At 70.3% G+C, this 47,159-nt stretch carries 40 protein-coding genes, 2 pseudogenes and 1 riboswitch; of the genes and pseudogenes, 24 read left to right on the top strand and 18 right to left on the bottom strand.

Annotated elements, in window-relative coordinates; all coding sequences use genetic code 11:
- A partial coding sequence (locus D474_RS0109460) for an SbcC/MukB-like Walker B domain-containing protein (RefSeq protein WP_017613340.1) occupies positions 1 to 1,651 on the top strand: 1,651 nt, incomplete at its 5' end.
- 65 nt (positions 1,652 to 1,716) lie between these two features.
- Positions 1,717 to 1,866, top strand: a complete 150-nt coding sequence (locus D474_RS32640; RefSeq protein ID WP_193373989.1) for a hypothetical protein — start codon at positions 1,717 to 1,719, stop codon at positions 1,864 to 1,866.
- A gap of 64 nt (positions 1,867 to 1,930) precedes the next feature.
- On the opposite strand, the gene D474_RS0109470 is transcribed toward D474_RS32640, so the two are convergent.
- Entirely contained in the window at positions 1,931 to 3,334 is a 1,404-nt protein-coding gene (locus D474_RS0109470) for a nucleobase:cation symporter-2 family protein (RefSeq protein ID WP_017613342.1), read from the bottom strand.
- Positions 3,335 to 3,789: 455 nt separating this feature from the next.
- Between D474_RS0109470 and D474_RS0109475 the strand changes: the two genes are divergently transcribed.
- The 3 genes from D474_RS0109475 (at position 3,790) to D474_RS0109485 (ending at position 7,930) form a co-directional block, all read left to right on the top strand.
- A complete protein-coding gene (locus D474_RS0109475; RefSeq protein ID WP_017613343.1) occupies positions 3,790 to 4,755 on the top strand; it encodes a bile acid:sodium symporter family protein in 966 nt (321 codons plus the stop codon).
- A 136-nt stretch (positions 4,756 to 4,891) separates the two neighbouring features.
- Positions 4,892 to 5,503, top strand: a complete 612-nt coding sequence (locus D474_RS0109480) for a class I SAM-dependent DNA methyltransferase (protein WP_026118328.1) — start codon at positions 4,892 to 4,894, stop codon at positions 5,501 to 5,503.
- Positions 5,504 to 6,229: 726 nt separating this feature from the next.
- A complete protein-coding gene (locus D474_RS0109485; protein WP_026118329.1) occupies positions 6,230 to 7,930 on the top strand; it encodes a glycosyltransferase family 4 protein in 1,701 nt (566 codons plus the stop codon).
- A 45-nt stretch (positions 7,931 to 7,975) separates the two neighbouring features.
- Here the strand turns inward: D474_RS0109485 and D474_RS0109490 are convergent, their stop codons facing one another.
- A complete protein-coding gene (locus D474_RS0109490; RefSeq protein WP_017613345.1) occupies positions 7,976 to 8,692 on the bottom strand; it encodes a GntR family transcriptional regulator in 717 nt (238 codons plus the stop codon).
- A 231-nt stretch (positions 8,693 to 8,923) separates the two neighbouring features.
- On the opposite strand from D474_RS0109490, the gene D474_RS0109495 reads away from it, so the two are divergent.
- The 7 genes from D474_RS0109495 (at position 8,924) to D474_RS28145 (ending at position 16,623) form a co-directional block, all read left to right on the top strand.
- Positions 8,924 to 9,961, top strand: a complete 1,038-nt coding sequence (locus D474_RS0109495; RefSeq protein WP_017613346.1) for an L-idonate 5-dehydrogenase — start codon at positions 8,924 to 8,926, stop codon at positions 9,959 to 9,961.
- A 69-nt stretch (positions 9,962 to 10,030) separates the two neighbouring features.
- Positions 10,031 to 11,035: a TRAP transporter substrate-binding protein gene (locus tag D474_RS0109500; protein ID WP_017613347.1), complete on the top strand. Its 1,005-nt coding sequence runs from the start codon at positions 10,031 to 10,033 to the stop codon at positions 11,033 to 11,035.
- A gap of 52 nt (positions 11,036 to 11,087) precedes the next feature.
- Positions 11,088 to 11,645 (top strand): TRAP transporter small permease, encoded by a 558-nt coding sequence (locus D474_RS28140; protein WP_017613348.1) that lies wholly within the window; start codon positions 11,088 to 11,090, stop codon positions 11,643 to 11,645.
- The gene (locus D474_RS0109510) at positions 11,633 to 12,928 is read left to right on the top strand and encodes a TRAP transporter large permease (protein WP_017613349.1); all 1,296 of its coding nucleotides are present in this window, start codon (positions 11,633 to 11,635) and stop codon (positions 12,926 to 12,928) included. Before D474_RS28140 ends, D474_RS0109510 begins: the two co-directional genes overlap by 13 nt.
- A gap of 43 nt (positions 12,929 to 12,971) precedes the next feature.
- Complete coding sequence (gene manD, locus D474_RS0109515; RefSeq protein ID WP_017613350.1) at positions 12,972 to 14,183, top strand: D-mannonate dehydratase ManD; 1,212 nt, start codon at positions 12,972 to 12,974, stop codon at positions 14,181 to 14,183.
- On the top strand, positions 14,180 to 15,157 hold the full coding sequence (locus D474_RS0109520) for a PfkB family carbohydrate kinase (protein ID WP_017613351.1): 978 nt from the start codon (positions 14,180 to 14,182) through the stop codon (positions 15,155 to 15,157). The genes manD and D474_RS0109520 overlap by 4 nt, the downstream gene beginning before the upstream one ends.
- Positions 15,154 to 16,623, top strand: coding sequence for a mannitol dehydrogenase family protein (locus tag D474_RS28145; RefSeq protein WP_083931777.1), 1,470 nt, complete (start codon positions 15,154 to 15,156; stop codon positions 16,621 to 16,623). The genes D474_RS0109520 and D474_RS28145 overlap by 4 nt, the downstream gene beginning before the upstream one ends.
- Positions 16,624 to 16,657: 34 nt before the next feature.
- Here the strand turns inward: D474_RS28145 and D474_RS0109530 are convergent, their stop codons facing one another.
- The 3 genes from D474_RS0109530 to D474_RS0109540 are packed head-to-tail and all read right to left on the bottom strand — an operon-like array spanning position 16,658 to position 20,005.
- Positions 16,658 to 17,299: a hypothetical protein gene (locus tag D474_RS0109530; RefSeq protein WP_017613353.1), complete on the bottom strand. Its 642-nt coding sequence runs from the start codon at positions 17,297 to 17,299 to the stop codon at positions 16,658 to 16,660.
- 46 nt (positions 17,300 to 17,345) lie between these two features.
- A complete protein-coding gene (locus tag D474_RS0109535) occupies positions 17,346 to 18,272 on the bottom strand; it encodes a 5'-methylthioadenosine/S-adenosylhomocysteine nucleosidase family protein (protein ID WP_017613354.1) in 927 nt (308 codons plus the stop codon).
- Positions 18,269 to 20,005, bottom strand: a complete 1,737-nt coding sequence (locus tag D474_RS0109540; RefSeq protein ID WP_017613355.1) for a hypothetical protein — start codon at positions 20,003 to 20,005, stop codon at positions 18,269 to 18,271. Before D474_RS0109540 ends, D474_RS0109535 begins: the two co-directional genes overlap by 4 nt.
- Before the next feature lie 88 nt (positions 20,006 to 20,093).
- On the opposite strand from D474_RS0109540, the gene D474_RS0109545 reads away from it, so the two are divergent.
- On the top strand, positions 20,094 to 20,813 hold the full coding sequence (locus tag D474_RS0109545) for an NUDIX hydrolase (RefSeq protein ID WP_026118330.1): 720 nt from the start codon (positions 20,094 to 20,096) through the stop codon (positions 20,811 to 20,813).
- Between the two features lie 197 nt (positions 20,814 to 21,010).
- Here D474_RS0109545 and D474_RS0109550 read toward each other — a convergent pair whose 3' ends face one another.
- Both D474_RS0109550 and D474_RS0109555 read right to left on the bottom strand, forming a co-directional pair.
- On the bottom strand, positions 21,011 to 21,283 hold the full coding sequence (locus D474_RS0109550; protein WP_152476709.1) for a hypothetical protein: 273 nt from the start codon (positions 21,281 to 21,283) through the stop codon (positions 21,011 to 21,013).
- Between the two features lie 132 nt (positions 21,284 to 21,415).
- The gene (locus D474_RS0109555; RefSeq protein WP_239647027.1) at positions 21,416 to 22,471 is read right to left on the bottom strand and encodes an MsnO8 family LLM class oxidoreductase; all 1,056 of its coding nucleotides are present in this window, start codon (positions 22,469 to 22,471) and stop codon (positions 21,416 to 21,418) included.
- Positions 22,472 to 22,628: 157 nt separating this feature from the next.
- A riboswitch (TPP riboswitch) is annotated at positions 22,629 to 22,731 on the top strand.
- A 52-nt stretch (positions 22,732 to 22,783) separates the two neighbouring features.
- On the opposite strand from D474_RS0109555, the gene D474_RS0109560 reads away from it, so the two are divergent.
- On the top strand, positions 22,784 to 23,566 hold the full coding sequence (locus tag D474_RS0109560) for a 3-oxoacyl-ACP reductase (protein WP_026118331.1): 783 nt from the start codon (positions 22,784 to 22,786) through the stop codon (positions 23,564 to 23,566).
- Positions 23,566 to 24,868 (top strand): annotated as a pseudogene (locus D474_RS34405) (LLM class flavin-dependent oxidoreductase). Before D474_RS0109560 ends, D474_RS34405 begins: the two are co-directional and overlap by 1 nt.
- A gap of 324 nt (positions 24,869 to 25,192) precedes the next feature.
- On the opposite strand, the gene D474_RS0109570 reads toward D474_RS34405, so the two are convergent.
- A complete protein-coding gene (locus D474_RS0109570) occupies positions 25,193 to 26,212 on the bottom strand; it encodes an LLM class flavin-dependent oxidoreductase (protein WP_017613362.1) in 1,020 nt (339 codons plus the stop codon).
- Positions 26,213 to 26,405: 193 nt separating this feature from the next.
- Between D474_RS0109570 and D474_RS0109575 the strand changes: the two genes are divergently transcribed.
- Entirely contained in the window at positions 26,406 to 27,173 is a 768-nt protein-coding gene (locus tag D474_RS0109575; protein WP_239647028.1) for a hypothetical protein, read from the top strand.
- Positions 27,174 to 27,284: 111 nt separating this feature from the next.
- Positions 27,285 to 28,514 (top strand): FUSC family protein, encoded by a 1,230-nt coding sequence (locus tag D474_RS0109580; RefSeq protein ID WP_017613364.1) that lies wholly within the window; start codon positions 27,285 to 27,287, stop codon positions 28,512 to 28,514.
- 9 nt (positions 28,515 to 28,523) lie between these two features.
- On the opposite strand, the gene D474_RS0109585 is transcribed toward D474_RS0109580, so the two are convergent.
- Entirely contained in the window at positions 28,524 to 29,219 is a 696-nt protein-coding gene (locus tag D474_RS0109585; RefSeq protein WP_017613365.1) for a hypothetical protein, read from the bottom strand.
- A 133-nt stretch (positions 29,220 to 29,352) separates the two neighbouring features.
- Positions 29,353 to 30,600: a metal-dependent hydrolase family protein gene (locus D474_RS0109590; protein WP_017613366.1), complete on the bottom strand. Its 1,248-nt coding sequence runs from the start codon at positions 30,598 to 30,600 to the stop codon at positions 29,353 to 29,355.
- Positions 30,601 to 30,752: 152 nt separating this feature from the next.
- Between D474_RS0109590 and D474_RS0109595 the strand changes: the two genes are divergently transcribed.
- Both D474_RS0109595 and D474_RS0109600 read left to right on the top strand, forming a co-directional pair.
- On the top strand, positions 30,753 to 31,586 hold the full coding sequence (locus tag D474_RS0109595; RefSeq protein WP_017613367.1) for a MurR/RpiR family transcriptional regulator: 834 nt from the start codon (positions 30,753 to 30,755) through the stop codon (positions 31,584 to 31,586).
- A gap of 151 nt (positions 31,587 to 31,737) precedes the next feature.
- Positions 31,738 to 33,147 carry a sodium:solute symporter family protein gene (locus D474_RS0109600; RefSeq protein ID WP_017613368.1) on the top strand — a complete coding sequence of 470 codons (1,410 nt, stop codon included), beginning with the start codon at positions 31,738 to 31,740 and terminating at the stop codon, positions 33,145 to 33,147.
- A gap of 27 nt (positions 33,148 to 33,174) precedes the next feature.
- On the opposite strand, the gene D474_RS0109605 is transcribed toward D474_RS0109600, so the two are convergent.
- Complete coding sequence (locus D474_RS0109605) at positions 33,175 to 33,963, bottom strand: SAM-dependent methyltransferase (protein ID WP_017613369.1); 789 nt, start codon at positions 33,961 to 33,963, stop codon at positions 33,175 to 33,177.
- Positions 33,964 to 34,816: 853 nt separating this feature from the next.
- Here D474_RS0109605 and D474_RS0109610 point away from each other — a divergent pair.
- From D474_RS0109610 to D474_RS0109620, 3 genes are all read left to right on the top strand, one after another.
- A complete protein-coding gene (locus D474_RS0109610) occupies positions 34,817 to 35,551 on the top strand; it encodes a DUF4352 domain-containing protein (protein ID WP_026118332.1) in 735 nt (244 codons plus the stop codon).
- 130 nt (positions 35,552 to 35,681) lie between these two features.
- Positions 35,682 to 35,858 (top strand): hypothetical protein, encoded by a 177-nt coding sequence (locus tag D474_RS32645; protein WP_017613371.1) that lies wholly within the window; start codon positions 35,682 to 35,684, stop codon positions 35,856 to 35,858.
- A 130-nt stretch (positions 35,859 to 35,988) separates the two neighbouring features.
- Positions 35,989 to 36,414: a YchJ family protein gene (locus D474_RS0109620; protein WP_026118333.1), complete on the top strand. Its 426-nt coding sequence runs from the start codon at positions 35,989 to 35,991 to the stop codon at positions 36,412 to 36,414.
- 209 nt (positions 36,415 to 36,623) lie between these two features.
- Here the strand turns inward: D474_RS0109620 and D474_RS0109625 are convergent, their stop codons facing one another.
- The 5 genes from D474_RS0109625 to D474_RS0109645 all read right to left on the bottom strand — a co-directional run bounded on the left by D474_RS0109625 (position 36,624) and on the right by D474_RS0109645 (position 42,889).
- Positions 36,624 to 38,069 carry a hypothetical protein gene (locus tag D474_RS0109625; RefSeq protein WP_017613373.1) on the bottom strand — a complete coding sequence of 482 codons (1,446 nt, stop codon included), beginning with the start codon at positions 38,067 to 38,069 and terminating at the stop codon, positions 36,624 to 36,626.
- A 276-nt stretch (positions 38,070 to 38,345) separates the two neighbouring features.
- Positions 38,346 to 39,128: an SDR family NAD(P)-dependent oxidoreductase gene (locus tag D474_RS0109630; protein WP_017613374.1), complete on the bottom strand. Its 783-nt coding sequence runs from the start codon at positions 39,126 to 39,128 to the stop codon at positions 38,346 to 38,348.
- 48 nt (positions 39,129 to 39,176) lie between these two features.
- On the bottom strand, positions 39,177 to 40,319 hold the full coding sequence (locus D474_RS0109635) for a hypothetical protein (RefSeq protein ID WP_017613375.1): 1,143 nt from the start codon (positions 40,317 to 40,319) through the stop codon (positions 39,177 to 39,179).
- A 141-nt stretch (positions 40,320 to 40,460) separates the two neighbouring features.
- Entirely contained in the window at positions 40,461 to 42,071 is a 1,611-nt protein-coding gene (locus D474_RS0109640) for a hypothetical protein (protein ID WP_017613376.1), read from the bottom strand.
- 233 nt (positions 42,072 to 42,304) lie between these two features.
- Positions 42,305 to 42,889: a hypothetical protein gene (locus tag D474_RS0109645; protein ID WP_239647029.1), complete on the bottom strand. Its 585-nt coding sequence runs from the start codon at positions 42,887 to 42,889 to the stop codon at positions 42,305 to 42,307.
- 102 nt (positions 42,890 to 42,991) lie between these two features.
- Between D474_RS0109645 and D474_RS0109650 the strand changes: the two genes are divergently transcribed.
- Positions 42,992 to 43,486, top strand: a complete 495-nt coding sequence (locus tag D474_RS0109650; protein ID WP_083931778.1) for a GNAT family N-acetyltransferase — start codon at positions 42,992 to 42,994, stop codon at positions 43,484 to 43,486.
- Between the two features lie 43 nt (positions 43,487 to 43,529).
- Here the strand turns inward: D474_RS0109650 and D474_RS0109655 are convergent, their stop codons facing one another.
- A complete protein-coding gene (locus D474_RS0109655; protein ID WP_017613379.1) occupies positions 43,530 to 45,086 on the bottom strand; it encodes a hypothetical protein in 1,557 nt (518 codons plus the stop codon).
- A 117-nt stretch (positions 45,087 to 45,203) separates the two neighbouring features.
- On the bottom strand, positions 45,204 to 46,415 hold the full coding sequence (locus D474_RS0109660; RefSeq protein WP_083931779.1) for a CapA family protein: 1,212 nt from the start codon (positions 46,413 to 46,415) through the stop codon (positions 45,204 to 45,206).
- Between the two features lie 409 nt (positions 46,416 to 46,824).
- Here D474_RS0109660 and D474_RS32650 point away from each other — a divergent pair.
- Positions 46,825 to 47,159, top strand: a pseudogene (locus D474_RS32650) (cytochrome P450); the annotation flags it as partial.

Raw genomic sequence — 47,159 nt, forward strand, 5'->3', positions numbered from 1 at the left:
TCGCACCGACGCCGCCGAGTACGAACGCGATCTCGACCAGCGGCGCGAGACCGTCGACCGCCTCACCGGGACGCTCGAGGGCGAACGCGAGGACCTCGCCGCCCAACAGGCCGCCCACGAGGAGGAGACCGCCGAGATCGCCGCCCTCGAGGCCGCCATCGACGCCCCGGTCAAAGAGATCCTCGCCCGCCTCGAAGGCCTGCGCGCCGACCGCCGCGGGGCCGACACCGCCGCACGCGAGGCCCGCACACGCGCCGAGGAGGAGAACACCCGCGTCATCCAGGCCGACACCCGGCGCGAGGAGGGCCACAAGTACCTCACCCACGCTCTGGAGAGCCTCTATGAGCAGGTGGAGTCGCTCGGCGAGTTCACCCAGCCCGCCGTGCGCACCGTGCTGGGAGTGGAACCGGGGGCCGCATGGTCGGACCGCCACACCTGGCCCTCACCCGAGGACGCCGCCCGGCGGGTCCTGAACGGCGAGGTCGCCACCGTTCTGGCGACCCTGCCCGAGAACGTCGCCGCGCACGTCAGCGCCTTCGAGGAAGCCCTCGCCCCGCTCACCGGCAACGGCGACAAGGACGAGCGCGCCACCGCCACCCGCATGTCCAACGCCCTGCGCACCTTCCAGGAGACCCTGGGCGGCGACGCAGAGGGGTACCGCGTCGACCACGAGGTCGGTCCCACCGGTGTGATCACCGTCTTCGTCAATGACGAGAACGGGCGCAACCCCGTCTCCGTGTTCGCACGCACCATCGCCGACCGCGTGGAGGAACAGGGGGCACTCCTGCGCGAGGAGGAACACCACGTCCTGGAGGACGAGCTCCTCGGCGGCATCGCCCGGCAGATCCACGAACGCGTGCGCGCCGCCCGTGACCTCGTGCGCGCCATGGACCGCGACACCCGCGCCCGTCCCATGTCCTCGGGCACCCGCATCGGTATCCGGTGGGCGCGCTCGGACGGGCTCAACGACCGCGAACGCCTCGCCTCCCAGCTGGTCAAACGGGATGAGGCCGGGCTGGGAGCCTCCGGGCTGGCCGAACTGCGCGCCGTGCTGCGGGACATGATCCGAGACCACCACGCCGCCCACCCGCGGTCCAGCTACAAGCAGGTGCTCGGCGCGGTGCTGGACTACCGGCGCTGGTACCGCTTCGAGCTGCGCCTGGCCGTTCCCGGCCAGGAGGAGGTCAAGCTCACCAAGAACAAGCACGAGCAGATGTCGGGCGGGGAGAAGTCCGCAGCGATCCACCTGCCGCTGTTCGCCGCCGCCAACGCGCTGTACTCCTCCGCCGCCTCCACCTGCCCGCGGGTGGTCGCACTGGACGAGGCCTTCGCCGGCATCGACGACCGCTACAAGCCCGAACTCATGGGCCTGACGGTCACCTTCGACCTGGACATGTTCATGACCGGACACGACCTGTGGGTGCACTACGAGAACGTCCCCATGGCCGCCCACTACGACATGCACCACGACAAGGGGTCGCACACGGTCTCGGCGATGCTCATGCTCTGGGACGGAACCCAGACCGTCGACGCCGACGCCGGGTTCGCCGGGAACGAGGAGCTGGCCGCCGAACTCCTGGGGCTGACCCCGAGCCGGTTCGTGCCCCAGTCCACCGAAGGCACGCTGCTCGCCGAGGCCGAGGAGGCCTGAACCGGTCGGTGCGCCGCTCGGCCGGGGAACGGCCGGGAACCTCGCCGCGGCCCATCTTCGTCGCGGTGTTCCCGGGCAACATCTCCCAGTACGTCCACCGGCGCGACGGGGTCGGTCTCGACACCGACGGCACACGGTGCGTGCGCCCGCTGTTCCAGCCGCTGCTCGTGGCGTGGGCGCTGTGGTCGACGGGCGTGCCGAAGAACGAACGCTGAGCACGGCCGGGCCTGCGGGGCCGGTGGTGATGCGGCCCCGCAGGCCCGGCGCGGGCGCCCGGGGTCAGTCGTGGGCGGCTGCTTCGGGGGCCGGTCCGCTCTCCTGACCGGCCCCCTGCTCGGCGGACCGCCCCGGGCCCAGAACGTTGAAGAAGACGTTGAGCAGCAGAGCGGCCGCGGTCGCGGTCACGATGCCCGACTGCAGCAGCATCGACACACCCTCGGGCAGCACGTCGAAGAAGGCCGGCGAGGCGATCGAGACGATGCCCAGGCCCAGCGAGACTGCCACGACGATCATGTTCTGGTTGCCCTCGTAGTCGACCCGGCCCAGGGTCTGGACCCCGGCGGCCGCCACCGACCCGAACAGGACCAGGCCCGCACCGCCCAGCACAGGGGGCGGGATCATCGCCACGACCTGGCCCAGCATCGGGAACAGGCTCATGAGGATCAGGAACACACCGCTGGTGGCGACCACGTAGCGGCTCTTGACCTTGTTCAGTGCGATCAGGCCGATGTTCTGACTGAAGGTGCTGCCGGGGAAGGAGTTGAGCAGTGGGCCCACCAGCGCGGTGGAGACGTCCGCGCGCAGGCCGTCGGCCATCCGGCGGCTGTCGACCCCGGTGCCCACGACCTTGCTCATCGCCAGGATGTCGGCCACGCTCTCGGCCATGATCGCGATCATGACGATGCACATGGTCACGATCGCGGCGATCTGGAACTCGGGCGGGCCGAAGTGGAACGGTTCGACGAAGGAGACCGCCGGTCCGTCGCCGACCGCTGAGAAGTCCACCTGGCCGAAGGGGATCGCCAGCAGGGTGCCCAGCACCAGGCCGAGCAGGATCGAGGCGCGGTTCCACACCCCGGGGAGCACCTTGCTCAGCACGAGCGTGATGGCGAGCGTGGCCGCGGCCAGGCCCAGCCCGGTTCCGGTGGGGGCGCCCGAGGGATCCTCGTCGACGATCCACCCGACGGCCACCGGGATCAGCGTGATGCCGATGACGGTGATGACACTGCCGGTCACGACCGGTGGGAAGAAGCGCAGCAGGTTCGCGACGAACGGCGCCACGAGGATGCCGAACAGCCCCGCCACCATCGACGCGCCGAAGACCGCGGGCAGGCCGCTCTGGTCGGCGATCGCCGTCATCGCCGTGACCGGGGTGAAAGAGGCACCGATGACCATGGGCACCCGCGCGCCGAACCGCCACACGCCCAGGGTCTGCAGCAGGGTCGCCAGCCCGCTGACGAGCAGCGCCGCGCTGACGATGAGCGCGGTCTCGGACGGGTCCAGGCCCACCGCGGTGGCCATGACCAGTGGGGGAGCGATGACGCCCGCGTAGAGCGCCAGCACGTGCTGGAGCCCGTACAGGGCCATCAAGCGGGCCGGGGGTCTCTCGTCCTCGGGACGCTCGGCGGTTTCGTGCTCGCGCGGCGCGGACGCGGCGCCGCGTTCCCCCCGGAGGAGCTTCATGTGCGGGACCTTCCAGAACAGTGCGCGGACACCAAATCATCGGATGATCCAACTGAGATGCGCAAATCGGTGCAAACGGTTGGATGAAAATACGATGCACGCTGTCCGCACGCGCCATGGCGTTGCGTGGTCGCCGTCAGTCGCGCGGCGCGATCGGCAACGCCGGTGCAGCAGTGCTTCGTGCCCGCATCCGTGCTCGAGGTGTGGCCCCGGCCTCACCCCGGCGCTGTGCCGCACCGCCCGAGGCCGTGAGCGGAGTCACGGTCACCGGGGCGAGGGCGACAGGGCTGCCCCACAGCGGTCCCACACCTGGTGCGAGGGCAGCGCAACCCCGTGCGGGAGGAGGGAAGAGCCAGGTCGCTAGCATGACGGGGCGGCGCCGGCCCGGGCGGGCGGTGACCGTTCGGGACGCGGAACCCGCCGGTCCCGGGGCACCTCCACGGGAAAGCACACCGATGACCCTCATCTCGCGCGTCGCCGCCTTCGCAGGCCGCTGGTTCGCCCTCCTCGTCCTGGTCGCGGCCGCGGCCGCCCTGGTCCGGCCCGAGTACACCGCGCCCCTGGCCGAGTACACGTCCTTGTTCCTCGGCGTCATCATGTTCGGGATGGGCCTGACCCTGCGCCCGGCCGACTTCGCAGTGGTGGTCACCCACCCCAAGGCCGCGCTCATCGGCATCGCGAGCCAGTACACGATCATGCCGCTGGCGGGGTGGGGCATCGCCCACGCCCTCGGCCTGCCGCCCTTGCTCGTGGTCGGCATGATCCTCGTCGGCGCCGCACCGGGCGGGACCGCTTCCAACGTCATCGTCTATCTGGCACGCGGAGACGTCGCTCTGTCCGTCGCCATGACTTCGGTCTCGACGATGCTCGCCCCGCTGGTCACCCCGCTGGTCGTGCTCGCGCTCGCAGGGCGCACCCTCGAGGTCCCGGCGGGGGAGATGTTCGGGACGATCCTGGGAGTGGTCCTGGTCCCGGTCCTGGCCGGACTGGCGCTGCGCACCTTCGCCGACCGCTGGATCAGCCCGGTCCTGCCCGTGCTGCCACTGGTGTCGGTGGTCGGCATCATGCTCGTGGTCGTCGGTGTGGTGGGGGCCAACGCCGACGACATCGTGGCCACCGGTGCGCTCGTCGCGCTCGCCGTCGTGTTGCACAACGCTTTCGGTCTGGCGCTGGGCTATTTCATCGGGCGGCTCGGAGGGCTGCCCGAGCCCGGCCGGCGGGCCCTCGGCGTCGAGGTGGGGATGCAGAACTCCGGGCTGGCCGCAGCCCTGGCGACCACCCACTTCTCGCCTCTGGCTGCGCTGCCCGGTGCCCTCTTCTCGGTCTGGCACAACGTATCGGGGGCTCTCCTGGCCACCTACTGGTCGCGTCGGGCCCCGGACGAAGCCGAGGGCGCCTCACGGCGTCAGACGCAGGGCTGATGCGCTCGGGACCCGACGGTCGAGCGTCCGGTCCGAGCATATCCCGTGTTTTATGTCCGCTTTGTCGGTTAGGACAGGATCGGCAACAACCGGACGCCGGCGGCGACCCCGCCGGTGCGGAGCAGAAAGGCCGAGGGTGAGCGAACCCCGTCACGTATTGGACCGCATCTACTCCCTGAAGAGCCCGGCCGAGGCCGAGGGCGCCTACGACGAGTGGGCCGAGACCTACGACCACGACACCACCGAGGGCCTGGGCTACGTCGCGCCCCAGCGCGCCGCCGAGCTCCTCCGGGACCTGCTGCCCGACAAGCCCCGTGCCGAGGTGCTCGACGCGGGCTGCGGCACGGGCCTGGTCGGACAGTCGCTGTCCGGGCTCGGTTTCGAGGTCGTCGACGGCATCGACCTGTCCACGGCCATGCTGGACCGGGCGCGGGACAAGGGTGCCTACCGCAACCTCGACAAGGCCGACATGAGCCGTCGCCTGTCCATCGCCGACGACAGCTACGACGCGGTGATCTGCGTGGGTACCTTCACCGAGGGCCACGTCGGACCCAAGGGGATCGACGAGCTCGTGCGCGTGGCCCGCCCCGGCGCACCCCTGGTCCTGACCATCACCGACGCGGTATGGGAGGCGGACGGCTTCGCGGCCCACGTCGCCGCACTGGACCACGTGGCGGTGGAGCAGACCGCCCCCGGCAGCGTGTACCACGTCATCACCTGCAACCAGGTGGTCCTGCGCGTCCGGTGACCCCGCTCTCCGGGCGCGGTCCGGCGGTCGCGGACACCGGGGATCCGCACCTCTACCGGACCTTGCGCCCGGCCCCGGCACGGGGGCCGCGACGGCAACGACCGTCGGCGGCCTCCGCGCCGGTCAGACCATCAGTTCCCGGGGCCGGAATCTCCTGATGGGGTGGGTGTTCCCGGGCCCGAGGCGCACCCGGGCGGCCTCTCCTCCGCCCCTCGCCGCGCCGCCCGTGTGCGGCACGGCCCTTCCGCCCGGTACCGGTGCGGACCGGATCATCCGGAGGGCGCGGCCACTCCGGGAAAGCGGTGGTTGCTGGAGTTTTCCGCAACCATCCCCAATTGCCCCGGAACATACGTTGCATGTGCTGACCCGGGCGAATTCTCTGTGATCAGCGATCGAATGAAGCCCCGGCGGCGCCCCTCCCTCTTCCCGATCGTTCGCGACCGATGAAGTTTTCCGGTGGAATGGAGCGAACGCACTTTTCAGGGGTGATTTACTCGGTTTCGTTCCCTGCAGGTGGAAAGCGGCCTACGCCCCCGTCACGCCGTGGCGCGCCGAATCGACGGGCAGGAGCGGGGGACCGGTATAGCCTCGCCCACAAGAAAAAGCAGGGCAGAGCGGCACCGTCGAGCACAGGTGTGCCCGGAAACAGGTTCCGCCCTGTACCGCACCCGGCACGATATCTCGCGGCGGGTGCGGAGAATCGACGGCGAGGTCCGGGGGTATCCCATGCGGTTGTTCCAGCGAGGTGTGCGTTATCTGGGTCGGCACCGGAAGGAGACCCTCGGTGCCGTGGTCTCCGGAGGGGTCGGCCTGACGGTACTGCTCGCTCTCACCGGGGCGCTCACCTGGACCGCTGCGGTCCAGACCCTCGCCTGGGGCACGCTGGCACTCGGCACCGGCCTCGCCCTCGCCCTGCTCCTGCGCCTGGACGAGATCACTGGGGACGTGCGGCGGGCCGTCTTCGGCGGCGGAGCCCTGCTCACCGCACAGGAGATGGCCGGTGTCGCCCAACACGCCAAGCAAGCACGCGTGCGCGCCGACGACCTCTACGAACAGGGACACATCCGGGAGGCCGTGGACGAGCTCGTGCCCTACGCCGCCTTCGACGACGAGGCCGACCTGGTCCGGCGCCGCATCATGAGCGAACGGCGCGCCCTCGGCCCCCTCACCGGCCTGCCCGAACACACCACCGCCGTCCAGGAACCGGTACCCGGTCGGGTACTGCACCTGGTCTCCAACGCGCTGCCCAACAGCCAGGTCGGCTACACCGTCCGCACCCACCGCATCGTCACCGCCCAGCGCGAGGCCGGCCTCGACCCGCACGTGGTGACCTTCCCCGGCTGGCCGATCAAGGCCCACTGCGACACCGCGCCCGTGCGCGAGGTCGACGGGATCCCCTACCACCGGGTGCGCCCGGGACAGCAGATCCGGCCCGGGCTCCAGGAACGCATCGATGCCGCCGTCACCGACGTCACCGCGCTGGCCCGCCGCCTGCGCCCCGCCGTCCTGCACGCGGCCAGCGACCACAAGAACGCCACCGTCGCGCTGCACGTCGGCCGGGCCCTGGGCATCCCCGTCGTCTACGAACTCCGCGGGTTCCTCGAGGAGACCTGGATCTCCGGGGAAGGGGACGCGTCCCGACGCGGGACCGAACGCCACCACCTGCTCGTCGAACGCGAGACCTCGGTCCTGCGCCAGGCCGACGCCGTGGTCACTCTCGCCCGCACGATGCGCGAGGAGATCGTGTGCCGCGGCGTCGACCCCGAGCGTGTCGTGCTCGCACCCAACGCCGTCGACACCGACCTGCTCGAGTCCCGCCCCGACGGCGACGCCTTCCGCGCCGCACACGGCATCGACCCGAACGCGTTCGTCATGGGATCGGTCTCCACCCTCACGCACTACGAAGGGTTCGGAACGCTCATCGAGGCCGCCGGCCACCTGCACGACCGCGGCCTGCCGGTCCAGGTGCTGCTGGTCGGTGACGGGGCCGCCCGCCGCGAGCTGATCGCGCGGGTCCGCGACCTCGGACTGGAGCAGATCTGCGTGCTGCCCGGCAAGGTCGGCCCCGACGAGGCCCTGCACGCCCAGGCCGCCCTCGACGTGATGGTCGTGCCCCGCCTGGACCGGCGCGTGTGCCGCCTGGTGACCCCGCTCAAACCGGTCGAGGCCATGGCGCTGGGTACCCCGGTGGTCGCCAGCGACCTGCCCGCCCTGCGCGAACTCCTCGACGAGGGCCGCACCGGAACCCTGGTTCCGCCCGAGGACCCCGCCGCGCTCGCCGACGCCGTCGCCGACCTGGCCGAGGACCCCGACCTGCGCCGGCAGCAGGCCAAGGCCGCCCGCGAGCAGGTCCTGGACACCCGCACCTGGGCCCGCAACGCCGAGGTCTACCGTGACCTGTACGCAAGGCTCGGCGTCGCGCCCTGATGCACCGCGGGCGCCCGGCCACGCTCGACCGGGCGCCCGCAACGATCAGTCCCAGACGAACGCAGAACGCCGGTGGGGCCCTGCGTCGCGGTCGCGTACGAACAGTTCCGGCGAATCCTCCTCCACCGCCTTGACGTCGGCGAACACCAGGCGCAGATGCGAGCGCAGGTGTCTCTCCGCGGTGGCCGCGTCCCCGGACACGGCGGCGTCGAAGATGGCGTGGTGTTCTTCGGTGAGCCTGCCCAGTTCCGGGATCTTCCTGATCCCCAGCATCCGTGCCCGGTCCAAATGGCTCTTGGCCGCCGACACCGTCGACCACGACGACTCGTGCCCCGCGAGATCCATCAGTCCACGGTGGAATTCCTCATCCAGTGCGAAGAACGAACGTATATCCTCTCCGGTCTCTTTCTGACGCCGCAGGTTGTCCCGAAGACGGTCCACCTTTTCTTCGTCGAGCGGTGTCGAAAGGGACCGGAGGGATGCCAGTTCGACCGCCTCGCGCAGGAACTGGGCCTCGGCCACCTGTTCAGGGTCGACGCGGGAGACGAAGGTCCCGATCTTGGCGAACACCTCGACGAGCCCTTCTTCCGTGAGGAGCAGCATGGCCTCCCGGACCGGGGTCCTGGACACACCCAAAGCCGCAGCGAGTTCGTTCTCGGAAATGGCGGACCCCGGTGAGAAATCCAGGCCGATGATCTTCTCCCGGACACGGCGATAAACATTGTGCCGTTCACGCTGTCTCGTCGGCTTCGGGTTCTTCATGGTTTCAGTCTATGGGGCCGTGCCCCGCTCCGCTTCGTTGCCGGTGTGTGAACGGGAGATGTCCCACGGGCTTGACAGGTCCGTAAGCTGCATCACATGATTCTTGCATACAAGCCTTGCATGCAAGGCGGGTCGGGCTGCGGGGAAGGTCCCCGCGGCAGGCCGGAACGAAGGAGCGTGACGACTCATGCCTGAGACAGCTGTGTGGACGGATCCCCGGGGAGCAGGTCGATGAAGGCGGTCGTCGTGCACGGTCCCGCTGATCTGCGGGTCGACGAACGCCCTGTACCAGTGCCCGGCCCCGGGCAAGCCCTCATCCGGGTCGAATGGGGCGGTATCTGCGGGTCGGACCTGTCCTACGTCGCGCGAGGGGCTTCGGGGACCTCGGTGCTCGAGCGGCCGATGGTTCTGGGCCATGAAGTGGCAGGGAGAGTGGAGCAGGTCGGCAGCGGCGTCGAGGGGATACCCACCGGCCTGCGCGCCGCCGTCATGCCGGCCACGTACCCCGACGGTGCCGATCTGCCGGAACGGATCGCGGGCAGGACCAACCTGCACCCGGGGGTGCGTTACCTGGGCTCCGCGGGCTCGGACCCGCACACCGACGGGGGCTTCGCCGAGTACCTCGTGGTACGGGCCGAACAGCTGCGGACCCTGCCCGATTGCGTGGACACCCGGCGCGGTTCGCTCGCGGAGCCGCTCGGGGTCGCCCTGCACGCGGTGCGCCGGGCCGAGAGCGTTCTGGGAGGGCCACTTGCCGGACGTGAGGTGATGGTGAACGGCTCCGGCCCGATCGGGCTGTTGATCACCGCCCTCCTGCGCCATATCGGTGCAGGGCACGTCACCGCCACGGACGTCTCACCGCTGAGCCTGTCGTTGGCCGCGTCGGTCGGCGCCGACCGGACCGTCGACGTGACTGCACAGGACGTGCCCTCGGACATCGAGCTCGTCTTCGAGGCCTCCGGGGCAGCCGGTTCCCTCGGTCCGGTCCTTCGGGCCGTGGCACGCGGAGGAGTGGTGGTCCAGGTCGGGAACCTGCCGACCACATCAGTCGACGCCGTACTCGGTGACCTGGTGACCCGGGAGGTGACCTGGGCCGGCTCCTTCCGGTTCGTCGACGAGATGACCGATGCCATCGAGATGCTCGCGGACGGGCTTGTCGTGGACCCGGTCGTCACGCACGAGTTCGACGCCGCCTCCGCCCGGGAGGCGTTCGCGACGGCCGCGGACGGCTCCGCGGGTTCGAGCAAGGTCCTGATCCGTTTCGACTGAGCTCCCCGCCCCTGCGCAGACCTGGCAACGGAAGCGGCACGCCCCACCGGTTCGATCTGAGGAATCACAGTGAAAAGGCCTCTGGCTCTTCTCTCGGCCGCCGTCCTGGCAGCGGCTCTCACGTCCTGTGACGACGACGTGTCCGACGGGCCCACCACCGTTCTCCGGGTCGGAGGGACCTGGGACGAGGGACACCCGATGTCGGTCGCCGTCGACGAGGTGTTCGAACCGAAGGTGGAAGAACTCTCCGGCGGATCGCTGAGCATCGAGACCTACCACGCAGGTGTGCTCGGGAACGAGGACGGGCTCTGGGACGGGGTGCGTAACGGGAGCATCGACACGGTGGTCATCGGGTCGGTCATGAACCAGGAATACCCGACCATGCTCATCTCGGACTGGCCGTTCCTCTACCGCGACCTGGAGCACGCCAGAGACGTCTGGACCGGTGGCATCGGCGACGACCTGGCCGCGGAGTTCGAGGAGGAATTCCCCTCGACATACCTCCTCGGGTGGGGGCCGAACGGGGCCAGGACGTTCTCCTCCAGCCGGCCGCTCGAAGAGGTCGACGACCTCGAGGGCCAACGGTTCCGTGTCCCCGCGAACCCGATCCACATCGGGATGACCGAACAACTGGGTGCGAGCCCCCAGGTGATCCCTCTGGGCGAACTGTTCACCGCATTGGAGACCGGTGTCGTCGACGGCCAGGACAACGGCATGGTCACCATCACCAGCGAGGCGATGCACGAGGTCCAGGACTACGTCTACGAGACCGACCACATCATCGCCACACTGCAGCTCATCATCAGCGCCCCCGTCATGGACGGGCTGACCGAACAGGAACAGCAGATCGTGCGGGAGGCGGCATCGGAGGCCACCGACGCCGCCTGGGACCGGTACCTCGAGAGCGTGGACGACGACCGTGCGTTCCTCGGGGAGAACGGTGTGACCGTCACCCGGCTCGGCGACTCCGATCGCGAGGAGATGATCGACCGGCTCGCCCCGCTCTACGAGCGGCTCTACGCCGAGAACGACTGGGCCGAGGATCTCGTGGCCGAGATCGAAGCCGTCGAATGACCCTGCCCCGCCGGGCCAGAGCGCTCCCCCTTCCCGGGCGCAAGGAAGAACTATGAAACGAACTCTCAACACCCTCTTCCGGGGCGTGGAGATCCTCATGGCCGTGTTCCTGGCTGCCATGGTTCTCCTCGTATTCGTCAACGTGATTCTCCGATACTTCTTCGCGACCGGCCTCGCGTGGTCGGAAGAGGTCGCTCGCCTGTGTTTCATCTACCTCGTCTACCTGGGGGCGGTCGGAGCTTTTCGGGAGAACCGTCATCTCGGGATGCACAGCCTCGTGCAACGGGTGCCGAAAACCGTTCAAAAGGTGCTCTACACGCTGGTACAGGCCATCATCGTCTGGGTGATGGTCCTGCTCGTTCTGGGAAGTTGGGACCTGGCCGTGCAGAGTCTGGACGACCGGTGGGTGGCGACGCAGTACCCGAAGTTCCTGATCCACGGGATCGGGGTCGTCACGGGCGCAGCGATATCACTGATCGCACTCGCCAATCTCTACCGCCTTTTTGTCATGAGAATGACGATGGGTGATCTTCTGGAGATCCCCGAGGATTCCGGTGAGGACCTCACGGGTGGGGCCGCGAACGAGGGAAGAGGACAATGCCGGTCCTGACACAGATCTTCGCCTACCTCGTCGGGGCCATCGCCATCGGCGCCCCCATCGCCTTCGCCCTGTTGTTCTGCGCGATGGCGACCGCCGTCTACTTGGGCGGAACGGCAGACGCTCAGGTCATGGCCTCCCAACTCATGCGGGGCACCGACTCGGTGGCGATGATGGCCCTGCCGTTCTTCATCCTCGCCGGAGAGCTGATGAACCGCGGCGGACTCACACGGCGCATCATCGCCCTGTGCAGCGTCACCGTGGGCCGGGTGCGCGGCGGCCTGGGGTACGTGGCGATCCTCGCGTGCCTGCTGTTCGGGAGCCTCGTGGGTTCGGCCGTGGCCAGCACCGCAGCACTGGGCGCCATCCTCATCCCGATGATGGCCACCGCCGGCTTCGACCGGGCGCGTTCGGCCGGCCTGGTCGCGAGCGCGAACCTGGTCGCCCCGATCATGCCGCCCTCGGTGCCCCTGATCATCTACGGGGCGACCGCCGGTGTCTCGATCCAGTCGTTGTTCCTGGGCGGGATCGCCCCCGCGGTCTATCTGACGGTCGCCATGTGCATCGTCTGGTTCTTCGTCTCCCGTTCCGAGGGAGACATCCGCCACGACGAACCCCGCCCCGGAGCGAAGGAGATCACCAGAATGGTCCTGGGCGCCGCTTGGGCGCTCATGCTTCCGGTGATCATCCTCGTGGGCCTGCGCGGAGGCGTCTTCACCACGACCGAGGCCGGTGTGGTGGCCGTCGTCTACGCACTGTTCGTGGGCGGGGTCATCTACCGCGAATTCAGCGTCGGAACGCTCTTTCGCAGTCTGATCGCTGCGGCCAAGATGTCGGCGGTCGTCATGTTCCTCGCCGCGGCCGCCCAGGTGATGGCCTACTACATGACCATCTCCGGCCTGCCCGACATGATCGCCGGTGCCATGGGCGGTCTGGTGTCCAACCCGACGCTGTTGCTGTTGGTCCTGATGCTGTTCGTCATCCTCATCGGAACAGTGCTGGACGTGGTGCCCACCATTCTGATCGTGACGCCCATCGTCGTCCCGTTGCTCGACGCCGCCGGCGTCGACCTGGTCTATTTCGGCATCATCTTCACTCTGGCCAACGTCCTCGGGCTGATCACCCCGCCCGTCGGCCCTTCGCTGAACGTCGCGTGCGCCACTGGAAAGGTCGGCATGGACCGGGTCATCAGACCGGTTCTGCCGTACTTGGTGGCGCAGACCGCTCTGGTGCTGTTGATGGTGCTGATTCCGGAGCTGGTGACGGCACCGCTGGGCTGGCTGGAGAACCTCTGATGTTCCAACGCCGACCACGAAAATCCCGAAGTGAGGTAAGACCATGAAAATCACCGATGCACGGGTCGTCGTCTCCTGCCCGGGCAGGAACTACGTCACCTTGGTCATCGAGACCGAGGACGGCGTCACCGGGGTCGGGGACGCCACCCTGAACGGCCGCGAACTGGCCGTGGCCTCCTACCTGGAGGACCACCTGTGCCCGCTCCTGAAGGGACGCGACGCCCGACGGATCGAGGACACCTGGCAGTACCTCTACAAGGGGGCTTACTGGCGCCGCGGCCCCGTGACGATGACCGCGATCGCGGCCGTGGACGTCGCGCTCTGGGACATCAAGGGCAAGGTCGCGGGGATGCCGGTCTACCAGCTCCTCGGTGGGGCGGCCCGCGAGGGCGTGATGGTGTACGGGCACGCCAGTGGCGACACTCTGGACGAACTGAGCAGCGATTTCCAGGCACACCTGGACCAGGGGTACAAGGCCGTCCGTATCCAGGCGTCGGTTCCAGGGCTGGACCACACCTACGGCATTGCCCCGTCGGACGGATCGGTCTACGAGCCCGCCGGCGGGAGCAGGCCCCAGGAGGACCGCTGGGAGACCACCGCCTACATCGATTTCGCGCCGGAGATGTTCGCTCGGATCCGGAAGGAGTTCGGCTACGGGGTGCACGTCCTGCACGACCTCCACCACCGGCTCACGCCGATCGAGGCCGGACGCATCGGCCGTGCCCTGGAGCCGTACCGGCCGTTCTGGATCGAGGACCCGACACCGGCCGAGGACCAGAGCGCCTTCCGCCTGATCCGCCAGCACACGACCACACCGATCGCGGTCGGGGAGGTCTTCAACTCGATCTGGGACTGCCAGCAGCTGATCACCGAGCGGCTCATCGACTACATCCGCGCGTCGGTCTCGCACGCCGGGGGCATCACTCATCTGCGCAGGATCTTCTCCCTGGCCGACCTCTACGGCGTGCGCTCGGGTTCCCACGGGGCGGGTGACCTCTCCCCGGCGTCGTTCGCCGCCGCGCTCCACGTGGACCTGAGCATCCCCAACCTCGGGATCCAGGAGTACATGGGACACCGTTCGCCGGCCGAGGAGGTCTTCACCAGCTCCTACTCGGTCGAGGACGGTCACGCCCACCCCGGTGATGCGCCCGGCATCGGTGTGGAGTTCGACGAGGAGGCCGCCGCCCGGTTCCCGTACGAGCCCAGGTACCTCCCGATCAACCGCAGGCTCGACGGGACGGTGCACGACTGGTGACCGGACACGACACCCACCACGAATACGACGTCGTCGTCCTCGGCGAGGTGCTCGTCGAGGTCTCCACGGAGGAGGCCTTCGCCGACGCGGTGCCCGCAAGGATCGGTTTCTCGGGGGACGCACTCAACGTCGCCGCCGCAGCGGCCGCTGCCGGGGCGAGGGTCGGGCTGGTCACCGTCGTCGCCGACGACGAGCTCGGTGGGGCGGTGGTCCGCAGGGTCGGGGCGCTGGGCATCTCGACGGACCTGATCGTCACACGCCCGGGGCAGCAGGGCGTCTACTTCGTGCACAGCGACCCCGCGGGAGAACGGGAGTTCTCCTACGCCCGAACCGGTAGCGCAGGATCGACGCTCTCGCCCGGCGATGTGGACACCGGTGTTCTGCGCGACGCGGGTGCCGTCATCGCGAGCGGCATCACCTGTGCGCTCTCGGACACCGCCCGGCAGGCGGTGTTCGCCGCCGCCGAAGCAACGTCCGGGTTCATCTTCGACCCGAACTTCCGCGCGCGACTGACCACCGCGCGGGCCGCGCAGGAGACCCTCGAGGTACTGGCACCGCTCTCGTGGGTGATGACCCCCTCGCACCCGGGGGAGACGGCGGAGCTCCTTGGCGCCCACTCCGCACGCACGGCTGCGGACACGCTCCGCGGCAAGGGGGCCGAACACGTGGCGGTGACCTGTGGTGCGGAGGGCGTCCACCTCCTGCACCCCGGGGGAGCACACTGGATCGACTCGGTCCCGGCACCAGCCCTCGTCGACCAGACCGGCGCCGGTGACTCCTTCGTCGGAACCTTGGGCGCACGCATGGCCCTGGGGGAGGGCTTTGAGAACGCGGCCCTCCTCGGAACAGCGGCCGCTTCCCTGGCCGTCGGCGGACGCGGAGGTACCGGCGTCGTCCCCACCCTGGACCGCACGCGCGAGCACGCTGTGCACCGAGGTCCCGCAGACCTTCGTCCCCATGGAGGCGGATCATGAGCCCCCGTCTGAACCGAGGAACACCGGAAGCAGTGGAGGACGAACGCGAGCAGGACGCACTGCTGATCGTCCACCTGGGCTTCGGCGCCTTCGCCCGAGCCCACACCGCCGTCTACACGGAGGAGGCCAACCGGGCGGAGGGCGGCTCGTCCTGGGAGATCGTCGCCGTGACGCAGCGTTCCAACACCGTGGTCGACGAGCTCGCGCCCCAGGACGGGCTGTTCAGCGTGCTCGAGGAGGGCGAGGGCGCCGCGGACCCGCGCCTGATCACCTGTGTGCGGGAGGTGTTGTCCGGGCCGGACCGGTCGGAGACCGTGGTCGAGCGGATCGCTGACGACCGGACCCGGGTCGTGGCCCTGACCATCACGGAGAAGGGATACCGCGCAGTCCCGGGAACCGGCCGGGCCGACCTGGACGACCCCCTGGTGCGGGCCGACCTGCAGAACCGGGCGCCGACGACCGCTGTGGGACAGATTGTTCGGGGGTTGCAGCGCCGCGCCGACCGGGGCGGCGCACCGATCACCGTCGTCTCCTGCGACAATCTTCCGGCCAACGGGCGGTTGACGTCCGGTGTGGTCGTCTCCTTCGTGGAAGCACTCCCGGAGGCGGAACGGGTCGCACTGCTGGCCTGGATCGAGCAGAACACGGCCTTCCCGAACACCATGGTCGACCGCATGGTGCCGCAGCCGACCCCGGCTGTACGCGCCCGCGCCGCGGGTTGGTTGGGGGTCCGCGATGCCGGGGCGGTCTCCTGCGAGCCGTACAGACAGTGGGTGGTCGAGGACGCTTTCGCGTCGCACCGCCCGGCGTGGGACAAGGCCGGGGCTGTCTTCGGGGGCGATGTCGAAGCCTGGGAGAACACGAAGCTGCGAGTGCTCAACGCGAGCCATTCCCTCCTGGCTTACCTGGGCCTGTTCGCGGGGCATGCGAGCATCAACGAGGCCGTGGCGGACGAGACCTTCGCCGGCGTGTGCCGGGCCATGCTCACCGAGGAGGTCGTGCCGACGCTCGACGTGCCGCGCGGTGTGGACGCCGAGGACTACTGCGCCTCGGTGCTGCACCGCTTCGCCAACCCCGCGTTGGGCCACACCACGGCCAAGGTGGGTTCCGACGGGTCGCAGAAACTGGGCCCCCGCCTGCTGAGTACCGCGCGCCTCTGCCTGGACGCCGGCATCGAGCCCCGGTGGACGGCGCTCGCAGTCGCCGCGTGGATGTACCACGTGGTGACCGGGGGAGCGACGACCGAGGACGAACCGCTCGCCGGCCGGTTGAGGGAGGCCGTCGGTGAACGGAGCTCCGCCGAGGAGACCGTGAGGGCGTTGCTGAGCTGCAAGGGGGTCTTCGACGAGACGACCGGGGGCGACCCGGGCTTTCGCGCGGCGGTCACGCGGTGGTACGCGGTCCTGTGCTTCGGTGGCCTCGGTGCTCTGAGGGAGGAAGTGGCGCTCCACCACGCCGCACCCTGACGCCTGCGCCCCCGCAGGGCTCGCGCGGAAGCGCTCACCGGTGCTGTGTCCCGGTGGCCCATGTGAGCTCGAACAGGCTCAGGACCGCCTTGTACAGGGTGCCGTCGGACTGCAGGAACAGACAGGGGGAGTGCCTTCCATGAGTGTGCTCGCCGTAGAAGGTCAGGTGGGCACCGCGGTCGGTGGCGACCAGTCGAAAGGTGTGGGGCAGGTCGAACACCCTCAGCTCCACAGCCGGATTCTGCTGCACGACGTGTGTGAGATAGGCAAGGTTGGCCCGGACCTGTGCCCGCAGCAGGCCCGGACCGAACCCGGGATCGGTCCGGGCGAGGCTCTCCTCACGCCGGCTCAGCCACGTGCCCGTTTCTGCGGGGTCCGGTAGAAGGACCTGCACCGGGACGCCGCCGTCGCCCCACACGGGGGTGAACGTGTCCCGCGTGAGTGTGTTGCCGCGCCCGGTCAGGACCTTCACCCACCGTGCCCGTCCCAGTTCCTGCGCCAGGTCGGGCTCGGCCGAGAGCTGCTCACGGTAGGCGCGGGTGATCCCCGTGCCGGTGAGACGGGCCAGCAGGCCGACCAACCACCATCGCGGCCGGCCGGCACGGGCCCACCCGACTGCGAACACCAGCCCGGTGGCCACGACGGAGCTGAGCACGCCGAGGAGGAAAGCGGTCACGAGAGCTCCAGGAGGTCGTGGGGGCAGGGGTCGGCAGGTGGCCTGCTCAGCACAGGTAGGGCAAGAGCTCCCGGGCCACGTGTGCGGCGTTCCGTGCCGCCAGGTCGTGGCTGTCGTCGTTCTTGTCCTGGTCGGCGTTGTCGGAGATGCCGCGGATCACCACCCATCCGGGGTTGGTCCCCTCCCCGACGGAGTTCTCCTGCCAGTACTGGCTCAGGCCCCCGGCCTCCATGTCGACCGCCAGGACCTTGTCGTTGTAGTGCGTCAGGTAACCGCGGACCGCGCTGTCCTTGGCAGCGATGACCGCTTCTCCGGAACCGAGCAGCCCGGGCACGACCTCGAACGTGCGTTTCCCGTGCCCCTTCGCCTGCCCCCGGATGGCGGCCGGTTCGCCGTGGTCGGTGAAGTAGGCGTTGACGGCGTGCGCGACGCGTGCCGGTGCCTGTCGTTCCTCGCCTCGTGGCTGTACCTGGTCTCCTTCGGTGATCTTGCGCGAGTCGTAGTAGACGACCCGGGTGGAGACGACGACGTTGCCGATGCGGGCGTGCTCGGGATGCAGACCGCCGCCGATCCCGACCAACAGCCACAGGCGCGGGGAGAAGTGTCGGCGCAGGTTCTCCAGAGCTCCCATCACCGAGCGCTGACCGGGGCTGAGGGCCTGGGTCGCGACGACGGAGACCCGTCCGCTCTCCGTGGCGATCTCGCCGGTGCTGAAGAAGAGGTCGTCGACCTTGTGGGAGCGGCGCAGGCCGAGCCGGTCGACCACGGCCCGCATCTCGCCCGGAAGGATCGTCACTATGCCCACGTCGCGTCGGGCCGAGCCGGCCGCGACGTCGGGGGTGGACGTGCCCGACGGTGACGGTTCCGACTGTGCACCGACCCGGGCGTGGTCGCCGAAGGCGGTGTTGGTGAAGCTATTGGTGCCGCCGAGGTTGACGATGCCGCTGTTGCTGGACGTGGGGTGGTGGCTCATGCTGCGTTCCCGTTCTGTTGGTTGCCGCCTGGTTGCTGGGTGTTGTTCTGGAACTGAGCGTGGTCGCCGAAGGCGGTGTTGGTGAAGTCGTTGGTGCCGCCGAGGTTGACGATGCCGCTGTTGATGATCTGGGTGGCCCTGTCGTCGAATTCGGAGATGTCGACTCCTCTGGATTGGAGGAAGTCGCTGGTCGCCTTGAGCAGGCGCTGTTCGATGTTCTTCATGTGTCCGAGAAGGTGGGTTTTGTCGAACTGGACTTTGCTCCACTCCTGAGCCCGGTCCTGGCGGACACTGAGACGGCTGCCGATGGGGACATTGCGGATGGGGGTCAACGTCCTCTCGCGACGGAAGAACCAGACAGATGTGCACAGGGAATAGAAGTACTTGACTATGTGCGGCAGCCTCGTCAACTCCCGTGAGAGGAAGAAGAGAGACGATATCCCCGAGGCAGCGACGGCACGTTTTCCCTTCTGTCCGAATTCCTCGGCTCTCCGGAAGCTGTCGGGGGTGCGTGTCAGAGCGCAGGCGGCAAAGGTCAGGCTGAGGGTGCGGCCACGGACACCTACTTGCAGGAAGACCGTTGCCACGAGCTCGGCACCGGCCTCGGGAACACTCACCTCGAGAAAATGTTGTCTGACGGGGCTCTGCTGGTCGATGACGCGGCGCATCGCACATCTGTCCGGGCGTTCGGCCAACAGGGAGCGGTCGACCGAAACATCCGCCTCCGCCACGTAGATGCGGTCGCGGACCTCGACGGGCAGTCTCACGCTCTCTTCGTCGCTGCGTAGTTCGGTCACGGCCCCACGAAGGTGTTCCACCAGCTCGTGTGTGGCAAAAGGGGGCTTCCGGTGCTCGCGTTGGTGCAGTGGGAGCGAATCGGTGTCCGGACGCAGGAGCTGGATACTCATGGGCGGATTCCACTGGTGGACGAGTTCGCCGGCTCCGATGAAGGGTGAATCCTCACCGAAGAGGGTGAAGACTGCGCTCTCTTCGTCGTCCTCGCCCTTGTGCTCGGGCCTCCGGTAGATCACGCAGGGGTGGTCCTGTTGGTCGGAGACGACTGCTTCCCTGAAGGAGAGCCTTGGCGGGCGTAGGTCCTGCTCTTCCTTGTGCACTTGATTGATGCGGGCCTGGCGGATCGATCCGGCGACCACGGCAACGACGGCGACCGAGCCGAACAGCGCCCCCGCAAGCACCGCTTGGCTCGGGGACCATACGGCAAGAACGCACACGGCACCGGAGAGGGCAGCGGCGCGTATTCCGGTCTTCTTGAGCTGGTCCTTCACCTCATGACGCGTCCGTATGAGGGTCGGCTTCGCCACGCGACGGCGCTTGTTCTTGCGCTTCTTCGAGAAGAGGTCGGGCTCGTCCTCCTCAGTGAGCTCCCTGGACAGCGCGATCGCCCGATCTGCCAACAGCAGCAGCCCGAACCCGCACATGGCCATGGCGCCCGCTACGAAGTGTCCCAACAGGAGCGGAGCGGCGACGGAGGCGAGGAGAGCGAGCCTGACCGACGCCGACAGATGCGCGGCCCACCAGGCGTGGCGCATGACGGGAACGAGGTCGAAGCCGTACGAGGGCGCCACCCTGCGTGAGGGGTTGAGGCAGACCTCGTTGATGACAAGATCACGGAACTTCTCATCGGTGTAGACACCCGCACACAGGTGGCGTGTGGCAGCGGTGGGGGATTGGGTGGGGGGTTCCTGACCTGGGGGTGCATGGAGCGTACTCATGCCGTTCCCTCCCTGAGAGAGGTTATGGTCAAGTTGACCTTAATCAGAGGTCAGCATTTAAGTCAAGGTGACCTTTAAGGGGGATCCGGTGGATGATCGTCTGGTGGGGGCCGTCGGGGTCGAGCTGTCCCTGGTGACCGTGGATCTGGCCATCTTCACGATCAGGGGCGGTGAGCTCGTCGTGCTGCTCGTGGAGAGGGGGACGGAGCCGTTCGCTGGGAAGGCGGCGCTACCGGGCGGCCGGGTGCGGGCGCACGAGACACTGGACGCAGGTGCACGGCGGGAGCTGCAGGAGGAGACAAGTGTCAGCCCCGACCGCCTCCACCTGGAACAACTCGGCGCCTACGGAGCCCCTGGGCGCGACCCGCGGGGCAGAGTGATCACCGTCGCCTACCTCGCGCTCGGCCCCGATCTACCGGTGCCGCGGGGCGGCACAGACGCGGTGCACGCCTACTGGGGGAGGGTGGAGGGTCTGCTCGAGAACCCGGGCAATCTGGCCTTCGACCACGACCACATCGTCGCCGACGCCCTTGAGCGGGTCCGGGGCGAATTCGAGTACACCACTGTCGCCACGGCCTTCTGCCCGGAGGTCTTCACACTCACTGAACTGCGCCGCGTCTACGAACGGGTCTGGGGCCGTTCGCTGGACCCCAGCAACTTCCGGCGCAAGGCGACGAAGGCGGACGGGTTCGTCGAAGCCACCGGACAGCAACGACCCCAGGCGGCCGGGAGGCCGGCTGCGTTGTACCGCCGAGGTCCGGCCCGTCTGCTCAGTCCGCCGTTCCTGCGTACGGCAGACCGCCAGTAGGTGCCTGCGCGCCGACGGTGCCTCTGTCCTGCGAGTACGCACGAAGCCGCCCCTTCCAGCCGAGCTCAGCGGCTCTGGTGCGGGGCTCTGCCGTTGACCATTGCTCGGTCGGGAACGAGCTCACGGCGGTTGCCGGTGCTCAGCCGCCCCTCCGCCTCGAACGGGTCACCCTGCGAGCGCGCGATCAGGACAGCCTCCTAACGCTCGGAGTGCAGGCGCACCAGGAGTGTGCGTTCCCGTGCGCCTTCACCGGTGGAAAGGGTTCCGTTTGCCTTGACGAAGCGCCGTTCGGCGCCCACGATCCTGCCACTCATGCGGACCGTGCCTGCGTGCTCCAGCTCGGGCAGGCGATCCACGGCGCGGTGCAGGATCTCGGCTGCTCCGGGCGCGGTGAGCGGTGCCTCTGCGGACAGGATGTAGCTGTCCCCAGTACGGGGTCCCAGCCGCACGCGTCGCAAGAACGCGTCCACGTCCTTGGAATTGCGCCCGCGGCCCGAATGGAGGCAGTGGTCCAGAACGACTTGCGTTGCCGGGGTGAAGGCACCGCGCATACCCTCCAGCGCGTTGATTCCTGAGAGCAGGGGCAGCAGAGGTGTGGCTCGCTAAGGAGCCTGGAGAGAAGCAAGGACCTCGTCGGTTCTCCTGACTTCGTCGCGATCGTAGGTGCTGACGCTCGCTAGAACCTCGGAGGCGCCGGTTCGCTCGAGAAGGTCGGTGAGTGAGTCCGCCACCTCATCCGGTGTGCCTGCGATCGCGGAGGCCATCGAGTCCTCCACCGCTCGGACCTTCTTGGCGCTGCTCGAGTCGCTGAGCAGCCGGTGCACTTCTTCGACAGGTAGGAGCGCACGAAACTCTCCGACGTCCCGAGAGTCCGCAAGCGCCCAGGCTTCGGGCAACAGCAGGTCGCGAGCGTGCTCCGCGGTCTGCCCGACGGCGACGTCCGCAGACACCACCAGATAGGGGGCAGATGCAGTCGGGCCCGGACGGAAATCCTCGAAGTACGCGGCCAGTCTGTCCGGGTCACGAAGGGCCGGCCCACCGACCACCGCAGGAAGCCCCAGCTCGGCGGCGAGGGACAACCCGCCCTTGATGCCGAGCAGGAACATTGGCGGAGGGTCGACACTGGGGCGGGCGGTGATCTCGGCTCGTCCGGTCAGATACTCCCGGATCTTCTCGACGTCAGCCGGGTACTCGCACTCGTGCAGGGAGGTTCGCCCGAGTGCACGCCGGATCGGAGCGGTGAAGCCGAGCGAGCCACCCAGCCCCAGGTCGATTCTTCCGGGGGAGAGCGCCTCGAGCATCAGTGCCTGCTCGGCGGTCACCAGCGGGCTGTGGTTGGGAACCATGATCCCGCCCGTGCCGAGGCGGATACGGCTTGTGCGGGCAGCGATCGCGGCGAGCAGCACTGCGGGAGCCGCGCCGGCGATGCCTGGGACCGCGTGGTGTTCGGCGGTCCAGAACCGGTGAAAACCGAGTTGGTCCGCGCGTACTGCTCTTTCGACAGTCGTCGCGATCGTCTCCGCGTCGGACTCACCGCTGCGCGTCCGCGTGCGGTCAAGCAGAGAGATACGCATCAGCCATGAGCCCCGTTCGGTCGGTTGCGGCTCCCCACAGCTTTCCACGGCCGGAGCGCGATCGGCTGTGACCCTGCCCACCACTCGAGTGTCCTCGACCTCGGAGGGCAAAGGCCGGAGCCTCCAGGGCAGGTGGCGAAGTCATGGCTGGTCGTGGAGCCGAGCGGAGAGACCGGCACCACGGCGGCCCGCGGCGTCCACCCCCAGTGGCCCGGGGCGCGGCGCATGCGTTACCTTGAGCGGCAGTGACACGGGGTGCCCGGAACACACGGTTCCGGGCTGAGACAACACCCGTCGAACCTGATCCAGTTGATACTGGCGAAGGGATGTCCACACACGGCTGCGCACACCCGCGGCCGCCGGGGCTCGCCTTCGCCCATGTGAGAAAGGCCGTCGATGAGCTCCCCCGACACTGTGATCCCCCTCGAGCAGCAGACGGTCGTCGTCACCGGCGGAGCGCGGGGGCTCGGCTCCCGCCTGGTCCGGGCCTTCCTGGGCCAAGGTGCCCGCGTGGTGGTCAACCACCTCACCAGCGCCGAGGCGGCCCGGGAACTGGCCGCCGCACACCCCGACCGGGCCCTGGCCGTGCGGGCCGACGTGCGCGACCCCGACCAGGTCGGAGCCATGATTGCTGCCGCCGAGGAACACTTCGGCCGTCCGGTCACCACCGTGGTCAACAACGCGCTCGTCGATTTCTCCTTCAACGGCGACGACCGGCCCCACGCCGACACCCTCACTCCCGAACACCTCGACCGGCAGTTCAGCGGCACCGTGCACGGGGCGCTCAACACCGTGCGCGCGGCCCTGCCCGGCATGCGCGCCGGCGGGTTCGGCAGGGTCGTCAACGTGGGGACCAACCTGTTCCAGAACCCGGTCGTGCCCTACCACGACTACACCGCGGCCAAGGCGGCCCTGCTGTCGCTCACCCGCACGCTCGCCCACGACCTGGGCGGCGACGGCATCAACGTCAACATGGTCTCCGGGGGGCTGCTGCGCACCACCGACGCCAGCTCCGCCACCCCCGACGAGGTCTTCGACGCGATCGCCGCCACGACGCCGCTGCGCCGCGTCGTCACCCCGGCCGAGTTCGCCGACGCGGCCCTGTACTTCGCCTCTCCGTGGTCGCGGGCGGTCACCGGCCAGAACCTCGTCGTCGACGGCGGGCTGGTGAAGAACTGATGGCCGCCCACGAGCAGCGACCCCTGCACTTCAACCTGTTCATCCTCGGCTGCGGCCACCACAAGGCCGCCTGGCGCCACCCCGCTTCCCAGGCCGAACGCGTCGGCGACATCACCTACTACGAGGAGCTGGCCCACACCGCCGAACGCGGGCTCCTGGACGCGGTGTTCTTCGCCGACGGCCATGCCGCGGGGAACGTCGCCGGCGGTCCCTTGTGGTTCCTGGAACCGTTGACCGCACTGAGCGCCATGAGCAGGGCCACCAGCCGCATCGGCCTGGTCAGTACCGTCTCCAGTACCTTCTACACCCCCTTCCACGCCGCACGCCTGCTCGCGTCCCTGGACCACATCAGCGGCGGACGCATCGGCTGGAACGTGGTGACCTCCATGTTCGACACCGAGGCCCGCAACCACGGGTACGAGCAGATGCCCGAACACGCCGAGCGGTACGCGCGGGCCGAGGAGTTCGTCGAGGCCGTCCTGGGGCTGTGGGACTCCTGGGGCGACGAGGCCGTCCACTACGACCGGGCGGGTCTCTTCGCCGACCCGGATCTGGTGCGCCCGATCAACCACAGTGGCGAGCACTTCCAGGTCGACGGGCCGCTCAACGTGCCGCGTCCGGTACAGGGCAACCCGGTCCTGTTCCAGGCCGGCTCCTCCGAGCAGGGCCGCGAACTGGCGGCCCGCCCNCGCCGTGGCCTACGACCTGCCCAGCGCCCAGGAGTACTACGGCGACGTCAAGGCGCGGATCCGGCGGGCCGGCCGCGACCCCGGGTCCGTGGCGATCATGCCGGGGCTGGTCACCTACGTCGGCTCCACCGAGGAGGAGGCCCGCGCCAAACAGAACGAGCTCGACGCGCTCCTGCCGACCGCGGAGTCACTGCAGCAGCTCGGCCTGTTCACCGAGCAGGACTGCACCGACTGGGACCTGGACGCGCCCGTGCCCGACCTCCCGCCGCTGGAGGAGTTCACCGGGCCCAAGGGCCGCTACGCCACCATCCTGCGCATCATCGAGTCCGAACGCCCCACCGTGCGGCAGCTGCTCGGCCGCCTGGCCGCGGGCGGGGGACACTGCACGATGGTCGGCACCCCGGAACAGATCGCCGACCGCATCGCCGAGTGGCAGGAGCAGGGCGGCGCGGACGGCTTCAACCTCATGCCGCCGTCCTTGCCGGGCGGGGTCGAGGACTTCGTCGACCACGTGGTGCCGGTCCTGCAGAAGAGGGGCCTGTTCCGCAGCGAGTACGAGGCCCGCACCCTGCGCGGGCACCTGGGCCTGCCCCGGCCACCGTCGGCGCACTGACGGCGCTGCGGCGCGGGGCTCCCGGGTGCAACCAGCGCGCAGTCCCGTGCTTCGCCCGAGGGCCGCCGACGCACCGTTGTGGTCGGTGCCCCTCGGACGTCGGAGGGTTCGTCGCCCGGCGGACGTCGTCACCGAGGACGTGCTCACGCGCCTGGCACACGCCTATCTCCTGGCCCCGGAATCGGTGACGGGTACCGCTCGGCCCGCACCTTCGTAAGAGACCCGTCTCCCGGACCTGGGGGCGTGCCCCTGTGACGGTGATCGGCCCTGGTGTCGTGTCTCCTGGTGTGGAGCCCGAGCCCTTCGGGACAGTTCCGCCCCGGCTCAGCGCCAGCCGAGGCCGGGCGCGACGTAGCGCAGCAGGTTCTCGATGACCTGCGCGTTGTAGTCCACCCCGAGCTGGTTCGGCACGGTGAGCAGGAGCGTGTCCGCGGCGGCCACGGCCTCGTCCTTCGCCAGATCCTCGACGAGCTCGTCCGGTTCGGCGGCGTAGGTCTTGCCGAACCGGGCCAGGCCGTCGTCCAGGTGCCCGACCTGGTCCCTGCTGGCCCGCTCGCGGCCGAACAACTGCCGGTCGAACTCGCTCACCAGCGGGAAGATGCTCCGGCTCACCGATACGCGCGGCTCGTACGCGTGGCCTGCCTCCCTCCACGCGTCGCGGAAGAGCTGGATCTGCTCGGCCTGCAGCTGGTGGAACGGAACCCCGGTGTCCTCGGTGAGCAGCGTCGAACTCATCAGGTTCATGCCTTGCTCGCCCGCCCACTGCGCGGTGGACCTGCTCCCCGCACCCCACCAGATGCGTTCGCGCAGGCCGGGGGAGTGCGGTTCGACCCGCAGCAGGCCGGGCGGGTTCGGGAACATCGGCTGCGGGTTCGGCTGCGCGAAACCCTCACCCTCGAGTACCTCGAGCAGGGCCGCCGTGTGCTTGCGCGCCATGTCGGCGTCCGTGGTCCCCTCCTCCGGGCGGTGGCCGAAGTACTCGTACCCCCGGATCACCTGCTCGGGGGAGCCGCGGCTGATCCCGAGTTGCAGGGGCCCGCCGGAGATCAGGTCGGCCGACCCGGCGTCCTCGGCCATGTAGAGGGGGTTCTCGTACCGCATGTCGATCACGCCGGTGCCGATCTCGATCCGGCTCGTGCGGGCACCGATCGCCGACAACAGGGGGAAAGGTGACGCCAGCTGCCGGGCGAAGTGGTGCACCCGGAAGTAGGCGCCGTCCGCGCCCAGTTCCTCGGCGGCCACGGCCAGGTCGATGGACTGCAACAGGGCGTCCGAGGCCGACTGCACGCCCGAACGCGGCGAGGGTGTCCAGTGGCCGAACGAAAGGAATCCGATCTTCTTCATGGTCACGGCAACACCGCCGGCGCACTCGTATTCCGGGCTGTCGGTTCCCGGCCCTGCTGTCCCGGGAGACACGTCCGTGTGGCATCGGTGTCGAACCGGAGTCACCTTCGCGGTGATATCGCGTCCCACCTGTCCCGGGCGACAGTGGGGGCGACCCGTTCCGCCCCTGAGGGCCGTCGAATGCGGAGTTCTCGTGGCACACAACGACGCGTGCGCGTACGCCAGGAATCCGGGATGTGCCTGTTCGGGCTGCGGCGGCAGCCTGCACGGATGGCCGGGACATCTGCGTCTGGCAGAGGAGCCCCCCGAGCAACGCGCGAGCCGACGCGCCCGTGCCGAAGCCGAGTGGTACGCCGCTGTGGGCAACGATGAACAGCTCAGGCGCCGCCGCTTGGCAGCACCGACCGGACGGATGCTGTTTCAGGCCACCATCATGGCCAGGGTCGACATCGCCGAACACCTCGCAGCACACCCGGGCACGGCGAAAGGGGTCGGGGAACTCGGTGCCCTGCTCCACGAACAGGCTCTCGCCCGCGTCCGGGCCGAAGCGGCCCGGCGATCCGGAACCCGACCCGAGCTGGCGCAGGTCTCCCACTCACTGCCCGGGCATTTCTGGTGTTCGCTCCTGGCCGCCCTCGTGGACACATCGGCCCGGTGGGACCGAGTACTCGACAAGGTCCCGGAACAGGCGCTGGGTTCACTCGAGGAGGAACCACCACCGGACCGGAACCCGGTCCAGGAACTGATCGCCGATACCGCGGCGGAGGAGATCTGGCACTGCGCGGCGGCCTTCCTCGGAGTGTGGGAGGTCGAGGAGCTCTTGCTGGTCATGCGTGTCCTGGCCGTCCTGATCTGCCCCGACCCGGGCCGGCATCCCGGTCTCGTGCGCCGGTGTGCGCTTCCGTTGGGGCGCGGCGTCCTCGCGGAGACCACGGGCATACGGCTGCGCCAGAGCATGTGACGTGCGCAGGACCGTCACCACACGGTGTCCGTTGACCCGCCCGGCGCCAGGACGCGCGGCGGGGGCAGCACCCGGCGATCAGCAGGTGCAGACAGTAATGTCTCTGTCTGTATGAGTGACGACGGTGGAAGTGTGCGCACACGCAGGGCCCTCGTCCGCGACGCGGGCCGTTGGGCCCTGGAGAAGGCGTCGGAGGCCCTGCACCGGTTGCGTGAGAACTTCGGTCTGGTGCTGCAGTGTGCTGTGGCCGCGTCCGCGGCGTGGGTCATCGCCGGCGGTCTCATCGACGACCACTCCCCGTTCTTCGCCCCGATCGCCGCGGTCATCGCGCTCAACACCGTCGGCGGCGAGCGCGGTACCAACGCCGTCCGGATGCTGCTGGGCGTGGTCATCGGCATCGTCGTCGGGGAGCTCTCCATGGTTCTCACCGGCGGGGGCTACGCCAACATGGCCGTCGCGGTCGGCGTGGCGATGGCCATCGCGGTCGCCCTCGGTGCAGCCCGTCTGGTCATCGCACAGGCCGCCGCCGGGGCGATCCTCACCCTGGCCTTCGCGGACGGCCAGATAGGCGTCAGCCGGCTCACCGACGCGCTCATCGGTGCGGGTGTGGCCCTGGTGATGAGCCAACTGCTCTTCCCCGCGCGTCCGGCCGCCCGGCTGCGGCGGATCGAGACCGAGGCGCTGCACGAGATCGTCCGCCTGCTCAACGCCACCGGCCGGGCGCTCAAGGAGGACGAGGACCCCTCCTTGAGCACCGTCGACCGGTTGAGCGCCCTCAGCCGCCCCATGGCCGACCTCAGCCGGGCGCAGGAGAACAGCCACAGGAGCGTCCGGTGGACCACCGCACGCTGGGCCAGCCCCGGCCCGCTCGCCTACGAGGACGAGAAGGTCGACCGGCTCATCATCCTCAGCGAGAGCTGCCTGGCGCTGGCGCGCACGGCCGCGGCCATGGACCCGGAGGAGCGCGGCCGCATCGCCTCGGTGGTGTGGGAGATGGCCGCCGCCCTGGAGGTGCTCGCGGGTGATCTCGGGGACCGAGAGGCACGCCAGCACGCCGTCGACCTGGCGCTCGAGCTCGCGCAACCGTTCAGCGAGCACACGGGCGACGACCCCGTCACCGCCTCCGCCCACCTGTCGGTGCAGATGGTGGCGACCGACATCATGCTCTTCGCCGGGGTCGAGGAGCCCGAGAGCGTGGCGCAGGCCCTGTCGGGCGAGGAGGACCAGCCGCGAGTGGAGCACCCGCACACGGAGTCGTTGCTGCCCTGGGTGCGACGGCGGCGGGCCTCCCGTGCCGGGCGTCTCCGGCGGTTCCGCCCGCTGTTCCGCCGTCGGCGCTGACCCCGCAGGTCACAACTGGGCGCGGACACCCGCCTCGCGGGCCAGCCCAGTCACCTGGTCGCCGAGATCGTGGCGGGTGGCCAGGCACGCGTCCCCGCGTCGGAACAGCGGCAGTACCGCGTGCCCCCTGGCGTCCTCCAACTCGAGTGCCAGGGCCGTGTAGAGCGCGAGCAGGGCCAGAACCAGACCGGCCGCCCCGGCCAGCGTCTCCATCGCTGGGGAAGCGGTCAGCTCCGCCAGGCCGGTCAGGGAGAACCGCAGTCCGCTGCCGATCATCACGATCGCGATCATGAGCTTCTGCAGGGCGCCGACGATGGGGACCAAGGCCGCCACCCCTGCCACGAGCAGCAACAGCCCCAGTGCCGTGGTCTGGGTACCGGGGTCGGCGACCAGCTTCACGACGGCGAGCAGCGCCCAGATCCCGCCGAGGAGCCCCATGCTGGTGCTCGCGACCGGGTCGCGGGCCAGGACGCCGAAGACGGAGGCCAGAGCCATGAGCGGGACTGTGACCAGGAGCGCGGCCAGGGCCACGATCCGGGTCTCGTCCTCGGGGATCAGGCCCAGTTGCAGACCGCTGAAACCGGTCGTTGCGACGGTGAGACCGAGGAAACCCATGGGCAGGGGTGAACCGATGGGGCGCAGGGTGATGCGGACCTTCGAGGAATGGTCGGTGTGCGCGGTCTCGCCGCTGCGGTCCTCGTTCATGAGCGGGGTCTCCTCCTGCTGTCGGGGCCCGTTCTGAGTCCCCTCGGAAGATAGGCGCCGGGATGCACCGTTTCGTCCATCCCGGTCCGGCAGGAAACACAGAGCTCACACGGCGTTCTCCGGCATTTCCGACTCAGAGCCCGAGACGTCCGCGCCGCACCGTCCCGGCCGTGACCACGGCACGAACGCCCCGCTCCGGCTCGGCGAGCAGGGACAGGTCGTCGAGCGGGTCGCCGTCGACGACCAGCAGGTCGGCGCGTGCCCCCTCACTCAGCGTTCCGGCCTCTCCACCGAACCCGAGGAGTTCGGCGGCCTCGCTCGTGGCCGACCGGATCACCGCGTCCGCCGGCTGAACCTGCCCCCGGATGGTGAACTCGTTGCTCTGGTGTTCCTGCATCCCCCCGAGCAGGTCGGTGCCGAAGGCGAGGCGCACACCGCCCTCGTGTGCCAGGCGCAGGGCCTCCAACCCGCGTTGCAGCACCGTGTCGACCTTGGCCTGGCTCTCGGCCGGGAGCCCGTACCGGGGGCCCAGGCGGGAGAGCTCGTGGTAGGTCACCAGGGTCGGGACCAGGAACGCGTCGTGCTCGCGGAAGAGCTCGACACTGCTCTCGTCGATGAGGTTGCCGTGCTCGATGCACCGCACCCCCAGGCGCAGGCCGCGGTTGACGGCACGGGCGGTGTAGGCGTGACCGGTCACGTAGCGGTTGGCCGCCTCGGCCTCTTCCACCACGGCGCGCAGTTCGTCCTCGGAGGACTGCGTCGAGTCGATCCGGTCGGTGGGTGAAGCCACACCGCCCGACAGCATCACCTTGACGTGGTGAGCCCCGGTGCGCAGCTGGTCACGGGCGGCCCGGCGGAACTCGACCGCGCCGTCGCACACCAGTCCCGCGCCTTGGCAACAGCCGTCGTCACGCGAGCCGTGACGTCCGCGCGGCCGGAAGTCGCCGTGCCCGCCGGTCTGGGAGAGCGCCTTTCCGCCGAACGCCAGGCGCGGGCCGTCGATCAGCCCTTCCTCGACGGCCAGCGACAACCCCCAGTCCGCGCCGCCGACATCGCGCACCGTGGTGAAACCGCGCCCGAGCATGGCCGAGAGCGACGTCGCGGCCCACGCGGTCACGTAGGACGGGCTCTGGTCGGCGGCGGCCCCGAGGTCGGCGGTGAAGGCGGTGGCGTGCACGTGGGCGTCGATGAGCCCGGGCATCACGGTGGCCCCGGCCAGGTCGACGGTCTCGGCGTCCTCGCGTGCGGGGGCGGGGCCGGTTCCCCGAGCGACGATGCGGCCCTCCTCCACCAGGAGCCAGGAGCCGGGGGTCGCCGTCCCGGGCTCCGGGTCGAGCAGACGGGCACCGGTGAGGAGCAGGGGTGAGGGTGTTCGGGGCATCGGGGCCTCCCAGGGTGGGTTGTCACGGGGAACGAGTACCGCATCCCCTCTTTATGCAATAGATGTTGCATGAAGATGTCTCCGGTGTCCACTGCTGGTATCGGTTGGGGCGGTGCCCCGGGAGGTCCGGGAGCCCGAAGGCAGGAGGCCCCATGTCGGACTGGATCGCGCAAGCCCTGGAGGGCGCACGTCTGGGGAGGGCGTCCGAACGTGTGGTGTCTGTGCTGCGTGAGGAGCCGCGCTTCGCCTCATACGCCTCCACCGCCGACCTGGCCGAACGCGCCGAGGTCAACGTCGCGACCGTGGTGCGCGTGGCCCAGCAGCTCGGTTTCTCCGGTTGGCCGACCCTGCGGGCGGAGGTGCGTTCGCGGTACCTGACGTCGTTGAGCGGGGGAGGGGGCCTCACCGAACACGCTGGTTCGGACGCCGACCCGGTCGATGCGGCCCTGGCCGCCGACCGCGCCACCCTGGGTCTTCTCGAGCGCGCGGTCGACCGGGAGCAGGTACGTGCGGTCGCCTCGGCGGTGCACCGGGCCGGTCGCACCCTGGTCCTGGGGTCGGGCACCTTCGCGGCGCCCGGGGTGCAGCTCTCCCATGCCGCGGGGATCATGGGCTACGACGTGCGCCTGGGCGAGCTCGGGGGGACGGCGGTGCTCAACACCCTGGCGAGGATGGGATCCGGCGACCTGCTCGTCGTGTGCGACCTGTGGATGCTCCCGGTGGCGTTGCGGCGTGCCGTGGAGGTGGCGGTGCAGCGCTCGGTCGGGGTCGCCGTGATCACCGACCGCGAGGGTTCGCCGCTGGTCACCTCGGCCGATCAGGTCGTGGTCGTGCCCAGCGAGGGCGTGGGGGTGCTCCCGTCGTTGACGGCCGCCATGGCCGTGGTACACGCGGTGCTGGCCGAACTGACGAGTATCGGCGGACCGCGGGTGTTGGATTCTGTGCGGGAGGCCGAGCGGCTCTGGCGGGAGGCCGAGCTGTTCTGAGGCGGCTCGGGTAAACGGTCGCGGTCGGCTCGACGATGTGAAGCACGTCACACAATATGCAACATCTATTGCATTTGAGGTGAGGGGGCTGTTTGTATCGGCCTCCGGCGGGACCCCGCCCGAGCCCCCGACAATCTCCCCGAGGCTGCCCATGCAGACGACACACCTGGTGATCATCGTCCTCTACCTCCTGGTGATGGTCGCCATCGGCCTGTACTTCTCGCGCTCGTCCAAAGTGGGCGGGGGCGAGGACTTCCTCTTCGCCGGCCGGCGCCTGTCCACGCCCGTGATGATCGCGACCCTGCTGGTGACCTGGGTCGGCGCCGGTTCGATCATCGGCGGTGCCAACTTCGCCTACCACCACGGGCCCATCGCCGGCCTGATCTTCGCCGCCGGGACGCCCCTGGGGATCGTGGTCCTGATCCTCATCGCGCGGCGCATCCGCCGGGCCGCACGCCACACGGTCCCCGAGCTGCTGGAGGCGCGCTTCGGAACCGGGGTCCGCACGGTGGCGGCTCTGGTCACCGCGGTGGCCTACGTCGGCCTGGTGGCGGCGCAGTTCATCGGAGGCGGGTACGTCCTGGCGCTGATCACACCGCTGAGCCCCACCCAGGGCGCGCTCGTGGCCGCCGGTATGGTCACGGTGCTGACCGTGACCGGCGGGCTGTTCTCGGTGGCCTACACCGACTTCATCTCGGCAGTGCTCATCCTCGGTGTGCTGGTCGCCTCGGCCCCGATGGTCCTCCTGGCGGTCGGCGGCCCAACGGCCTACTGGGAAGGCCTGCCCGAAGCGGCGACCACCCCCACCGGGGGGCTGAGCGTGTTCCAGATGCTCGGCTACTTCCTGCCGCCCTTCCTGCTCCTGCTCGCCGACCAGAACCTGTTCCAGCGCCTGGCCGCTGCCAAGGACGAGCGCAGCGCACGCAACTCGGCGCTGGGCATGCTCGCCTCGAGCTTCCTCGTGATCCTGCCGGTGACACTGCTGGCCACGTCCGCGGCGATCCTCATGCCGGGCATCAACGGTGACGAGTCGGTCCTGCGCCTGGCCTCGGACGGCTATCTCCCGGTCGCGCTCGGGGGTGTGCTCCTGGCGGGCGCGGTGGCCTTCGTGATCACGACCGGGTCATCGTTCATGCTCTCGGCCGCCTCCAACATCGCCTTCGACCTGTTCGCACGGTTCGGCGGATCGCGTGTGGGTGACCGCGGGACCCTCGTCGTGCAGCGCGTCTCGGTGGTGGCCATCGCTGCCGTGGCGATCGTGCTCGGGTTCTACTTCCCGACCGTGCTCGACCTGCAGATGTACTCCTACACGATCTACGGCGCCGCCATCACCCCGGCCGTCTTCGCGGTGCTGTTCTGGAAGCGGGCCACGACTGCGGGGGCCGTGGCCGCCCTGGTCGCCGGGGCCGCGGCCACCATCGGGTGGGAGGTGGCCGGTGCGCCGGGCGACCTCAACGGGGTGGTCGTCGCCCTGCCGGTCGCGCTGGTCTCCCTCGTCGTGGTCAGCCTCCTGACCAAGGCCCCCGACCCCCGGAGCCTGGAGGCCGCCGGGGTGGACTGACCCCGGCGGCACGCGGGGCGCCGCCGGTCAGGGCTTGCGCGCGACCCCGCAGTACTGGTCGACGTGGGCGGGGGTGCCCACCTCGGCCGCGGTCGGACGCCACAGCGAGGCCGAGACGACACCGGGTTCCACCAGATCAAGGCCGGTGAAGAAAGCTTCGATCTCCTCGGGGCTGCGCAGGTGGTAGGGCAGCGCGGCGGTCTCGTTCCACCTGCGGGCCGCCTCGACCATGGGCTCGCTGGTGTTGCTGCCGTCGCACAGCGCCAGGTGGCTGCCGGAGGGCAAGGCGTCCACGTAGGCGCGCACCGTCGCGCAGGCCTGCGCGTGATCTGCGGTGTGGCCCATGGTGCCCAGCACCGTCAGCCCGACGGGCCGGTCCAGGTCGAGGTACTCGCCCGCTGCGGCCAGGACCCCTTCGGGGGAGTGCAGGTCGGCGTCGACGTAGCGCACGTCGTGCACGTCCGGTCCGGTGAGCAGTGCCCGGGCATGGGCGAGCACCATCGGGTCGTTGTCGACGTAGACCACGCGTGCCCCGGGCGCGACCGCTTGCGCGACCTCGTGGGTGTTGTTGTGGGTCGGCAACCCGGTCCCCACGTCCAGGAACTGGTCGATCCCGGCCTCGCCCGCCAGGTAGGTGACCGCCCGGACGAGGAACTCGCGGTCGGCACGGGCGGCGGCGACCATCGCCGGATACGCCTGGAGGACGAAGTCGCCCACCTCGCGGTCCACGGGGTAGTGGTCCTTGCCGCCGAGCCAGTAGTTCCACACGCGTGCGGAATGGGCGACGGTCGTATCGATCTGGGGAAGATCCGCCACGGGGCCCTCTTCGTCCTCGTCGGTGTCGTTCGATCCGCATTCTGGTGGTGGGAAGACCGCTCGGGCAACCCGGAAGCCGCGCAACCATGGGCATTTGCGGACGTCGGGGGTCCAGGCCGGGGTCGCCTGGGACGTCCCGGTCCGCGGTGGTTGAAGTCGGGCGTATATTTTTTGTGTGTGACCCCCGCTTTTTTCGTGAGAACGCCACGACGGAGGGTGATTATTGCGAAGCTGGGGTCATGGGCACACCACGCTCGCGCCCGGTGTCGTCGCCGGGGCTCCTGACCCTTGCTCTGCTCGCCTCGCTGGCGTCCCCGTTGGTCGACCATGCACCCGCCTGCGGTCTGATGGTCCAACCCCCGGCGGTCAGTGTCCCGATGCCCGAGCGGGATCCGCAGCGCTGTCGCGGGGGCGGCCCCTCGCGCCCGCGTGGCCGGTGCGGCCAGGCCCGGTTGCGTGCGCTCGGTGAGGACGTGCCCCGGCACTGTCCGCGGCCCAGTGCCCACCGGTCCGTGTCCAACGGGTTCTGTGTCGTGCCCCGCCCGCGGCGCCCGACGGACTGACCCTGCAATGAGCCGCGTCCCTGGCGATCATCCCCCGCCAGGGGCGCACCCCTCTCCTCCTTCCTCCGCCGGGTGGCGCCGGTTCTTCGGCGGGCAGGGCCGTCCGCCACCCGGCGCGGCGGTGGCCGCCCCGTCGCCATGCCGAGAACGGCTCCGGGGTCCTGAGATCGACGATCGCAGGACGGTCGGACGCAAACCGTGACCCCCCTGTGGCGTTCGCAACAGGGTGCGATCCGGCAAAGCATGCACATTCCCGGAATGCCACATGAGTGATCTACGTCACAGTAGGTATGAGCGAATCACCAGCGCCACCACCGGCCCACGGAGGAGGGGGCCCTGGTCGGCGTTCTTCCAAGATCGCACTCGCCGTCGCCGTGCCGCTCTCCGTGTTCTTCGCCGGGGTCCTGTGCCTGGCCACCGTGATCGCCCTGACCACGCTCGTCACCCGCACGGCCGAACCGGGGCCTGGGCAGGGAGCCGAGGCGCCCGCCCAGGGAACCGACGAGCCCGAACCGGAACGGGACCCTGGGGCCGGCCAGGAACGGGATGAGGAGCCCGGAACGCCGGATCCGGATCAGCGCTCGTCGGAGGAGGGGACCTCCCAGGCCCCCGGCCACACGGTTCCCGAGGTGCCGCCGGGCTCCTACGACGGCACCTCCACGTGGCTGCGCGACTTCCGGGTCGAATGCGAGACCGCCTACACCGACACCACCATCACCGACGGGATGGGCGCCAGCCAGACCGCTCCGTCGGGATCGGAGTTCCACATCTACAGGCTCCACGTCACCAACGAGGGCGACGTACCGGACCTCTTCGACACGTTCGGCACCACCGCCACGACCACCGACGGCAGGGAGTTCACCCACGACGAGGAAGCCGAGTTCACGGTCGCATGGGACTACCTCTGGGACGAGATCAACCCCGGGGAGACCGTGACCACCTACGTCGTGCTCACCGCCCCCGAAGGCACCCGGTTCGCCGAGGTCCGTATCGCGGGGGAGGCCGTGCTCGAACCGGTCACGTGAGACAGCACCCCGGCGCTCGGGCGGCAGACTCGGTGCGCCGGAGCCCGCCGGGCGAGCCCGTGGCACCCGGGCCTTCCCGTAGGCTCTCCAGCGACCATTGGTAACCGAGTGACAAGGGTGAGGACTCACGATGGCCGCCCGAAAGAAGAAGTCGAACCGCCGTCCCGGGCGCGGCAAGGGTGCCAACGACATCCACCGGGGTCCCACACGCGACCCGGGGCCGACCGGGAACGTCGGGTGCTGGTTCATCCTGATCGCCATGGTCGGGATCGGCATCATGATCCTGCTGTTCGAGCTGTTCGGCTGAATCTGCGCCCGACCCGATCCGGGCGCGATCCGCACACGGTCCGCGTCCGCGCAGGCCGCCGCATCGTCCCGGCCCTCCCGGCCCCGGAACACACGCACCGGGCGGGCCCGGGGCGGGGCACAATGGGGGCATGTCGCGACGTCGTCCAGGCTCCACCACGCCCCCGCCCGCCCCCGACTCCGCTTGCCCCTGCGGCGGGGACCGAACCTACGGGGAGTGCTGCGGACCCCTGCACGAGGGTGCCGCACAGGCGTCCACGGCCGAGCAGCTCATGCGGTCGCGCTACAGCGCCTTCGCCGTCGGTGACCACGCCTACCTGCGCCGCAGCTGGCACCCCGACACCTGTCCGCCCGACCTGGAACCGGACGCCGGCACCACCTGGACCGGGCTGGAGATCCTCGCGACGTTCGAGGGAACCCCGTTCCACCGGGAGGGCACGGTGGAGTTCGTGGCCCACTACCGCGACGCCTCGGGCCCGGGGCAGATGCACGAACGCAGCCGGTTCGTGCGCCGCGACGGAGCCTGGGTCTACCTCGAACCGCTTCCGCACGGCTGAGCTCGCGTCCCCGTCGAGCCGCGAAGACCGCGACGGGGCCGGGGACCCGCACCGAGACCGGGTCCCCGGCCCCTCCGGTCCGCCCCGGGTGAGGGGAAAGGAGCGGGCGGACCGGGGTCGGGAGGCCTGAGCGGTGCACGTGCCCGTGGGCACGGCGCCCGTCGGCCGGTACATGTGGCGGCCGCTGTGTTCAGGTGCCGCCACCGGTCTCAAAGGGGCCAGGGAGGGCCGCCGCGTCGACGGCGGCCCCACCGGCGCGGGGCCGGAACGGGAACCAGGCGGCGGGCCAGGTCGGCGGTCTCGCGCTCAGGGTGGTGTTCGGCCAGAGCCTGCAGAGCCGCGGTGGCGGCCGGGTGGCCCGAGGAAGCGAAACCGGGGACGAGCCGGTGCAGGTTCAGGGTGAGCACGTCGGCCCCCGGGTCGGAGAGCACACGCACGAGTGCGTCCTCCCCCTGCAGGGCCGTGGCGGCGACCAGGTCCACAGCGGCCCACGGGCCCTGTTCGTGCAGGATCCGCTCGTGCTGGTCGGCGGGCAGCGTTCCCGAGGCGAGCAGGGTGTGCCCGGCCATCGCCGCGGTGGCGACGGGCGCGGTCCGGACCACCAACTGCAGACGTTCCAGCAGGTCGGAGGTGACCGTGTCCAGAGCGCGCGCGGCGTGCACGCGGCGCATCGCCATCCCGGGCGACTCCACGGCGGGCTGGATCTCCCGCAGCGCCTCTGCGGGCGTGCGCGAGGACATCCAGGTGTCGACGGCCACGAGCCGGCCCTCGTCGGAGAACCGGGGCATGGAGTCGAGGAAGGTCTCGGCCGACTCCTCGGCGAACTCGTCGATGAGCGGGGCGGGCACCCCCTCGGACAGCAACATGTGTCGGACCCCGAACCTCCCCAGCGGTGACAGGCGCACCAGGTGGGGGCCGGCCGCGCACGACCCGTGGCCCGCGCGTCCGTCCCAGGTTCCGGGCCCGGGGCGGTACACGTGCAGCGCCCCCGTCTCGGACACCCAGTGCAGCAGGGGCAGGAGAGCTTCCTCGGCCCCCCGCAGCGTGGCCGCGTCCGTGCGCCCGCTGTCGGCCAGGGCGTCGGCGACCAGGTCGTCCAGGCGCAGGCGGGCACCGTCGAGCGCCTCGTAGAGCCGGTGCAGGACCCGCGAGAGCAGTTGAGTCCCGACGTTCTCGGGGGCGAGGGCCGTCAGCACCCGGCGCGACTCGTCGACCGTCCAGGACAGGAGCCCCACCCACCACTGCAGGAGCCGGTCGGGGTCGTCGAGGCCCTCCTCGAGCTCGCGGCTGGGGCGGGCCTGGCCGACGGCGGCGTCGATGAGGTCCAGGTGCACGGCCGCGCGCCACGGAATGGCCAGCCGCGGGGCCTCGGAGACCGAACGCAGGCTGTGCAACCACACCGAGCGCGAATCCTCGCAGGTGAGGTCGTCCGGCCACAGCGCGAGGTCCTCGACGGCCTCACGCGCCATCGCGAGCTCGGGCAGGAGGTCGGGGGTGACGGGGGTCGTGGGCCCGGTCCACAGGGCGAGGTTGAGGGTGTCGGCCATCAACGGGCTGTGGGCGGCGTCGAAGACGAGGAGCTCCTCCGGTTGGAGTGCCACCAGACGTGCCGAGGTCCGGTGCTGGTGGACGGACGGGGTGTGGTGAGAGGGCACGCGTGCTCCCTGGAGTTTCCTTGCGGCGCCGAGGCTGTTCCACTTCTATCGCCTTGTTGAGCGGCGATGGGGCGGTTTTCGGGAACATCTCCGAACGCGTGCGCCGATGGGCTGCCCGAACCGGGAGGAACCGGTTGATCACGGAACGCGTCCGCCCCGGGAAGAAGCTCGGGCCGGAGGGAAACAGCGGGTAAGGACTGGTCCGGCCCCGAGACTCCGGACGACCGGAACCCCGGGCGGCGGGGCGGAGCCGCACACCGTACGCAGTCCGCGGGTTCAGCGCAGGTGTGAGGCGCCGTTGACGTCCAGGACGGTGCCCGAGGACCACACCGCCTCGGGGGAGGCCAGATACAGCACCGCGGCTGCAACCTCCTCGGGGGCGGCCACACGGCCGAAGGGACTGTCGGAGCGCACGGTGTCGGTGAGCCGGTGCTCGACCCGTTCGGTTTCCACGAACCCCGGGGCTACGGAGGCCACCCCGATCCCGTGTGGGGCCAGCGCGACCGCCAGTGACTGCCCCAGTGAGTGGAGCGCGGCCTTGCTCGCACCGTAGGCCGGGTGGTCCGGCTCACCACGGTAGGCGCCCCGTGAGCCGACGTTGACGATGCGGCCCCGCACGCCGTTCTCGATCATGTTCCGAGCGACGAGGTAGCTGAGGTCGGCGGCCCCGAACACGTTGACGTCCATGGTGTGCCGCCACACGCGCCGCCACTCCGCGTAGGGGGTGTCGGTGAGCCGCTGGGGCAGGTTGACGGCGGCGTTGTTGACCAGGACGTCGACGGAACCGGTGTGTTCCAGGGCCCGCGAGGCCAGGGACTCGGCGCCGTCGGGATCGGCCAGGTCGGCGCGGAGCAGCAGGTGGCCGTCGCCCGGCAGCAGGGAGAGGGTGTGCTCGGCCTCCTCGCGGCGGCTGCCCCAGTGAACGATCACACGGTCGCCGTTGCGGGCGAAGGCGGTGGCGACGGCGCGGCCGATACCGCGGGCCGCGCCGGACACCAGGACGGTACGGGGCCGGGCGGGGGAGCGTCCCGGCCCGTCGGGGTGGTGGGAGTCTGGCATGGGCGGCATTCTAGGACGCCACGGCGCCTCCCGGAGCCCGCGGCCGTTTCAGCTCTGCCCCTGTGGCCCGGGTCCGGGACGCAGGCCGAAGGGGGCACCGAAGCCCACGAGCCACTCGTACTCGCGCAGGTGGTAGAAGACCCGTTCGGTGACGTCGTGGTCGGGTGCGCGACGGGACGGCCAGCCGAACTCGTCGCAGATCATCGTCCAACTGGGGCCGTGGCCGTGCACCTCTCGGAAGGCCCCCACCCACTCGGCGACCTCCGCCTCCCGGCCCAGCACCAGGGCCTCGGCGCGTTCCTGGACCGGGCGGTCGAGCGGGGTCGAGGCCGGGGTGATCTTCGGGGGAGTGGCCGGCGGGTACGGGGTGGGCGCCATGTGCGCGGTGACCTCGGTCAACGAGACCCGGACCGGGTCCTGCGCCAGGTTCGGCTGCGTGATCCACTCGATCTTGACCAGCCATTCGAGGAGCTCGACCAGTTCCATCGGGCCGCTGAGCGCACACGCCTCGATGATGTCGTCCGCCTGCACCGAGATGGTGCCGTCGAACTCCGCGCGTGACGCGAGATAGGCACCGACCACACGCAGCCGTGCGGGCTTCTTGCGCATCTTGCGGTGGTTGATGGCGCGCTGGTACCAGCCCGAGGCGCGGGTTCGGATGCCCTCGGTGGTGTTCCACGGGTTGCCGTGGAAGGAGGGCATGTCGCAGGTCTCGGGGTCCATCGGCCCCGCGGCCAGGATGCGCTCGGGGGTCGAATCGAGCCACCCGGTGGAGGTGAGAGCCGACAGCGAGGGCTCCGGGTTGTCGATGCGCAGGATCTTCATGTCGTGGGCGAGTACGTAAGAGAAGCCCCGGATGACGGCGCGCAGGGCGATGGCCACGGCGAGCATGCGGCTCTCGGGGTCGTTGCCGGCCCGGTCCTCGATCACCCGTTCCCAGACGTCCTGGAGGAGGAGGTACTGGTCGGGGTTGATCGGCAGGACGCGCTTCTTGGGGGAGACCTCTTCCTTGGGGGGTTCGGGTTTCTTCGGCGGGCGCAGCTCGGGGTTCCAGCCGGGAGGGTTGCTGATGCCCTTCTCGGCGCACACGTCGCACGCCATGGCCGCGGCGAGGTCGGGGCCCGGACGGTGGTACTGGATGCGCTTGCGGGAGGGCTTGGAACCGCCGCTGTCCGTGGTGCTGTCGGTCATGTCCTGGAGGGTAGCGAGGCTGTGCGCGGGTGTGTCCGGGAAACGGAGATTCGGGTGCCCCGAACCCCGGGGGACACAGGACCGGAGAGCGGGACTCCGGGGGTGGGCCTGAGGCGTCGGTCGAGGGACGTGTGAGGGTTCCTAGTTCCCAGGGGACTCCGGGCACCAGCGGCGGTGGCGGCAGGATGCGCACGCGGGGCCCGGGGTGGGGGCGTGCACGGTGTCCTGGTGCCACGGGGAGGCGAGCTCGGAGACCACCGCACGGGCACGGGCGCGCAGTCCGGGGGAGAACGGGTCGAGCGTGTGGAGCGAGGATCCGTCAGGGGTGAGGGACTCCAACTCGACCCGGGAACGGGGGCCGGGCGTGATCACCCCGCACGCGAACAACAGGACCGATACCGCCAGTGCGGGGTGGGCGGCCAGCAGGGAAGGGCCGTCCGGTTCGGGCAGGGGGTCGGCGAGCACGGTCTGGCGTTGGACCCACGAGCCCCCGTCGCGGTGGAGCAGGTCGACCCGGGCCAGGACGAGCACGTCGGCAAGCGGATCCTGCACCGGTAGGCGCAGGCCGGCGTGCACGGGCGCGGACACCGGCACGGCGTGCAACGGACAGTCCCGGGCGTGTGCGGTCAGGAGCCGGGCCACGTCCGGGTCCGTTCCGGGGGCCCCTTCTTCGGAACAGGCCCGTCGGGGTGAACGGGCGTGCGCGCGGGCCAGGCGGGAACGCACCTCCTCCTCCCGGGACGGCGGTTGCCCGGGTAGGCCGAGATCGTGCAGGTGGGCCGAGGCCGGGCAGGAACGGTGGCGCAGGCCGGTGCCCACCGACCACGTGCGCCGCGGACGGGAACGGTCACGGAACCCCAGCAGACCCGGGACCCGGGCGGGTGCGTCGCAGCCCTGTTGGAGTTTGCACGGGCCGCAGTCGGGGCCCGGTACCCGCGGCATCCCCTGGAGCGGCACCGCACGCAGTGCGGGCCGCCCCCGGGCACGGTACAGGTGCTCGGCCTCGGCAGGGGTTCCTTCGAAGCGGAGCCCCTCGGTCCCGTCGGTGCAGGAGACCTGCAGCACTCGCACCCGGTCCGGCGGGGGTACCACCTCACGGACCGGCAGAGGAAGACCGCTCCGGTGGCGCCAGGGCTCGGCGCCCATGGCGGGACGGTCCACCGGGGCGCCGGCCGCCAGGACGTGGGCGGCGACCGCGTCGGCCGGTTCAGGAAGGTTTTCGGTGAGGGTCTCGAGGACCGGGATCCGCAGCTCCCTGACGCGGTCCGCCCCCTCCAGGAACGTGTATCCGCGTCCGCCGGCCAGGACCTCGTACGTGCGGGCGTGCGCGGGGGTGCCACGGGGCGGGAACCGGATCAGCCACGGTTGTGCACAGGGGATCCGGGCCGGGCCGGGGAGGTCCGCAAGGGCCCGGACCCACGTGTGTACGGCGTGCTCGACCCAGGTGAGCAGGCCCTCGTGGAGCGGGGCGAGCGGGGTTCCGAGGTGGTCGCGGGGGCGTTCGCCCGGGCGCGGAAGGTGCGCGCACGCCTCCTCGACCGTACGCCCACCCAGCTCGACCAGGTCCAGCGCGGCGCCCAGGGCGGTGAGCGGATCGGTGCACAGGGGCTCGGGTTTGTGCCGTCCGGGGCGCTGGACAGCATGGTCCACCGACGCGCGCCGGTGCACGGGACAACGTCCGGGACGGTCGCCGACGACGTCGGCGGGGATGCGCACACACGGGGTCCGTGCTGCACCGCTGCGGTCGGGCACGGTGTGTCCTTTCCTCGTGCGCTCGGCGCGCACGTCGTGTACTGACGAAGGCGCTGGGCCGGAGTAGCGGCGGGGCCGGCGTCCGCAGGGGTGATGCGCACCCGCCCGGACGTCGTGCCCGAGGAATCCGTGCGCGTGACACGCACGCGGGCGCACGTGCGGGCACCGGTCGCGGTCGGTGTGCGTGCAGGGCACACGGGCGGGCGGGGCGGCGGGTGCAGGCAGCCCGTCGTTCAGGGATCGGCCAGAGGGGTCACCAGGGCGGCGTGCATCTGCCGCACCCGGTCGCGGTGGCGCCCGGTACGGGTCCGGTAGGCCACGCTCACACGGGACCGCCCGACCTTGGTGATCGTGCCCGCGTAGTGGTTGCGGGCCAGCCGGAACGTCACCGCCTGGCCCACCGACAGGCGGCAGATCGCCCTGCGTGAGGCCTGCGTCAACGCCCGGTGCTGGTCCCGTCGGGTGTTGCGGGCGGGGTCCCAGCGCCGTCGCAACTGCGCTGCCTCCTGCTCTGCGCGGTTCCGGCGGCGCACCTGGAGACGACACTCGTGGGCCAGGTGCGGGAACCGTGCAGCGATGGCCTCGCAGGCCTCCCGGTGCCGCTCGGTACTGCGGTCGCGTGTGTAGTCGGTGAACTCGTTCCTGAGGTGGTCGACGACCCTGCGTTCGGCGGACAACGACGAACCCGGGCGCCCCCGCAGGGTGTCCAGGGCGCGGGGGTCGGCGCGGGTCAGTATGGACAGCGGATCGGTGCTGGACGGGAACCAGGTCGAGACCATGGGCGCTCCGGGTGGTGGTGCCGACGTGCTCAGGACCATGGTGCGACGGATCCGGCCCGCACGGGCGGGCCTGTGGACAACTACGGGAGCCACGCGCGAGGGTGCGGAGAAGTCGGGTCGGTCCGGGGGTGATCATGTTGAATGACGTCCATGATCGTGCGTCGAGTACTTCCCGATGAGATGAGCGCCGTCAGCGCGCTGCGTGAGACCGCCTACCGGGCCGACGGTCTGTTGAAGGCCAACCCCGACTACGTGCAGGCCCTGCGTGACCTCGGAACGGACGGGCGCGGCGAGGTGTTGGTCGCGGCCGACGGCGACCAGCTCCTCGGCACCATCATGTTCGAACCCTGGCACGACCACAGCGAGCTCGCCCGCGGCGCCGACGAGGCCGAGGTCCGCGCGTTCGCCGTCGCACCCCAGGCCCGCGGCCGCGGGGTGGGCAAGCTCCTGGTGGAGGCGTTGGTGGAGCGCGCACGCGAGGAGGGCGTCTCGCACGTCCTGCTCTTCACACATCCGGAGATGGTCTCGGCCCAGTACGTCTACCGGGCGCGCGGTTTCGAGCGCTTCTCCGAACGCGACTGGGAACCGATTCCGGGGATGCGACTCCTGGCCTACCGGCTCACCCTCAAGGACTGACACCGGCGCCGGGCGCCGGTCGGGCGCCCGGCACCTCCCTGTCTCACATCGCGGCGTCCGCGGCACGCGCGTTCGACGCGGCCAGCGCCGCCCCCCGCCCCCACGCCCCCTCCAGGAACAGGTCCAGTACGTGCGGGGCCCGCGGGTGCCCGCTCAGCGAGACCGTTCGCACCAACTCCTCGGCCCGCGCCGTGAGCCGGGGGTCCTCCGGTGGCACGCTCCCGTCCTCCATGAGCAGCGCGTGGTCGTCCAGCGCGGCCCACACGTCCTGGTGGGACGCCGGATCCGGTACGTGTCCGGGCTGCAGTCGCCGCGCCCACCCGCCCACGACCGGGTGGTGCACGTGGAACGGCAGAACCTCGGCCAGTCCGGGGGAGGAACACCGCAGCAGACGTGTGGCGGCGGCCCTCCGGCGCCACTCGCGCGGTTCGGTGCAGGCGTCGAAGAGCTCCGCGACCGCCGTGCTCAGCAGACCCTGCTCGTCCTGCCGGCGCAGCCATTGCGTCAGCACGAGCTCGGTGTCGGAGGGGCGCCCGGCCCCCGTCACCACCTCCAGTGCCGCGTTGCCCGGCAGTGAGGCGAGGTCGGGCAGGACCGTCACGGGTACGTCCGCGCGGGTGAGCTGCCGCACCATGAAGTGGTCGCCCAGCGGTGTGGTCCGCAGACGCCCGTCCCCGCTGCTGCCCCCGGTCAGTGCGCCCACGTCCTGCAGCACCGCCGCCGCCCGGCGCACCTCGGCCGCGCCCGAGGGCCCGACGGCGCAGGCCTCGGCCAGGTCGGCGGGGGTGCGTCCCTCGCCGGTGACGAACAGTTCGGTCAGCACCAGGTAGGAGACGACCCCGCGCAATCCCGTCATCGCGGGGAGTGCGTCGGCCCAGGCGTCAGCGACGGCTCCGGGTACCCGTCCGCTCCAGTCGCGGGTGGCGGGCCCGGGCAGGATCCGGGTGTAGGTGGTGCGGAGCAGACCGGCCTCCCGGGCGATCCGGAACGCGGTGTGCACCTGCTCGGGGCCGGTCTCCATCGCGCGGGCCGCCTCGGCGAGGTCCTCCGCGCACAGAGCGTCGTGCGTGTGGTCCGGCGCCAGGTCGCGTCCGTGATCGACCCACACGGTCAGTCGGGCGGCCTCGGACAGCGGGGTGCACTGCAGCGCGGCGGCGTCGAGCTCCTCGGGTGGTGCGGCCACGACCGCCGGCAGCGTCCCGAAGGTCGGGGACGTGAGTCCGAGGCGCTGCATGAGCGTCGTCAGACCTGGGTCGTTCTCCTCCTCCTGGCAACGCGGTTCGGTGAGGTCGACGGTGGCGATGGCCTCGCGCAGCGCACGCGGACCGGCCCCGGGGGCGAGCCCGCCCCGTTCCACGAGGTGGTCGCACCACAGCAGCCAGGCCGAGCGCAGCGTCTCGGGGCCGCCCCGGTAACCGTGCACGGCCGAGGCGACCTCGTGCACGTCCTCGATCGTCCAGTCGCCGGGGTCCGGGGCCCCGCAGTCGCGGTGGGCGTGCAGCACCAGGGTCAGGGCGTCGGGATCGGGTTCCGTGGGCGGGTGCAGGCCCCGGGACCACTCGAGGCAGGAGCGGACGGCCGAAGAGATGCGCTGAGTCATTGGACTATCACCGAATGTGTTCAAGGTCGCCGAAACGGCATCAGGCTAACCGCGCCCGCCCCTCGCGCGCTGGGAAACGGCAGAAGTCACCTCGGCGGGCCTGAACAGGTCGGCCCCTCACTCCACCAGCTGGAACCCTTCCTGACCGCTCACGCCCTCGCCGTCCAGGTGCCCACCGATGCGCGCGTAGGCCTGCTCGAGCACGCTCAGTTCATCCGCGGAACGCTCGCCGTCGTCCTCCACCGCCGAGGCCAGGTCGACCACCCGGTAGTCGGGCTCGACCTCGACCCAGGTCGGCACCGCCTGCAGGCCGCCGGCCTCCCACGTGCCCGGTTCGGTCTCGGTGAACTCCACCTGCGCCATGACCCCCTCGCGGCGCGAGTCGATGGGCGGGCTCGACTGCCCGGCGATCTGGTTGCCCAGGCCGTAGGCGACCCAGGTGTCCTCGACCAGGTCCATGGGCTGCACGACGTGGGCGTGGTGGCCCAGCACCATGTCGATGTCGGAGGAGTCGGCCAGGTCGACCAGTTCGCGCTGGTCGGCGTCGACCTCGTGCGAGTACTCGGTGCCCCAGTGCAGGGACAGCACGACGATCTCCGCGCCGGCCTCGCGCGCCCTCGCCGCCTCGTCCAGGATCGCCTCCTCGTCGATGAGGTCGGCCATCCACTCCTTGCCCTCCGGTGCCTCGAACCCGTTGAACCCGTAGGTGTAGGACAGGTGGGCCACCGGGACGGCGTCGCCCGCGCCCGCGTCGACCTGGTGCACCGTCGGCTCGGCGGCCTCCTCCTCGGTGCGGGCGCTGCCGGCGGCGCCCAGGCCGGCCTCCTCCATGGCGTCGAGGGTGCGGACCACGCCGTCCTCGCCCTGGTCGAAGGTGTGGTTGGAGGCGGTCGAGCACCCGTCGTAACCGGCGTCGGCCAGGCCCTGCGCCAGGTGCGGGGGTGCGCTGAAGACGGGGTAGCCGGAGAAGGGGCCCTCCTCGGGACCCAGGGGTACCTCCAGGTGGCACAGGGCCAGGTCGGCGCCGTGCAGCCGGCCCGAGACGTCGTCGAACATGGGGGCGAAGTCGTAGGTGCCGCCGCCGTCGGCCTCGGCCTGTGTCCACACCGACTCGTGCACGAGCACGTCCCCGCCGCCGATCACGCTCAGTGTGCGCGGTTCGGACGGGGGTTCGGAGGCCGAGTCGGCGATGGTGTCGGTGTCGTCCGTGCCAGCGGCGGCACAGGCGGAGGCGGTCAGGAGCACGGCGCACACGGAGGCCGGTCCTGCGACGGGGCGGGAGGGAAGCGGTCTGCGGGCGTGCGGAGAAAGGCCGGGGTTCTTCGTCATTCCTCGATGCTAGGAACGCGAGTCCTTTTTTCAGGTTCCTGGTGGGGGTGTTGTGAAGGCCGGATCAGGAGAACTTGAGGAGGGGTCTGGGGAAGCCGTAAAAACGTCATTATGCCAGCTCAGTGCGGCATGCATGAGGAGTTCTGGCCGCAATCGGGCGTTTTTTGCAAGGCGCTCACCGGTGGATCGAATGTCATTTCTGGTCGGTGTGTTCCGAGGTTTGTTTTCCGTGTCTGGGCTGTCTTGTTCCCCCTTGTGTGCCGTGTGCCTTCCGTTCCGGGTGCCGCCGGACGTGCCTGCACCGCCCCGGTGGCCGCCCGCCGCAAGACGCAGCTTTCATCGTTGAAGCACCCCGGAAACATCGGTCCCGTACGGTCGGCACCCGTTCGCCGTCACCGAGGGAGTCTCCATGCAGCAGGGAACCGGGGCCACGGGCACGGGCAACGCCGTCCGCGAGGCAGCGGCCCGCTGCCCGCACGGCGGGGGAGTGGCCTACCCTCTCCACGGCAACAGTGGTTCCGAACTGCCCTGGCGCCTGCTGCGCGAACGCTACGGGCCTCTCGTCCCGGTCGAGCTCTGCCCCGGCGTGCCCGGATGGCTCCTGCTCGGGTACAAGGAGAACCTCAGGGCGCTGCGGGACCGGACCCATTTCTCCGCCGACCCCGCCCACCGCTCCTTCGGCCCGGAACCGGTTCGCGCACGCGCTCTGGGCCGCGACGGCGAGGACCACCAGCGGCTGCGCCC

The sequence above is a fragment of the Nocardiopsis salina YIM 90010 genome, from assembly GCF_000341025.1.
GTDB classification, from domain to species: domain Bacteria; phylum Actinomycetota; class Actinomycetes; order Streptosporangiales; family Streptosporangiaceae; genus Nocardiopsis; species Nocardiopsis salina.

What these genes read in the sequence shown, in the direction of transcription:
- D474_RS0109470 (WP_017613342.1), bottom strand. Translation starts at nt 3,334, where the DNA reads ATGAAGCTCCTCCGGGGGGAACGCGGCGCCGCGTCCGCGCCGCGCGAG.
- D474_RS0109570 (WP_017613362.1), bottom strand. Translation starts at nt 26,212, where the DNA reads ATGAAGAAGATCGGATTCCTTTCGTTCGGCCACTGGACACCCTCGCCG.
- D474_RS0109655 (WP_017613379.1), bottom strand. Translation starts at nt 45,086, where the DNA reads ATGACTCAGCGCATCTCTTCGGCCGTCCGCTCCTGCCTCGAGTGGTCC.
- D474_RS0109540 (WP_017613355.1), bottom strand. Translation starts at nt 20,005, where the DNA reads ATGAGTACGCTCCATGCACCCCCAGGTCAGGAACCCCCCACCCAATCC.
- D474_RS0109600 (WP_017613368.1), top strand. Translation starts at nt 31,738, where the DNA reads ATGCAGACGACACACCTGGTGATCATCGTCCTCTACCTCCTGGTGATG.
- D474_RS0109485 (WP_026118329.1), top strand. Translation starts at nt 6,230, where the DNA reads ATGCGGTTGTTCCAGCGAGGTGTGCGTTATCTGGGTCGGCACCGGAAG.
- manD (WP_017613350.1), top strand. Translation starts at nt 12,972, where the DNA reads ATGAAAATCACCGATGCACGGGTCGTCGTCTCCTGCCCGGGCAGGAAC.
- D474_RS0109560 (WP_026118331.1), top strand. Translation starts at nt 22,784, where the DNA reads ATGAGCTCCCCCGACACTGTGATCCCCCTCGAGCAGCAGACGGTCGTC.
- D474_RS0109590 (WP_017613366.1), bottom strand. Translation starts at nt 30,600, where the DNA reads ATGCCCCGAACACCCTCACCCCTGCTCCTCACCGGTGCCCGTCTGCTC.
- D474_RS0109610 (WP_026118332.1), top strand. Translation starts at nt 34,817, where the DNA reads ATGAGCGAATCACCAGCGCCACCACCGGCCCACGGAGGAGGGGGCCCT.
- D474_RS28145 (WP_083931777.1), top strand. Translation starts at nt 15,154, where the DNA reads ATGAGCCCCCGTCTGAACCGAGGAACACCGGAAGCAGTGGAGGACGAA.
- D474_RS0109535 (WP_017613354.1), bottom strand. Translation starts at nt 18,272, where the DNA reads ATGAGCCACCACCCCACGTCCAGCAACAGCGGCATCGTCAACCTCGGC.
- D474_RS0109660 (WP_083931779.1), bottom strand. Translation starts at nt 46,415, where the DNA reads ATGACGAAGAACCCCGGCCTTTCTCCGCACGCCCGCAGACCGCTTCCC.
- D474_RS0109510 (WP_017613349.1), top strand. Translation starts at nt 11,633, where the DNA reads ATGCCGGTCCTGACACAGATCTTCGCCTACCTCGTCGGGGCCATCGCC.
- D474_RS0109635 (WP_017613375.1), bottom strand. Translation starts at nt 40,319, where the DNA reads ATGACCGACAGCACCACGGACAGCGGCGGTTCCAAGCCCTCCCGCAAG.
- D474_RS0109475 (WP_017613343.1), top strand. Translation starts at nt 3,790, where the DNA reads ATGACCCTCATCTCGCGCGTCGCCGCCTTCGCAGGCCGCTGGTTCGCC.
- D474_RS0109630 (WP_017613374.1), bottom strand. Translation starts at nt 39,128, where the DNA reads ATGCCAGACTCCCACCACCCCGACGGGCCGGGACGCTCCCCCGCCCGG.
- D474_RS0109495 (WP_017613346.1), top strand. Translation starts at nt 8,924, where the DNA reads ATGAAGGCGGTCGTCGTGCACGGTCCCGCTGATCTGCGGGTCGACGAA.
- D474_RS0109645 (WP_239647029.1), bottom strand. Translation starts at nt 42,889, where the DNA reads ATGGTCCTGAGCACGTCGGCACCACCACCCGGAGCGCCCATGGTCTCG.
- D474_RS0109490 (WP_017613345.1), bottom strand. Translation starts at nt 8,692, where the DNA reads ATGAAGAACCCGAAGCCGACGAGACAGCGTGAACGGCACAATGTTTAT.
- D474_RS0109580 (WP_017613364.1), top strand. Translation starts at nt 27,285, where the DNA reads ATGAGTGACGACGGTGGAAGTGTGCGCACACGCAGGGCCCTCGTCCGC.
- D474_RS0109585 (WP_017613365.1), bottom strand. Translation starts at nt 29,219, where the DNA reads ATGAACGAGGACCGCAGCGGCGAGACCGCGCACACCGACCATTCCTCG.
- D474_RS0109650 (WP_083931778.1), top strand. Translation starts at nt 42,992, where the DNA reads ATGACGTCCATGATCGTGCGTCGAGTACTTCCCGATGAGATGAGCGCC.
- D474_RS0109620 (WP_026118333.1), top strand. Translation starts at nt 35,989, where the DNA reads ATGTCGCGACGTCGTCCAGGCTCCACCACGCCCCCGCCCGCCCCCGAC.
- D474_RS32645 (WP_017613371.1), top strand. Translation starts at nt 35,682, where the DNA reads ATGGCCGCCCGAAAGAAGAAGTCGAACCGCCGTCCCGGGCGCGGCAAG.
- D474_RS28140 (WP_017613348.1), top strand. Translation starts at nt 11,088, where the DNA reads ATGAAACGAACTCTCAACACCCTCTTCCGGGGCGTGGAGATCCTCATG.
- D474_RS0109595 (WP_017613367.1), top strand. Translation starts at nt 30,753, where the DNA reads ATGTCGGACTGGATCGCGCAAGCCCTGGAGGGCGCACGTCTGGGGAGG.